The following is a 57,671-nucleotide window of genomic DNA, read 5'->3' as shown; positions in this document are numbered from 1 at the left end:
CATAACGGCCAGTAAAACAATAGCGAAATGCAAGGCAATGTCGACGATCAGAGCGTCGACGAACAGCTTGTCTTCACCAAACGAGAGCTGCCGCTCTACGGAAACCCCCGGTGCGTCAAACAAGTATGCAACCGGGAAACCGCCCTTCAATACGGGCTTGTAGCATGGGTCGAAAGCCCGTGGTCCACACAGGTTGCCGTACTGCGCCAGTTCGGGACCTGCGCGCTCAACGTGCGCCGACAGCAGTGCCAGCGCAATTGCCAAGATGAGGGCAAGGCCTGTCAGGCTTAGTTTGGCTGAGAGACGCATGCAATCCTCATTGGTTTCGCTCCATGTCGAATCATCCGTATTTTGGCCGGCACCAGCCGGTCCCTCACCGGCTGCTGCCGACCCAAAAGACGCTTAAGAAATTCTGTCCCGGGCAATCCTTTGACAGGTATATCGCGCTCAAAGTTGGCGGCAATGAGTATTGGTGCGGTAGGGTTATCGACAGCGCGCATACATCAGGGATGCTCGCGGCTCACGACCAAGGTTCGGCAGTACGATATGTCGTTCAAGCCGGCCTTCCATGGCGAACCCGCACTTTTGCAAAGTCCGTGCAGACGCATGATTTTCGGTGTCGCACGTAGCCTGTACCCGAAAGCATTCAGGGTAAGCCAACGCCGCATTGCTAAAGGCATCGACAGCCTCCGACATAAGACCATTCCCCCAGCATGACCTCTGCAGAACATAACCAATGTCGATCGTGTTCGAAAAGATGCGCGCATCTAACATGCCAATGGCAATACCGTCATTTTCGCTACGGGCCAATACATACGGCCGGCTCCGCCCGCTCGCCCATCCCTGCATGCAGTACGAAATAAAATCAGCTGTCTCGCCGACGACTTGGTGGGGACGCCAGACCATATATCGCGCGACCTCAGGGTCTTGAGTGTAGGCATCGAAGATGTGCACTGCATCGGCTTCACGCGGCTCTCGTAAAACCAATCTCGGTGTGCACAATCGTTCCGGGAGTGAAATTGCCATGAACAGGACCTTGGGTGTTTCTTGATTTATGACTAGCGATCTTAGCAACTGGCTAGATTCGGAAATCATCCAATGCTTTGCCGTTTGCCAGCTCTTTTGCAATCCATCTTGGTTGGCGTCCTCGACCTGTCCAGGTCTGCGAGCCGTCAGCCGGGTTTCGATACTTCGGCTTCACTTTCTGTCCACTACTGCTTTTCGCTTTTCGAGGAGCGCTATCGAGCAGGTCCGCTATCGAAATACCTGCTTCTTGTGCGATAGCGTGAATTTGTTCGCGCGCCTTTTTGACGTCCTGATGCCCGCGTGATTTGATCTCCTTTTCGATCTCGTGTTGGAGTCCTTTTAGTTCACCGAGGTTGTAGCCTGCCAGGTCAATCTGTGCCATGTCGAGTCCTTATTCAGCGTCAGCGTGAATTGCGTCCAGCGATTCTACTATGCGCCACTTGTATCCCGTTTTGTCAACTTGTTGTGGCATCCCGACGATCCCGAGATGCTATGGCGACGGTCGCCTCCGGCTGTGCGCGAGCACCGCGTCGACCATCGCATCGGGATTACTTATATCGTCCGCCATGACCAGGTCGGCCGTAAACAGCAGCGGCAAGCGCATTCCCGAAGGTCGATCAAGCACGAAACGGGGACTGCTGACTACCAGCCCGGTCCGTGGCAACACCAACCGCGATGTCCCGCCCGATTGGCGTGCACGCGCCGCACCGCTTGGCCCAGCCACGGTGCCAAAGCCGAAATCCTGTACGGTGTTGGCAAACAATATAGCCGACGAATAAGTGGCGTCGCCGGTCAGCACATACACGCGCCCCCCCGAAATGGAGCGGCTCGGCGAGGGCCGGTTCAATCCAGCCAGTGACTTCTCCGGCGACGCTGTCGCCCGTGCGCTGGCCCGGCTCTGCACGCCCTTCCAGCACGCGCTTGACATAGGTCGATGCCCACCGAAAACGCTTGGCTGCCACGTACCGAAGCACCCCGTCGATCCAGTAGTCGTCACTGCCCCCGCCGTTGAGCCGCACATCGATGATGAGAGTGTTGACGCGTTCATTCCTCATGCGGGCGAAAGCCTCGTGCGTGAACGCCATGAAGCGCTCTTTGTCAGGCCAGTCGAACGACCCGAGCACGAGAACAGCAGCATTGCGGGGTAGCAGGCGGAACTGGCGCTCGAAGCTGGCGTCTCCTTGCAGGACGACCGCTTCGTTGTGGGCCTGGGCCAGACGCATGCCAGGCATGGACTCGAGTTCTACCGTAAAGCTTGTCGGTGCACCGTACATTTTCCACAGAAAAACCAAAACCGTTGCCCCAGCAACCTCGCGCGAAATTGCGGCGTGTCGCCATGCATCCGTTCCGTCAGTTCGGCTACCACAGCTTTAGCATCGCGGCCATTGATGCGTTCAATGCGCGAGCCCGCGAGCAATGATCTCTGCCCGCCGAGCCAGGCGAGGATGCGCACTGTACCGTCGCCGTGAATCGCCACTTCGAACGGAAAGAAACCGCCGCCGGATCGCAGGTGTGCACGTGCTTCGCCACGCCAGTCCGCATAGCCGATCATCACATGGCCGTCGGCGAAAATCGGATTGAGGCGCGCCATGACCGACCACGCTTCGTCGCGCGTGAGATTGCTGGAAAGCGCGCTGGAAACCGACCCGAGTGCCGCATCCAGCTCAAGTTCGAGCGCGGGATGCGTACGTTCGATGAGACACAAGCATTGTGTTAAATATAATCATGGTTATTTCAACAAACTAATTGACAGGCACACTCTATGGACGCAAAAACGAAAGGCGAAATATCCGCGCCAGAGGACATCGCATTGCTTGCATCTGGCGTGCGGCAGGAGCTGGTCGACACCTTGGCCGCAATGGGCGGTGAGGCGAGCGTTAGCGAGCTGTCAAATGAATTGGGCCGTCCGATGGACGGGCCGTACTACCACCTTGATTTGCTCCGCAAAGGTGGGATGGTGCAGGAGAGGACGAGCCCGGACAGCGGGGAGCGACGCTTCAGGCTCGCCGGCGCTAAAGGGGACCCTTGCGCATGGTGTACAAGCCGAGCGTGCCGGGTGTGACTTTGGCACTGACCAAATTTTCCCAGCAATTGTTGCACATTGCGGCGCAGGATTTTGCAGCTGCCCTGGCGCTCCCGGACGTGCAACTGTCCGGACCCCGTCGCCAATTGTGGATTTCCCGCAATAAGGGTTGGGTGAGCAATACCGACCTCGAAGAAGTCAACGCGCTCCTTCTACGCCTGGGGCAGCTCACGAGCCAGTCGCGTGCCAATGACCGAGGGCAGCTGATCAGCCTGGCGTTTTGCCTGGCTCCGATACAGCCAAAGGCGAAGCGGCGTCAGGCTGACTAAATCGATCTTGTCTGAAATTGGCCAATGTCATGCTGTGTCAGTTGGCGCACGGAACATTTTCGTTTGTGGCCCTATGCTTGGGGTAACTGAACCATAGCGCATCTTCGGCAATGACCAGCATGGCTAAGCTGGCACCGAAGTAACCATCATCGAACCGATGAGTTCGAACCTTAGCCGATTAGCGCGATTCACCAACCATGAAACCAACTGATTGCGCTACCGCCGCCGCCACGGCTGACGAGGCGCCGGCTGCGCCCAAGAAACGACGACGCCGGCCCCCTCCTCTCTCGCTCGCTGCTTGGAAGCAGTTCGTCAAAGTGGCAAAACCATATTGGCTGGAGGAAGAAAAGAAGACGGCCTGGGGCTTGCTGATGCTCCTGGTCGTACTCATGTTGGTCGAGACCAAGTTCGCCGTCATGCTGAACAACCAGGCGGGAGAGATGACGTCTGCGCTGGCGGGCAAGGATGCCGACCGCTTCTGGAAGTCGGTACGCGCCTGCCTGTTCGTGCTCGCCTTCGCCGTGCCGATCTACGCGTTCTACTACTACATGCGCGACCTCTTTGCCAACAAATGGCGGCGCTGGCTCACTGGCCGCTTCCTCGACGGCTATCTGAAAGGGCGCAAATACTACGAGCTCGGAACCGAGGGCGAGATCGACAATCCCGACCAGCGCATCAGCGAGGACATCAACAGTTTCACCGGAAGGTCGATTCACTTCCTGCTCATTTTCCTCGGCTCGTTCATGCAGCTGGTCGCTTTCAGCGCCGTGCTGTGGTCGATCTCGCACTTGCTGGTGGGCGTGCTGGCCGTGTACGCGCTGATGGGCACCGTCGTCGCCCTTTGGGTGTTCGGCAATCCGCTGATCCACCTCAATTTCGCACAACTGCGGCGCGAGGCCGATTTCCGCTTCAGCCTGATGCGCTTGCGCGAAAATGCCGAATCGATCGCCTTTTACCGCGGTGAGAAACAGGAACGTGCGCACATCGACAGCAAGTTCAACAAGGTGATCGAAAATTTTGCCAGGCTGATCAAGAAGCAGCGGGCGCTGAACTTGTTCCAGCGCGCCTTCAGCCGGCTCGATTTGGTGCTGCCGAGCGTGATTCTGGCTGAAGCCGTATTGTCGGGCAGGTTGGAAGTGGGCCGGGCGATCGCGGCGGCGGGCGCCTTTACCGCCGTACTGTCCGCAGTGGGCGTCATTGTCGATAACTTCGAGAGCCTGAGCCGCTTCGTGGCCGGAATTGACCGCCTGCAGGCCTTGTCCAATCTGGTGCTGCCGAATATCGCAACCAAGCAGGTTGTCGATGACAAGCAAGCGCGCATCGAACGCCGTCCAGCGGAGCAACTGTCGCTAGAATCGCTCACGGTGTATCCGCCGCAGTCTGCGCGCGTGCTGATCAAGGAGCTGACGCTTGACTTGAAGCCTGGCGACGCGCTGCTCATTACCGGCGATAGCGGCTGCGGCAAAAGCTCGCTGTTGCGGGCAATTGCGGGCTTGTGGAACAACGGCAGCGGCGTGATTCACCATCCGCCGCTGACCGACCTGTTTTTTCTGCCGCAGCAGCCCTATCTGCAAGCGGGCACGCTGCGCAGCCAGCTCATCTACCCCAGCGCGCACTCAGACCTGAGCGACGAGCAACTGGCGGACATCCTCGAGACGGTGCATCTGCCGCAGCTGGCCGAGCGCGTGGGCGGCCTGGACGCCGTGCATGACTGGGAAAAGCTGTTGTCGGTCGGCGAGCAGCAGCGCCTGGCGTTCGGCCGCGTGCTGGTGCATGCGCCGAGCATCGTCATCCTGGACGAGGCGACAAGCGCGCTCGACAGTGGAAACGAAGCATCGCTGTACGCGCTGCTGCGCGAGCGCGGCACCACCCTCATCAGCATTGCCCACCGCGGCGCCGTGCTGCGTCACCACACCCATGTGCTGAGCCTGAAGGCCGAAGGGGGGTGGCAGGTCCACGACGCGGTCGGTTTTGAGTTCGAGGCGCCGGTTGTCAGCGCCGCCAAGATCGATGCTCGCTCGCCGCCGGCGCAGCAAGCGCGCCAGGTCGTGCCAGCAGGGTAACCGTAGTCGAGAAGGCGAACGTCCGCGCCGAGCCAAAGCGGACATCGGCTTTGCCGATCGCAGCTGACTCACATATGCTCAAGCATATAACTATTGATTCCCTTGCCGTTCAGCTCAGTTTTCATTTCGTACGTCATTCCCAGGCGCTCGGCAACACGCCGGGATGATTCTCCGACATGGTATTCCCGAAGCGTCAGCCGTTCTGTGTGAAGGTGCGGCACGGAAATCGTGAGGGCGTGATTCATGGGGCGGCATCCTTGAAGGTTAAATGGTGTTCACAGTCCGCTGTTGGCCGCCGATAGCGGACGGTCGGTACGACCCAGTGTACGAGTTCGTTGCTCGACGAGCAAGAAATGGGTCTTGTCAGGCGCACTAAGTGTGCGAGTACATTGCCCTCGCAGGGCAGCGATGTATTGTCGAGACGGACAACAAAAAGCCCGGATATCCGGGCTTTTTCTGTACTGCTGGCCACTCCCTGCACGTCAGGCGGTGCCGCCGACCGTCACGCCGTCGATGCGCAAGGTCGGCTGGCCGACGCCGACCGGCACGCTCTGGCCTTCCTTGCCGCACACGCCGACGCCGGAATCGAGGCGCATGTCGTTGCCGATCATCGACACGCGGTTCAGCACGTCAGGACCGTTGCCGATCAGGGTGGCGCCCTTGACCGGGTAGGTCACCTTGCCGTTTTCGATCATGTACGCTTCACTCGCGGAGAAGACGAACTTGCCGTTGGTGATGTCGACCTGGCCGCCGCCGAAATTGACCGCGTACAGGCCATTCTTGACCGACGCCAGGATTTCTTCCGGATCCTTGTCGCCGCCGAGCATGTAGGTGTTGGTCATGCGCGGCATCGGCAGGTGGGCGAACGATTCGCGCCGCGCGTTGCCGGTCACCGGCATCTTCATCAGGCGCGCATTCATTGTGTCCTGGATGTAGCCTTTCAGGATGCCATCCTCGATCAAGGTGGTGCACTGGGTCGGGTTGCCTTCGTCGTCGATGTTGAGCGAACCGCGGCGATTCTGCAAGGTGCCGTCGTCGACCACGGTGACGCCCTTGGCCGCCACCCGTTCGCCGATGCGGCCGGAAAACGCCGACGAGCCCTTGCGGTTGAAGTCGCCCTCGAGGCCGTGGCCGATCGCTTCGTGCAGCAAGATGCCTGGCCAGCCAGGTCCGAGCACGATCGTCATCGGTCCGGCCGGGGCCGGACGCGCGTGGAGGTTGACCACCGCGGCCTTGACCGCTTCGGTGGCGTATTGCTCGAGGATGGTGTCGTCGAAGTAGGCGTAGTTGTAGCGCCCGCCGCCGCCGGACGAGCCCATCTCGCGGCGCCCGTCCTGCTCGACGATAACGGTGACGGACACGCGCACCAGCGGGCGTATGTCGGCCGCCAGCACGCCGTCGCTGCGCACCACCAGCACCACGTCGTATTCACCGGCCAGGCCGGCCATTACCTGAACCACGCGCGGATCCTTGGCGCGCGCCATCTTTTCGACGCGTTCGAGCAGCTTGACCTTGGCGGTGGCGTCGAGCGACTCCAGCGGGTCGTTCGGCAAATACAGCGAGCGACCGCCGACCGGCTGGGTGGCCGTGGCAATCTTGATCTTGCCGCTGCCGACGCGCGCGATGGTGCGTGTGGCGGCGGCCGCTTCGAGCAGCGCTGCTTCGGAGATTTCGTCGGAGTACGAGAACGCCGTCTTGTCGCCGGAAATGGCGCGCACGCCGACGCCCTGGTCGATCGAAAAGCTGCCGGTCTTGACGATGCCTTCTTCCAGGCTCCAGCCTTCGCTCTTGGTAAATTGGAAATACAGGTCGGCGTAGTCGACCTTGTGCGTAAACATCGTCCCGAGCGCCTTCAGCAGCTTCGATTCGTCAAGGCCAAAGGGCGTCAGCAATACGTCGCGCGCCACCGCCAGGGTCGTCAGGTTCGGTTCAAATGGAGTCATTGTGCAGGTCCTTCAGTAGTGATGCAGGCATTGTGCCATAGTCAGCCTGTTCGCACCGTGTCACAGCCGGCGATGCTTGAGCGCAGGCAAGCTTTCGCGCACGCCGGCGAGGAAGTCGGCGTCCAGCTCGCCGCTAATGACGCCCTCGCCCTCGGCCAGGCAGGCCTTGACTTCGCCCCACGGGTCGATCAGCATGCTGTGCCCGTAAGTGCGGCGCCCGTTCTGGTGGCGCCCGCCTTGCGCCGCGGCCAGCACGTAGCACTGGTTTTCGATGGCGCGCGCGCGCAGCAACACGTCCCAGTGGGCCAGGCCGGTGGTGTGGGTGAAGGCGGCCGGCACGACGATCAGCGCGCATTCGCCCATCGCGCGGTACAGCTCGGGAAAGCGCAGGTCGTAGCATACCGACAAGCCGACGCGCCCGAACGGCGCCTCGAAGGTGCCGACCGCCGCGCCCGGCACGATGGTGCGCGACTCGTCGTACGATTCGTCGCCTTTGTCGAAGCCGAACAGGTGCATCTTGTCGTAGCGCGCCGCCGGCTGGCCGTCCGGCCCGTACACCAGCGTGGTGTTCATTACCTTGGCGGCGTCGTTCGAGACCAGCGGCAAGGTGCCGCCGATCAGCCAGATGCCGTGCTCACGCGCGGCGTCGGCCATGAACTGCTGGATCGGCCCGTCGCCGATCTGCTCGGCATGCGCCACCTTGTCGGTGTCGCTCATGCCCATGATGGGCCAGTACTCGGGCAGGCTGACCAGCGTGGCGCCGGCGGCGGCCGCCTCGCCCACCAGGCGCGTGGCGCTGGCAATGTTTTCCGCCACGTCGGGCGTCGAGACCATCTGGATGGCTGCCACTGTCGTCATGCGCTACTCCTGTTGTGTGCTTACTTGTTGGTGGCCGTCGCCGGCAGCGCGTTGCGGTCGAGCTTGGTAATGACCGGCGCCTTCCACGGCCCGATGATTTGCATGTGGTAGGTCAGCGCCTTCATCATCGGTGCGCGCAGGAACAGTTGCGCCAGGAAGCTGCCGATGCCGACCACCGGATTGACCGCCAGCGCATACACCAGCGGGCCGGTGCCGAGATTGAATTCGGGGATCACCACCACGTGCAGGTTGGTCGATTCGTTGGCGATGTCGGCAGTGCCGTCCATCAGCACGGTGGCGGCGACGCCATGCATTTTCAGGTTGTCGGTTTTGAGCACGCCGCGCGTGATGATGGCGTTGGCGCTGATGCCGTCGAACGCCAGGCCTTCCGAAAAGACGTCGTGGAAGTCGAGCTTGAGCAGGCGCGGCAGCGCCTGCAGGCTCAGCACGCCAAGCAGCTTGGCCGCGCCCGGGTCCTGCTTGAGGAACTGGCCCGCTTCGACGTTCATCTGGATCTGCCCGGACAGCGTCGGGATGTCGAGCGAATACGGCAGCCCCATCCAGGACAGGTCGCCCGACAGCTTGCCCTTGCCGCGCTTGAGCGTGTCGGGAAAGCCGAAGCGGTCCAGCAGGCGGCCGGCGTCGGCGATGTCGATGGTGAAATTGAGGTTGGTGTTGCTATTGCCATCCCTGGTCAGCCACTTGCCGGTGGCCTTCAGGTCGCCGTCCGGATTGGCCAGGCTGAGCCGGTTGATGCGCCACTCGCGCCCGGCCAGCGCTTTCTCGTTGCTGGCCTGCAAGTCGAGCCGGCCCAGCTGCTTGTTGAACAGCTCGAAGCGCTCGGCGACGATGTCGAGCGCGGGAATGCTTGCCGTCGCGCTCTTGTTCTCGAGCAGGTCCTTGACGTCGGCGGCGGCCGATTCGGGGATGATCAGGGACGACAGCCGCGCCGTCACCTTGCCCAGTCCCTGCCCGCTCGGCCCCTCGTTCCACGTCACGTAGCCGGACGCCTGGCGCGAATCGATGTTGGCCTGCCAGCTGCCCTTCTGGTGGGTGGCGCCGACCACGACGTTGTCGAGCTTGCGGTCGGCCACGATCAGTTCACCAGCGCGCGCGGCCATCACGTCGGGCACGACGTATTGGGCCAGGCCGGGCGCCGCCGGCACCGCCGCGCTGGCGTCGGCCGGCGCCGCGGCGGCGGCTGCAACGGCCGGGCCGGGACCGGCGATCGCGCTGCCAAGCGCGATCCACTGGTCGACGTTGAGCGCCTTGGTGTTGACGTTGACCGTCACGCCGCTGTCGGGCTCGGGGGCCGGCACATTGACGCCGATGCCGCCGCGCACCACGCTCCACGGTCCGCGGCCCTGGCGCTGGCGCTGGTAGCGCGCCGCGATGGCCGAGCCGAGCGAGACGCGGATGTCGTCGCGCCCGAGCCCGCTGTCGGTGACGGGACTGCCGGTCAGCACGAAGTGCAACGGCATCGCGTCCGACGCGGCCGGCTTGCTGGCCGGCGCCGGGAACGACAGGCCGAGCCCGGCCAGGGTGGAGTCGACCATCACCTGCAGCTGGCGGTCCTTGACCGCCACCGAGCCGGTGTAGCGGGCGCCGCCGCTGAAGTGGCTGCCGAAGCGCTGCATCGCCGGCGCCGGCCACGCCTTGCGCATGCCTTCGGCGGTCATCGCGCCGGCCAGCTTGATCAGGATGCCGCCGCCGGGCTGGGTGCCACCGGTCAGCGCCAGCGGCCCGCCCATGAAGCTGGCGCCGACGCCGTTCAGGCTGACGCCGCGCTCGGTAAAATCGATCTTTCCGATCGCCGCCTGCAGCGGCGGCAAGTCGTCGAACAGCACGACGTCGTTGTTGATCATCTGCAAGCTGCCCTGCACCTTGGTGTCGTGCAGGTGCGCCATCGGCATGCGCAGCTTGAGCGCCAGGCGGGCATTGGCCGACGCCCGGGTGTCTTCGGTGAAGCGGCCGATCCAGTCGAGCACCGGGCTGGCGGCGACGTAGCGCAGGAATTCCTGCATCGGTCCGGCGGCGTTGCCGTCGATCTCGAGCTGCATGTCGTGCGAGGCCAGGTCCGGCACCACCGCCTTGACGGCCGACAGCGCCACGCCGCCGGTGGTGGCGCTGTCGGCCTTGATTTCCATCCGCGTGCGGTCGAACAGGATACTGCCGTTGATCTTCTCGGCGAGCGGCCACAGCGGCGACTTGCCGTCCTTGGCCGGATGGCCGGGCGTGTAGTTCAGCTGGCCATTCTCGATGTGACCGGCGACGCGGAATTCGCCGCGCGCGCGCTCGCCGGCACTGTCGGCGCGAAACGGGAACTGCGCCAGCTCGCCGCGCAAGCGCACCGTGACGTCCTGCGCCACGCCGTCCTGCAGCGCGCCGGTCAGCCAGGCGCGCAGGGTTGGCTTGGTCTGCAGCGGCAAGTAGCGGTCGATGGTATTGATCTGGAACCCGGTCAGCGTGCCGTTCAGGTCGGCCGTGCCGAGTCCCTTGCCCGCCACTAGTGGCATCAGGTGGCTGCCGGCCAGGGTGCCTTTCAGCGCACCCTGCGAAAAACTCATCGAGTCCAGCTGCAGCGCCAACTGCTCGCCCTTCGGATACGACCAGCGCGCCTGCATCTTGAGCGCGTCGAACGGCATCGCCGGATCGGCGAACCAGGTCGGCAGCTGCAGCACCAGCTTTTCGGCGTCGATGGCGATGCTGCCGCCCTTGTCGCTGGCGTCGATGGTGCCGGTCAGGTTGTCGAAGCCGGGAATGGCCGGCATGGCCGCCACCGCCTCGGCTGTGGCGGTTTTGGCGCGGGCCGGATGGGCCGGCTGGGCCTTCAGGCCGAGCTTGTCGAGCTTGCCCTTGACGCGGTAGGTGGCGATGGCCGGGTAGCGGCCTTCCCATTCGGCGGAAAAATCGAGCAGCTTGCCGCGCGGGGCGAAGTCGTCGAGCATCGCGCGCCGGTTTGCGCTGATCGGCAGTTGCTCGGCCAGTTGGGCCAGCATCGCCAGGTCGAGCGCGCGGGCGCTGACGACAAATCTTTCCGGCCGCCCGCCGCGCGCCGGCGTAAACGACTCGGACATGGTGGTCGGCGGCAAGGTCAGGCCGTCCTCGGTCTGTACCGAAAAATTGTCCAGCGTGACGCTGTGGCCGTGGCTGCCGAAGGTCGGGGTGCCGTCTTCGACGCCGGCCGGGAACTCCTCGCGCGCCGACAGGCGCCCGCTGACGCGCGCCAGGTCGAGCGGCGGCAAGTCCTTGCCGAGCCGGGCCTTGACGCCGGCCAGCGCGACGTCGGCGGTAAAGCCGGCCAGCTTGGCATGGTCGAGCGACAGCCAGGCGCGCACCGATCCCTTGCCCTGGGTCAGTTCGAACGGGTAGTCGACGTACGCCTTCCAGCCGGCCAGGTCGGTCTCGCGCAAGTCGGCGTACAGCTCGCCTTTCCACAGCTTGACGTCGGCGCGGTTGGCGGCAAAGCGCGGATGGGTGAAGTCGGCGCGCAGGTCGAACGGCTGCGCCAGCGACGCCGGCGGCGTGGCGTGCAGCGCGATGCGGTGGCGATTCCAGGTGTTTTGCAGCAGCAGGCTGACGTTGGCCAGCGCCAGTTCTGGCGCCCCGCGCAGCTGGTCGGTCCAGCGCACCTGGCCTTCGCGGATGACGATCTGGCGCTGGCGCAGCGGCCAGTCGTTGGGGGCGCCGCCGCCGGCGCCGTCGAGCGACAGGCCGGCCACGGTCAGCTTGCCGCGCGCGTCGCGCCGCACGTCGAGGGTCGGACGGATGATGTCGAGCGTTTCGAAGCGCGCCTCGCCGGCCAGCAGGCTCCACCAGGCCAGCGTGGCCGACACGCTCGGCAACGTCAGCGCCGCGCGGCCCTGCGGGTCGCGCACGACGACGTCGCCGAGGAACAGGTTCGGCCGCAGCCCGTCCCAAGAGGCGTAGATGCGGGCGATCGACACCGGGTTGCCGAGCGCGCGGCCGGCCAGCCGCTCGATGTCGCCCTTGTAATAGTCGATATTTGGCAAGATGGCGTAGCGCACCATCAGGAACACGACCGCCAGCGTGAAGTAGAACAGCAGCGCCAGCTTGACGGTGAAGCCGAGAATGTGGTGCGAGGCCAGGTTGCAGATGCGATAAGCCGCACGGACCCGGCGCCAGCGCTCTGCCAGCGGCAGGTGTGGGGCGACGCCGGCGACTGCGGCCACGTCTGCGGTATCCGGGTTGTGCATCGTCAGACCAATATCTCGCTTGCGGTGAATTCAGCTGCGCGTGCACGCAGCGGCGCGTTGAACAAACGGGTAAAACCCTCATGAAGGACGACAGCGCTTGCGCCAACGTCGCCGCCCCTTTACCATCGTACCGACCGGGGAAGATCGGGCGGCCCAATTCTACCGCATAGCAGCTTTCCCGAACTCCACTTTTCACGCTGCCGGACCATTCCATGCCCCCAACTTCGCAGGCCCTGTCGTCGCGCTTCTATCAACGCTGGCTCGACGCCGATCCGGGCCGCGCGGCGCGGGTCGAGGAACTGTCCAGATTATCGCTCGACCGGCTCGATCTTGGCGCGGCGCTGGCGCATGAGGCGGCGGCCGGCGCGCTGCCGCTGCCGCGTGCGCTGCGGCGCCTGCGCAACCTGCTGGTGGCGGCGATCATCCGCCGCGACCTCGACGGCCAGGCCGACCTGGCCGAAATAGTGGCGGCGATGACGGCGCTGGCCGACTTCGCCATCCGCACCGCGCTGGCTGCCGCGATGGACGAGCTGGTGGCGCTGCACGGCATGCCGACGGGCGCCGAATCGGGCCTGCCGCAGCAGATGATGGTGTTGGCCATGGGCAAGCAAGGTGGCGGCGAACTGAACGTCTCGTCCGACATCGACCTGATCTTCGTCTACCCGGAGGACGGCGACACGCAAGCGCAGGCAGGCCAGCGCGCGCTGTCGAACCACGAGTTTTTCGCTCGCCTGGGCAAGAAACTGATCGCCGCGCTGTCGGAAGTGATCGAGGACGGCTTCGTGTTTCGGGTCGACATGGCGCTGCGGCCGAACGGCGCCTCCGGGCCGCTGGTGGCGAGCCTGAACATGGTGGAAAACTACCTGATCGTGCAGGGCCGCGAATGGGAACGCTACGCCTGGGTCAAGGCGCGCGCGGTGACGGGCGAAGCGGTCGACATCGCCGCGCTCGACGCCATCGTGCGCCCGTTCGTGTTTCGCCGCTACCTCGATTTTGGCGTCATCGACGCCATCCGCACCATGCACGGCCAGATCCGCGCCGAGGTCGACCGCCAGGAGCGGCTGCACCCGGACCGCAGCAACAACGTCAAGCTCGGGCGCGGCGGCATCAGGGAGATCGAATTTTTGGCCCAGGTGTTCCAGCTGATCCGCGGCGGGCGCGACGCCGCGCTGCGCGAACGCTCGACCCGCACCACCTTGCGCGTGCTGGCCGAAAAGGAACTGTTGCCGGCCGACACCACCTTGCAGTTGCTCGCCTCCTACACGTTCCTGCGCAACCTCGAGCACCGCCTGCAATACCTCGACGATGCCCAGACCCATACCTTGCCGGCCAGCGACGCTGACCGCGCGGTCATTGCGCGCATGATGAAGCTGCCGAGCGTGGACGCGCTGTTGGCCGAGCTGGCCGCGCACCGCGCCTTCGTCGCCGGCCAGTTCGACGCCATCTTCAGCGACAAGAGCGAATCGAGCGACGACAGCGTCAATCCGCACTCGAGCGACGCCAACGCCGACCTCGACAACCGCGCCTCGATCGAGGCGCGCTTGGCCAGCCTCGGTTTTGACGACGCCGCCGGCGCCGCCAAGCGCGTGATGGGCACCTGGCAGGCGCCGCGGCTGCAGGCGCTGCCCGAGGCGAGCCGCACGCGCCTGCTGGCGCTGCTCAATGCGGCGCTGCCGTTGATCGTTCGCGTCGTCACGGAGGCCGGCGTCGGCAGCCACAGCGCGACGCTGGGGCGCCTGCTCGACTTCTTCGAAGCCATTGCGCGCCGCTCGGCCTACCTGTCGCTGCTGACCGAATACCCGCACACGCTCGAGCGCGTGATCCGCATGATGAACGCCAGCGGCTGGGCGGCGACGTTCCTGGCGCAGCATCCGATCCTGCTCGACGAACTGCTCGACGACCACCAGCGCGACGCCACGCCGGACTACCAGGCGCTGGCGGCGCAGCTGCGCGAGCAGCTCGATGGCGCCGCTGGCGACACCGAGCGCCAGATGGACATCTTGCGCGAGACCCACCACGCGCAGCTGTTCGGCCTGCTGGCGCAGGACCTGGCCGGCGAACTGACGGTCGAGCGGCTGGCCGACTACCTGTCGGCGCTGGCCGATCTGATTGTCGACGCCACCATCCAGGCGGCGTGGGAGACGATCGCCGCGCGCCACCGGCCAGTGCCGCAGTTCGCGGTGATCGCCTACGGCAAACTGGGCGGCAAGGAACTGGGCTACATTTCCGACCTCGACGTCATCTTCCTGTTCGACGACGACGACCAGGAGGGGCCGGGCAACTACGCCAAGCTGGCGCAGCGCTTCATTACCTGGATGACGGCGCACACCTCGGCCGGCATCCTGTTCGACGTCGACACGGCGCTGCGTCCGGATGGCGCCTCGGGCATGCTGGTGTCGTCGGTGGCCGCGTTCGAGCGCTACCAGGACAGCTCGGCGTGGGTGTGGGAACACCAGGCGCTCACGCGCGCGCGCTTTTGCGCCGGCGACGCCGCCATCGGCGCGCGCTTCGCGGCGATCCGCGAGCAGGTGCTGCGCAAGGACCGCGACGCCCAGGCCGCTCAGCTGCGCGATGAAGTGCTGAAGATGCGCGCGCGCATGCACGAGGCATCGCGGAGCCGCGACGGCCTGTTCGACCTGAAGCAGGAGGCCGGCGGCATGATCGACATCGAATTCATGGTGCAGTACCTGGTGCTGCGCCATGCGCACCAGTATCCGCAGCTGACGGCCAACACCGGCAACATCGCGCTGCTCAAGCTGTGCGGCGAGCTGGGGCTGATCGATGCGGCGCTGGCGGCGGCGGTCGGCGACGCCTACCGGGCGATGCGCAAGCTGCAGCACCAGGTGCGCCTGCAGGGGCAGGACAATGCGCGGGTCGAGCCGGCGCTGGTGGCGAAACACGCGGCGCAGGTGGTGATGCTGTGGAAAGCGATGTTCGGGCAGTGAAGGCGAACCATTGTTAGTTCGTCGTTGCGGGGCAGGCGGCAAGTCGATTCGGCCAATGGCAAGAAACGACGGTCTGTGGACGACGTCGGCGAACGGCATCACGCACTCCCCAATTCACTGACCACCAGCTGGCGCTTGCCGTTCGGCGCCAGCGCAATGTCGTCGGCTTCCTCGATGGCGATGTCGAACCAGCCGCCCCAGCGGCGCAGCTGGGCGTCGAGCACAAAGCGTTTCTGCTGCTCCGACAGGCGCCGGTAGCGCGCCACGACGCACAGCGTGATCGCGCCGGCGACCCGCTGGCGCACCTGGTACAGCCGCACGAAGTCCCAGGTCGCTTCGTCGATGACGATCGACAGGCCGGGGATGCGGGTGCCGTCGCGCGCCACCAGGAACTGCTGGCGGCGCCCGTCGATCGAGACGCACACGCCGTCGGCGCCGATGGCGCCGAAGTCGTCGCTGCAATAGCGGATCAGCGGCATCAGGTCGTTCCACAGCGAGGTGCCGACGATTTCGCTGCGCTCGCCGGCGTCGCGGTTTTCATGCAGCGCGTACAGCGGCTCGAAGCGGTACGGGCCGGTAATGCCGTCGCGGTGGCCGGCAAACGCCAGGCTGGTGCGCTCGGCCAGGCCGTAGCAGACCGACACCGGGCAGGCGAAGCGCGCGCCGATGGTGGCGAGCTGCTGGCGCGTGGCCGGCTCGGACGCCAGCAGCACGGCGCGCACCTGTAGATCGAGCGCGGCCGGATCGATCATCTCGGCCAGCGCCGCCGCCGAACTCGGATAGGCGTGGATGTAGCGCGGCCGGAAGCGCGCGATGGCGGCGACGATGTCGCCGCGGTGGCGTGGCGTCAGGTGGTAAGGCGAGAGCATCAGGCGGTTGCCGACCACCCGCACCGGTCCCTGATGCGCGAGCCGGCGCGCGTCGGCGCCGATGCGCAAAATGCGCGCCTTGTCGGCGCTAAAACCGAACTGTCCCCATTCGTGGGCAAAAAAGGCTTTTTCGATGTCGGCCAGCCGCTTGCTGCGCCACAGGCCGATGCCCTGCCCCGACGAGCCGCCGCTGGTGGCGTAGTGGAGCCGGAGGGTGTCGGCGCGCTCGTCGAGGAAGTCGTGCTGGCACGCCATCACCTGCGCCTTTTCCAGGTAGGGAAAGCGCTGCAGCAGCTCGCACGGCGCCTCGTGCGCCAGCTCGGCGGCGCTAAGGCGCACGCTGCGGCGGTAGAACGGCACATGCACGGCCGCGCTGGCAAGCACGTGGCGCAGCCGGTGTTCGGCCGCGGCGCGGCGCCGCTGCGGATCGGCGGCCAGCAGCTTGCGCACGTGAAAGTAGTCCGGGTGGTACAGCCAGCGCGCCGGCACCCAAGCGCGACTGGCGTAGTAGCAACGCAGCAGGCGATCCTGGAAGCCCATGGCGTTCGCCCTTAACCGTTGATGGCGCGCCTGAACGCGTCGGCGCTGCCGGACAAGCCGAGCCTGGCAAGGGTGCGCGACTCGGCGCCGAAATCGCGTCCGAGCAGGCCGCCGGCGACGACGATCAGCGCTTCGGCCACCGGCGTGGCCACGCCCATCAAGCGGCCGATCGACGCCAGCAGCCCCAGCCCCATCGGCACGTCTTCGGTGATGAAGCGCGTTTGCATCGTCGAAGGCCCCTTCGGTCCGCCCTCGCGGGCGTAGCGGCGAAATACCTCCAGCGCCGGCACGGTCAGGTCAGGCTCGTTGCGGAAGCGGCATTCGTCGAAATACGGCGACGGCGTGCCACCAGTGGCGGCGATGACGGCGTTTTTTTCGGCGTCAAGCCGCGCCAGCAGCGCGAGCACCGACGGCGTGAACGCCTCGCGGTACATCCAGAACTCGCCCTTGGAAAACTCGATGCGGCTGGCCGACAGCAAGGTGCCCAGCGTGTGCACCACCAGGTTCGGATTGTGCATGGCCGATTCGACCAGATTGGTGCGCACCGCAACGTAAGTGGGGAAGAAACGCGCGGCCAACGCCAGGCCCTCGGCGCTGCGGGCGCGCGGCAGGAACGCCAGCGCGTTGCGGGTGTTGCGGTAGAGGATGTTGACGACGCCGGGCGCCAGCAGGCGGGCGTCGTAGGGAAGGCTCTCGCCTTCGGCGAGCAGGAACGGCACCCGCGCCTGGTACGGCAGGAAGTAGCAGGCGCCGAGGTAACCGGGCGCCAGCAGCACCAGCTGGTGCGGCTGCAGCCAGGGCCCGATCAGGCGCGCGACGTCGGCGTGGCAGCTGGTTTGGGTGGTGATCATCACCAGGTCGGGCGTGACGTCGAATGCGGCGGCGACGTCGCGCGTGGCCAGCGCCAGCGGCGCCGTGCTGCGCTCGCCGCCGTCGGGATTGCTGACGACCTCGATGCGGCCGCTGGCGGCGATGCGCTCGAAATGTTCGTCGTGCAGCGCATGCGACGTCTTGAGCAGCGCGACGCGGTGATCATCCTGCGCCAGCACGGCAGCCAATGCGCAGCCCGCGTTGCCAGCCCCTATCATCAGCACGTTCATCGCTCCTCCGCTCGCGTCATGGCCTCTAAACCAAGGTAGCAGGCGGGCGCGCGCGTTGTTTGCGCACACTCAGGGCGGCGACGGGAACAAAATGGGACGAAAAAAAACCGGCGCATGGCCGGTTTTTTTGCTCACGCCCCGGTGCAGCGGGCGGTAAGCGGGTTTTCAGAACGCGTATTCCGCGGCGAGCTTGATCGACCGTGGACGAATCGCATAACCACCACGCAGGTCAACCGGCGCCGATTCCACCCCGGCGTTGCGGATGTTCATCGACAGGCGGGTGTTCTTGAAACCGGTGTACGAGACGTTGATGTCGGCACGTACCGAAACGCCCATGTAGCATGGCAGATCGTCGGTCGGCTTGATGCGCGCCTTGCAGCCAGCCACGTTCCAGGTTGCCTGGTCGGTCTCGTCAAAGTTCAGCTCCGTACGCGACAAGCGGGTAAACCGCAGCGACGTCGCGAAATCGCCCTTCTTCCAGACCGTGCTAAATACCGACGTGTACTTCGGGTTGCCGCGCAGGCCGATCGTGTTCGGGCGATATTTATTTGCATCGATATCCCAGTTGCGATATGCCAGCGCGACGGTGGTCATCAGGCCCATATTCACGGTGCCATAGGCGCCGCTGAACCGGGTCGACAAGTCGATATCGACGCCGGTGGTCTCCGTCTTGCCGAAGTTCTCGTAATTGAGCAGCAGCGACTGGATATTGCCGACCGCAAAGGCCAGATTGGCGCCTGGCTGCAGTTGGTTGGCGCGGTCGGTCAGGCGACGGTCGGTATCGCTGACCGGGTTGCGCACCAACAGTTTGGCGTATTCCGGCTTGCTTTCGCGCTCCAGCACATAGGACACCGCGCGGTACGCGATCTCGTCGTTACGCTCGATGCGGAAGTAGTCGATGGCGAGATTGACGTTGCGGGCCGGCTCCATCACCATGCCAAGCGTCAGGCTCTTCGACGTTTCCGGCTTGAGCGATTTGCTCGACGAGATCATCGCCGGGATCGAGGTCAGGCAGCCCGAGTTGTAGGCAACGGTTGCGTCGCTCTTGTCGTTGGTGTTGCCGTTTTTCAGGATGTCGCGAATCGCGGTGGCGGTATCGCAACGACGCGGGTCCAGGGTGCTGTTGAAAAAGCCGGTCAGACCCACCTTGCCCAACGTTTCAGGGATGTTCGGCGCGCGGAAGCCGCCCGCCAAGGTGCCGCGGAGCAACAGTTTCGGCATGACGACATAACGCACGCCCAGCTTAGGAGACAGATGGGCGTCGAAGCCGTCAGCCTTGTCCATGCGCACTGCGCCGTTCACCTCGAGCTTTTTCGTCAGCGGCGCGTTCAATTCGAGGAACGCGGCCGACAGGTTGCGCTGGCCATCGATCCACAGCGAGCCACGACCGATGATCTGGGCGTTGACCACGTTGTCGGTCGACTTGACGTACATGCTTTCGCGACGCACTTCACCGCCGAGGGCGAACGACAGCGGGCCGCCCGGCAGCGCCATCAGTTCGCCGTTGATCTTGCCGTCGACCCAGTCCTGCGACAGCTTGGCGTCGGTGCCGATAACCGGGAACATGCGCGCCAGAAGTTCTGGGCTGTTCGGCCCGCCGATCTTGTATTCGCCGCTGGCGACCGCCGCCGGCATGGCGGTGCGCTCGGCGCCGTGGTCGCGCGATGTCGCATCGGCGCCAACGCGTCCACCGGCGACTTCCCACTCCCAGCCGCGGGCGAAGGTGCCGTTCAGGCCTGCCATCACGCGGTACTGGTTCGCTTCAGAAGGGCTGACCCACATGTCGAGATTATCCATGAAGCGATAATCGATGCCGACTGGGAACGGGAACGGGTTGGCAGGGTTGCCCACCGCCAGTTTCGGCTTGGCTGCCGACTGCGATGTCTTGGTATTGCCGTCGAACCAGTTGGTCGGCGAACCCGCGCTGGTTGCATACGGCAGTGAGCGGTAATCGGTACGAGTCTTCGAGTACGACACTTCGGCAAAACCGCGCACTTCGCTGCCGAGCTTGAAACGAGCCTGGCTAAAGAAATTGAGGCGCTCGGCGCCGTCGGAGGACTGGGTGATGCCGGTCAGGTCGCTGGTGCACAGGCCGCCAGCGTTGATGCGCTCGGCCGGGCAGGAAGCGACCGCCTTGCGCAGCGCCGTCGGGTTGGCGCCGCCCTTCGGCTCGTTCAGGTTGCCCGGGAACGAAAACACGCTCGGATCGCCGAATGCAGGATTGACGTACTTGCGGTGCCAAGGCGCGAACTCGCCGATGATTTCCGACTGCATGTAGCCCTTGCGCTGGTACGCTTCGAGGTTGGCGAAGACGTTGAAGCCGTCGCGCTCGAGGTTGCCCATGCCGCCGGCGATGCCGGCTGTCTGCTGGCCGCCGAACGAGACGCTCTGATTGCGCTCGATGCTGGCGCTAAGGCGCAGCCCTTCGTAGGTGTTGCGGGTGATGATGTTGATCACGCCCGACATCGCGTCGGAACCGTAGATCGCCGAGGCGCCATCCTTGAGCACTTCGACACGTTCGATGACGTCGGCCGGAATCGAGTCGACGTTGACGAACACTTCCTTGCCGCCGTCGGCGAAGGCGTAGTTGGAGACGCGACGGCCATTGACCAGCACCAGCGTCGCGCCCTTGCCCAGGCCGCGCATCGAAGCGCCCGAAGCGCCACGCGCAAAGCTGTTCGCGTTGCCGTCGTCGCGCAACGTGCCGGTGTCGAACGAGGTCAGTGTATCGAGCACCTGGCGCACGGTGTTGGCGCCGGTGGCCTTGATGTCTTCACGGCGCAGCACAGTCACCGGCGAGGCGGTTTCGCCTTCAATGCGTTTGATGTTGGAACCGGTGACGATGACTTTCTGGACGACAGGTTCGGCGGCGGCATTGGCGGTCTGCGCCATCACGAACTGCGACGAACCGAGTGCCAGCGCAACGGCAACGACACTCTGCTTGACTACGAGTTGCTTATTCAAAATTTCTCCCCTGGTTCTACGATGGTGTTGGACTAGGCCGGGCTTTATAGCCCGTTTCCATGAAGCGATAACATCTTGCACGAAGTTTTTCCGTTCGCACATATCGAACCTCATCTGCGGATGCAAGAATGTGCTGTTTGTTGTATTTGCGATACGCGGGCCGTACACGCTTGGCAATTAAGACGCCGATTCCACGTGAGCAGTTGAATTTCGATCGGCATAGGGTGGTCCGCCTTGGCGGCGTTCCTTCGGTCCGCGACTGCACCACCCCGCCATCCATGATGCCGCTGTTCAAATAAGCGCGCACCAGCCATCAACGGCCACGCGGTTGCCCGATGCCGCGAGGTCTGATCGATATCCAGTCCATCCACGCCAGCTGCTCCCTTGTTGGCACGCACACGCTTGAACGCCCGCAGCAGGTTCACTGTCGTCAGCGCCCCTTGCAGCAGCGCTGACCCTGTGCCGATGGGGTCGAGCCTTCCCGGCGCTACCACCAACTACTATGACCTCTGCTGAGACCGCGCTCCGATTTTTTTTCATTGTCGCCCTTTCAGGCGTAAGGCGGGGGCGTCGCCAGGAAGGGGACGGTTCTTGTACATCGGCTCGTGATTTATGCTCCACGCTTCCTTCCCACACTCGGTCACCCTCATGCAGTTGCGCTTCACTTCGCTCACTGTGGTCAGCTTGCGGCGGGTCTTTCGCCCGCAGGAGTGCGCCCATGCTGGGCGCACCGACAAAAAAACCGGCATACGCCGGTTTTTTTGCCTGCAGCCAGTACGGCCGCCAAAACGATCGATGCTTACTTGGCGTTCATCAGCGCCACGGTGGTGTCGAGCATGCGGTTCGAAAAGCCCCACTCATTGTCGTACCATGAAGACACTTTGACCAGGCGGCCCGATACCTTGGTCAGCGTCGAATCGAAATTCGACGACGCCGGATTGTGGTTGAAGTCGATCGACACGAGCGGCTCGGTCTGGTACGTCAGGATGCCTTGCAGCGGGCCCGACGCGGCGGCCTGTTCCATCAGCTGGTTGACTTCCTCGACGGTGGTGTCGCGCTTGGCGATGAAGGTCAGGTCGACCAGCGAGACGTTGATAATCGGCACGCGGATGGCGAAGCCGTCGAGTTTGCCGTTCAGTTCAGGCAGCACCAGCCCGACCGCGGCGGCAGCGCCGGTCTTGGTCGGGATCATGCTCATCGTCGCCGAGCGGGCGCGGCGCAGGTCTTCGTGCATCACGTCCGACAGCACCTGGTCGTTGGTGTAGGCGTGCACCGTCGTCATCAGGCCGGTTTCCAGGCCGATGGCGTCGTTGAGCGGCTTGACCAGCGGCGCCAGGCAGTTGGTGGTGCAGGACGCATTCGAGATCACCGTGTCGGAGCTTTTCAGCACGTCCTGGTTGACGCCGAACACGATGGTGGCGTCGACGTCCTTGCCGCCCGGCGCCGAAATGATGACCTTCTTGGCGCCGCCCTTCAGGTGGGCCGATGCTTTTTCCTTGGTGGTGAAAAAGCCGGTGCACTCGAGCACGACGTCCACGCCCAGCTCGCCCCACGGGATTTCGGCCGGGTTACGCTGGGCGAACACGCGGATCGAATCGCCGTTGACGATCATGTTGTCGCCCTCGACGGTCACGGTGCCGGGAAACTTGCCGTGCGCCGTATCGTAGCGGGTCAGGTGGGCGTTCGACTTGGCGTCGCCCAGGTCGTTGATGGCGACGATCTGGATGTCCTGCTTCTTGCCGCCTTCATAGAACGCGCGCAGCACATTGCGGCCGATGCGGCCATAACCGTTGATTGCAACTTTGATCGTCATTCTCTGCTCCTGATAAGTAAAAAACCTTGTTCATGCGGCGCCGGCGGGACCGCCGGCGCCGCTCCCTGTTTAACTAGGCTGCGGTCACCAGCTTGACCTTGGCCACGACGTTGTCGACGGTAAAGCCAAAATGCTTGAACAGCTCCGGCGCCGGCGCCGACTCGCCGAAGGTGTCGATGCCGACCACGGCGCCTTCGAGACCGACATATTTATACCAAAAATCGGTCACGCCAGCCTCAATAGCAACACGCGGCGTGCCGCGCGTCAAGACGCTGGCCTTGTAGGCCGAGTCCTGGCGGTCGAACACGTCGGTCGACGGCATCGACACCACGCGCGCCGCCACGCCCTGCTCCTTCAGTACCGCGGCGGCCTTGACGGCCAGCTCGACTTCGGAACCGGTGGCGATCAGGATCACCTTGGCGCCTGGCGCGTCCTGCAGCACGTAGCCGCCACGGGCGATGTCGGCGATCTGCTGCGCGTCGCGCTGCTGGTAAGGCAGGTTCTGGCGCGAGAAGATCAAGGTCGACGGGCCGTCGGCGCGGCGCACCGCGGCGCCCCAGGCGGCCATCGTCTCGACGGTGTCGCACGGACGCCAGTTGTCCAGGTTCGGGATCAGGCGCAGCGACGACACGTGCTCGACCGACTGGTGGGTCGGGCCGTCTTCGCCCAGGCCAATCGAATCGTGGGTGAAGACGAAGATCGAACGCAGCTTCATCAGCGCGGCCATGCGCAGCGCATTGCGGCTGTAGTCGGAGAACGTGAGGAAAGTCGCGCCGAACGGGATGAAGCCGCCGTGCAGGGCGATGCCGTTCATGATCGCGCTCATGCCGAACTCGCGCACGCCGTAGTTGATGTGGTTGCCCGGCTTGCCGGAGCGCAGCGCGACGCATTCTTTCCAGTTGGTCAGGTTCGAGCCGGTCAGGTCGGCCGAGCCGCCGAGGAACTCAGGCAGCACCGGCGCCAGCGCCTGGATCGCGTTCTGGCTGGCCTTGCGGGTGGCGATGGTTTCCTTCTTGTCGACGCAGGCGGCGATTGCCGCGGCCAGGGTCGCGTCGAAGTTGGCCGGCAGCTCGCCACTCATGCGGCGCTCGAGTTCGGCCGCTTCTTGCGGGAACGCGGCGCGGTAGGCGGCGAAGCTGGCATTCCACTGCGCCTCGAGGGCGGCGCCTTTTTCCTTGGCGTCCCAGGCGGTGTACACAGCGGCCGGGATGTCGAACGGCACAGCATCCCACAGCAGGTGCGTACGCGCCGCCGCCACTTCGGCGTCGCCCAGCGCGGCGCCGTGCACCTTGTCGCCGCCTTCCAGGTTCGGCGCGCCTTTGCCGATCACAGTCTTGCAGCAGATCAGGGTCGGCTTGTCGGACTTGCGCGCCTGCGCCAGCGCGGCGTCGACCGCCGCGACGCTGTGGCCGTCGACGTCCGGTATCACGTTCCAGCCATAGGCGGCGAAGCGCTGCGGCGTGTCGTCGGTAAACCAACCTTCGACCTTGCCGTCGATCGAGATGCCGTTGTCGTCGTACAGCGCGATCAGCTTGTTCAGGCCGAGGGTGCCGGCCAGCGAACACACTTCGTGCGAGATGCCTTCCATCAGGCAGCCGTCGCCAAGGAAGGCGTAGGTAAAGTGGTCGACGACTTCATGGCCGGGCTTGTTGAATTGGGCCGCCAGCAAGTACTCCGACAAGGCCATGCCGACCGCGTTGGCGAGGCCCTGGCCGAGCGGGCCGGTGGTCGTCTCGACGCCTGGCGTGATGTCGACTTCCGGGTGGCCCGGGGTCTTCGAATGGAGCTGGCGGAAACTCTTGATGTCGTCCATCGACACGGCGTAGCCGGTCAGGTGCAGCAGCGCATAGTGCAGCATCGATCCATGCCCGTTCGACAGCAGGAAGCGGTCGCGGTTGGCCCATTTCGGATTGGCCGGGTTGTGGCGGTAGTGACCGTCCCACAACGCCACCGCGATGTCGGCCATGCCCATCGGCATGCCGGGGTGACCGGAATTAGCTTTCTGGACTGCGTCCATTGCCAGCGCGCGAATCGCGTTGGCCATCAGGGTAGTGGTTTGCATAGGTTTCATCGATCGAATTGGTGAGGATGTAAGAGTGGGAAGCGAAGGCGGGGCAGCAATATCTTAGCCAACTATTTTACCAGACCAGCAGCTGCCCAATTAAAATGCGCGGTAATTACCGCTGACCGACTGGACCTTTCATGCCGCGTTTCTACTGCCCCCAGCCGCTCGCCGCCGGCGCCATCATCGCCCTGCCCGACGCGGTCGCCCACCACGCCTGGGTGGTACGCCTGCAGCCGGGCGCGACTCTGACGCTGTTTAACGGCGACGGCGGCGAATACCTGGCAGAGCTGGCCGACGTCGAGAAGAAGCGCGCCAGTGCGCGCATCCTGGCGCACGTGGCGCGCGAGTGCGAGCTGCCGTACGAAATTACACTGGCACAGGCGCTACCGGAAGCGGCCAAGATGGACTGGATCATCGAAAAGGCGGTCGAACTGGGCGTGGCGGCGATCCAGCCCCTGGCGGCCCAGCGCAGCGTGGTGCGGCTGTCGGCCGAACGTGCCGAAAAGCGTCTGGCCCACTGGCAAGGGGTGATCGTGGCAGCGTCCGAACAAAGCGGGCGCAACCGGCCGGCGCGGCTGCACGCGCTGGACAGCTTCGGCGCCTGGATCGTCCATCACGACCCGCACCAGCGTATCTTGCTGAGCCCGCGCGCGCGCGCGTCGCTGGCGCATTGGGCGCGCCAGCAGGCGCCGCAGGCGGTGACGCTGCTGGTCGGTCCGGAAGGCGGCTACACCGAACAGGAGGAGGACCTGGCCATCGCCCATGGTGCGCTGGCGCTGGCGGTCGGCCCGCGCATTTTGCGTACCGAAACGGCCGGCATGGCCGCTGTGGCCGCCCTCAACGCGCACTGGGGCGGCATGTGAGGCGGCGCCGGCAGCCCGCCGGCGCTTGCGAACCGATCAAAAAATGGGGAAGATGCGCACAGCGCGCATGCCGCCCGCCGCCTTTCAAGAGAATCCCGCCGATGAACAACCAGAACTATCTCGCCGACGTCAAGGCCCAGTACGAACACCTGCCCTATCCGCCGGTCGATCCGCAGGACGAGAAAAAGCGCCTGCAGCGCACCTGGCTGGAAGACTTGCCGATGATGAATCACTACTGCTTTCAAGGAAAGCAGAGCTTCCGACAGGGGTTCCGGGCGCTGGTGGCCGGCGGCGGCACCGGCGACGCGACCATTTTCCTGGCCGAACAGCTGCGCGCTACCGATGCCGAGATCGTCCACCTCGACCTCAGCGCGGCCAGCATTGCCATCGCGCGCGAACGGGCGGCTCTGCGCGGTCTGAACAATATCCGTTGGATCGAGGACTCGCTGCTCAACGCACCAGACCTCGGACTGGGAAAATTCGACTATATCAATTGCTGCGGCGTCCTGCACCACCTGGCCGACCCGGACGCCGGCTTGCGCGCACTGCAGGCGGTGCTGGCCGATGGCGGCGCGATGGGGGTAATGGTGTACGGCGCGATCGGTCGCTTCGGCATTTACCAAATGCAAGCGATGTTGCGCTTGGCAAATGCCGCCGACGCCAGCGCCGACGCTAAGATTGCCCAGGCGCGCGCCTTGCTCAGTGTATTGCCCGCATCGAACTGGTTCAAGCGCGGCGAAGACTTGTACGGCGACAGCCGCAAGGGCGACGCCGACCTGTACGACATGTTCCTGCATTCGCAGGACCGGGCCTACACGGTCGAGCAGCTCTACGCGTGGCTTGCCGATCAACACGGTTACCACATCACGTTGAGCGACATCCACCGCGGCCGCTTCCCCTATTTACCGGCCATGACGTTACGCCAGGACGCAACGTTGATGCGCGCGAGTCTGGCCGGCATGTCGGCGCGCGCGCAGCACGCCTTGTCTGAACTGATCTTGGGCGACTTGCTGCGGCACACTTTTTACCTGACCGGTTCGGTAGCGGCCACCGCCGCTTACGGCGACGCCCAGATGATTCCCTTTTTCTTTCACGAGCCGTTGACCGGGGCGGCACTGGCGCCAGTATTTACGTCGAGGGACGGCAAGCCGATCACGCTGCACCATCCGTTCCTCGGCTTGACGACGCAAATCGATGCCGGCACTTATTCGGCGACGATCTTACGCCACGTCGACGGCCGCCGGACTTTTCAGCAGGTGTTCGACCTGGTTCGCGCCGAGCCGGCCTGGCGCCATGATGCTCCCGATAATACCGCCCTGTTCGCCGATTTCCGTGCTTCGTATGACGCGCTCAACGCCATCGAACGGCTGCTATTGCGCCACGCGTCGTGCCCGGCGCTATAGCACGCCTGTCCAGGCGGCATATCGGGCATGTCAAACAAGGCGCAAGGCAGTCTTCACGGCATAAAAACAACACTGTCCCGGAAATTCGCCGACAAGGCAACCGTATCGATGTGGTGCGCCGACGGCGCAGCGGCCGCCCCATTCCGGTGCGCTGCCGTGCCTGCCTCAACGGAAAATGCTGCGTAGCACACACCGCTCGAATAGCGGGCAGTGGTCCAGCGTGCCCCGGCAACGCGCGCCGCAGCGGGGATCGGAAAGAATTTATTGTGCACTTGCAGCAAATACACTATCGGGACACCAGCGATCTCGGTTCGCCCAATTTTGGGTCGCTTGCCTTCAGCCTGCTTATGTTGGCCGGGAGATATTGATAGTTGACACTTGTAATATGCACATGGTCTGATACACAGCGCGGCCAGTCGGTAAGGCTGGCCGATCTGTTCGGAACCATCCCACGAGGCGAACCACACGGCGGGTGTGAAACTAGAGAACGACACACTTCGCTTAACGCGTACATTTACCCCGGCGAATCTACCCGAGACGCTTTACTAATTCTAGGAATGCACATGTTGAGAAAAACTGTATTAATCCGCGCCCTATCGCTCGCTTTCAGCGTCGCTGCCGTCGGCACGATCGCGTTGCCTGCAATGGCCCAGTCGAACGTTGTCGGCTCGATCTTCGGTACCGCCACACCAGGCGCGACCGTGGTGCTGAAGAACCTCGGCACCAACCAGACCCGCACGGTGACTGCAGACCCAGCCGGCAAGTTCAACGCCAGTGGCATGGCCATCGGTGCGTGGCAGGTCACGACCGGCGGCAAGACTGCGACGGTCGAGGTGATTGCAGGCCAGGGCGCCGAAGCAGTGCTCGACGTTCAAGCGGCGGTGCAGTCCGTGCAAATTTCCGGCCGCCGCAGCCGGATTGACGTCTCGAATGCCACCAACGGCGCGGTATTTACCGCCCGCGAACTGTCCAAGCTGCCGATCGCTCGCAACGTCGACGCGATCATCCAGCTGGCACCGAACACCACCAAAGGCGATCCGACGTACGCCGCTGGCGCGTCGTTCGCCGGCGGCGGCGTGTCGGAAAATGCCTATTACATCAACGGTTTCCCTGTCACCAACCCGCTTACCCAGCTCGGCGCGTCGGAACTGCCGTTCGGCGCGATCGCCCAAGCGAGCGTGCTGGTCGGCGGTTTCGGTCCTGAATTCGGCCGTTCCGTCGGCGGCGTGGTCAACATCGTCGGCAAGAGCGGCAGCAACACATGGGAAGCCGGCGGCATGGCGTCGATCAGCCCGAGCAGACTGCGTTCGACGTACAAGGACCGGTATTACAACAATACCGGCGTGAACCCGGCAACCGACGGCACCTTGCGCATCCGCCGCGAAGACAACGAACTGACCCAGGTCACCCGCGGCGCCTACGTCGGCGGTCCGATCATCCAGGACAAGCTGTTCATGTTCGCCGCGATCGAAGAAACCAAGTCCGATTTCGACCGTGTCTTCGGCTCGCGCACCAGCACCACGCTGGCCAAGGACGGCTATCTCAATGAAACCACCAAAATCGACCGTTACTATCTGAAGGTTGATGCCAACATCACCGACAACCACCGCCTCGAATTTACGGCGATCGGCGACACCCCGCGCGTGCAGAGCAATTACCGCAGCTACAACTACGCCACCCGCGCGATCGGCAACACGATCAATTCGTCGGTGTTCGAAAAAGGCAACACCGCTGGCAATCCGAACGGCGCCGAAGTACAGATCTTGCGCTACACCGGCAATCTGACCGACGACCTGACCGTGACGAGCCTGTACGGCAAGAGCCACGTCACCAAGATCTACGAACCGGGCGGATACAACCCGAACCAGTTCGCCGTCAGCGCCGCCCCGAACGATCGCGCCCCTGGCCTTAACTACAACAGCACCCAGACTTTCTCGGGATCGATTCCGCTGACCGGCGCCAAGGACGAGATCAAGTTCTTCCGTGCCGACCTGGAATACAAGCTCGGCAGCCACACCCTGCGTGCCGGCCTCGATGACATCAAGGTCAGTTCGCGCGACGCCGGTAGCGTCGACGCCGGCGGCGGCACCTGGATCTACGCGAAATCGCCGGCGCCGGACCAGACCGTCGACCTGCAGGGCATCTTGCTGCCACGCCTGACCCCGCTCGGCGGCCTGGCTGCGCAGGGCTACTACGTCAACCGCAACATCTTCTCAACCGCATCGAACTCGTTCTCGGCGCAAAATGCGTTCTACCTTGAAGACAAGTGGCAAGTGACCAAGAACCTGCTGGTGTCGTATGGCCTGCGTACCGAGTCGTTCTCGAACTCGAACTCGGCCGGCCAGAAGTTTGTCGAAATCAAGAACCAGATCACCCCGCGCATCAGCGCCGCGTGGGACGTGAATGGCGATTCGTCGCTGAAGGTATTCGGTAGCGCCGGTCGCTATGCGATCCAGATTCCAAACGTGGTGGCACTGCGCGCGGCAAACGGCTCGACCAATACGTCGCAGTATTTCGCCTATACCGGCACCGACGCGAACGGTCTCCCGACCGGCCTGACCCAGCTGACGGTGCCTTTCTCGACCAACAACGAGTACGGCCAGCCAAAGGACCCGAAAGTGGTGGCGTCGCAGTCGATCAAGCCTGCGTACCAGGATGAAGTATCGTTCGGCTTCGAACGCGCTTTCTCGCCAAACATGAATTTCGGCGCCAAGGTCACTCACCGCGCCCTGAAAACGACGCTTGACGATGTCTGCGACGAGCGTCCAGCAGAGCGCTATGCAGCGCGCAACAAGATCAATACGTCGAATTACCACGGTTTTGGTTGCGCCATTTTCAACACCGGCGAACCGGGTGACTTCTACATCGACTACGCGGGCAACGGCACTTACACGCTGGCGCACCTGACGGCGGCAGACCTGGGCTTCGCCAAGGCCGAGCGTACCTACACCGCGCTGGACCTGTTTGCCGAGCATCCGTTCCGTAACGGCTGGTACGGCAAGATCAACTACACGCTCGGTCGCAGCAAGGGCAACACCGAAGGACAGACCCGCTCGGACGGCAACTCGGGCCAGGCCGACGTCGCACAAACGGCAACGTCGGATTACCCAGAATACGATCTCGGCGCCAACGGTTACTTGCCGAACGACCGCCGTCACCAGATCAAGGCATTCGGCTTCTACGAACTGTCGGAGCAGTTCACCGTCGGCGCTAACCTGTTGATCGGTTCCGGCCGTCCAAAGGGTTGCACCGGCAAGAACCCGAAACCGAATCCTGGCAGCCCGAACTACTCGTCGGAGCGGTATTGCGGCGGTACCCCGAACTTCCTGACGAACGTGCTGACCCAGCGCGGTACGACCGGTCGTTTGCCGATCGAGAAAAACCTCGACCTGAACCTGGTGTATCGTCCGGCAGCACTGAAGGACCTCTCCCTGAAGATGGACGTGTTTAACGTGTTCAATACCCAGACCACGTTGCGCACCAACGAGCAACTCAATACCGGCGGCGGTGCGATCTCGTCGCTGTATGGTGCCGAAAGTGCGTCGTCGTCGCCACGCTCAGTCAAATTCACAGCGGAGTTCAACAAGAGGTTCTGATCGTAGACCGATGGCGCCGGCAGCCCAGGGCTGCCGGCGCCAAGGCTACCGCCCGCACCACGCAAGTGGTGCGGGTTTTTTTTGGCGATAGGAAAAGCACCGCGGCAATGCGTGAATCGGTGAATCGGCTTTGAACGCGTCGACGCTCTGACGCTCTGACGGTGCAGCGTGTCATAAAACAATAAAACACGCCGGCCCCGCTGGCGTAGCGGTCACACCGCTTCCTGCTTGCCCCCCTCCGCGGCCGGCAGCTCTCCCGCCGACTGTTCGCCTCGACCGCGCGTTGCGGGTAAAATGGCAACCGGTATCATGGCGCCCGCCAATATGATGGAATCCGGATATATGTTGCGCATCAATGAAATAAAACTCCCGCTCGACCACCCAGGCAGTGCGCTGCGCGACGCGCTGCTCGCCCGCCTCGGCATCGAGGACGCCGAACTTCTCGCGTTTTCGTTGTTCAAGCGCAGCTACGACGCACGCAAGAAAAGCGCCATCGTACTGATTTATTCGATCCATGCCGACGTTGCCGACGAGGCCGGCGTGCTGGCGCGCCTGAAACACGACATGCACGTGATGCCGGCGCCGGACACCGACTACCGTTTTGTGGCCGGCGGCGAGCAACTGCAGGGGCACGACCGCAACCTTCGCCCGGTGGTGGTCGGCACTGGCCCGTGCGGCCTGTTCGCCGCGCTGATCCTGGCGCAGATGGGGCTGCGCCCGATCATCCTCGAGCGCGGCAAGGTGGTGCGTGAACGCACCGTCGACACCTTCGGCTTCTGGCGCAAGCGCGAACTCAATCCGGAATCGAACGTGCAGTTCGGCGAAGGCGGCGCCGGCACCTTTTCGGACGGCAAGCTGTACAGCCAGATCAAGGACCCGAAACACTACGGGCGCAAGGTGCTGACCGAATTCGTCAAGGCCGGCGCACCGGACGAGATCATGTACGTCAGCAAGCCGCATATCGGCACCTTCCGGCTCGTCAAGATGGTCGAGCAGATGCGCGAGAACATCATCGCGCTCGGCGGCGAATACCGTTTCTCCAGCAAGGTCGTCGACGTCGACATCGAACGCGATGCCATCAGCGGCCAATTGCGCGGCGTCGTGCTTGAGGGCGGCGAGCGGATCGCCACGCGCCACCTGGTGCTGGCGATCGGCCACAGCGCGCGCGACACCTTCGAGATGCTCTACGAGCGCGGCGTCTACATCGAGGCCAAGCCGTTCTCGATCGGCTTTCGGGTCGAGCACCCGCAGTCGCTGATCGACAATGCCCGCTTCGGCCCGAACGCCGGCAACAAGATCCTCGGCGCGGCCGACTACAAGCTGGTGCACCACGCGTCGAACGGGCGCTCGGTGTACAGCTTTTGCATGTGCCCGGGCGGCACGGTGGTCGCCGCCGCGTCCGAGCCGGGCCGGGTGGTCACCAACGGCATGAGCCAGTATTCGCGCAACGAGCGCAACGCCAACAGCGCCATCGTGGTCGGCATCACGCCGGAGCTCGACTATCCGGGCCATCCGCTGGCCGGCATCGCCCTGCAGCGCCGCCTCGAGGAAGGCGCCTTCGCGCTGGGCGGCGGCAACTACGACGCGCCGGGCCAACTGATGGGCGACTTTGTCAACGGCCGCGCCTCCAGCGCGCTGGGCGCGGTGCAGCCGTCGTTTACGCCGGCGGTGCGCCTGACCGACCTGGCCGGCGCCCTGCCCGACTACGCCATCGTCGCCATGCGCGAGGCGTTCCCGGCGTTCGACAAGCAGATCCGCGGCTTCTACCGGGCCGACGCGCTGCTGACCGGGGTCGAGACGCGCACGTCGTCGCCGATCCGCATCAAGCGGCGTGACGACGACCTGCAAAGCCTGAACACGCGCGGCCTGTTCCCGGCCGGCGAAGGGGCCGGCTACGCCGGCGGCATCCTGTCGGCGGCGGTCGACGGCATCAAGGTGGCCGAAGCGGTGGCGCTGTCGATGGCGCAAGGCAGTGCGGCGTTGTAGGCAAGCCGGGCGCGCGGCGCGCGCCTAGCCGATTTCGCCGCGACGCGTGTTGTTTTCCAATTGTGTGACACAAAGTTTAAATTTGACATGCAGACACTCCAAATGCTTTCATCACGAACGCCGAACATTTCACACAAATGAAATATTCTGCGAGGATATCTTGATATTTCGCAATCTTGGAGAAATTTGAATGTTGAATGAAACTGTATTATCGCGGTCCATCCGCGTCATGTGCGCCAGCGGCGCCATCGTGGTCGGCCTGGGAATGTCCGGCGCCGTGATGGCCCAGCAGGCCGACGCGCCAATGCAGCGCGTCGAGATCACCGGTTCGGCCATCAAGCGCATCGACGCTGAAACCGCGGTGCCGATCACCGTGATCAAGATGGAAGACCTGAAAAAACAGGGCGTCACCACCATCGAACAGGTCATGAGCAACCTGACCGTGTCGCAATCGTCGCAAGGCACCAGCCAGGTCGTCGGCCTCGGTACCGGCGGCGCATCGTACGCCGACCTGCGCGGCATCGGCGCCAACAAGACGCTGGTGCTGCTGAACGGTCGCCGCCTGGCCAACAACGCATTCGACAGCTCGGCTCCCGACCTGAACATGATCCCGTTCGCCGCGCTCGAGCGCGTCGAAGTGCTGCGTGACGGCGCCTCGGCCCTGTATGGCAGCGACGCCGTCGGCGGCGTGATCAACTTCATCACCAAAAAAGACTTCCGTGGCGGCACCGCTTCGGTCGGCGTCGATTCGCCCCAGCATCCAGGCGGCAAATCGAAGAGCGCCAACGTCGGCTTCGGCTTCGGCGACCTCGACACCGACGGCTACAACGTCTTCGGCGTCATCGATCACCAGGAACAGCAAGCCATCACCGGCACCCAGCGCGACTTCAACCGTCGCTACCCGGGCGGCCTGTCGCCAACGACCAGCCCGGCGAACTACTTCCAGGACGACAAGAGCGGCAACCCGGCAGCACCTGGCTGCACCAGCGCGCCGAACCTGATCCCAAGCTCGGACCGCACCAGCTGCCAGATGACGACGTCGAGTTTTGTCGACTACGTCCCGCGCAGCCAGCGTGATTCGGCACTGGTCAAGGGCACGTTCAAGCTCAACGCCGATCACCAGCTGAGCGTCGAGGCACTGAAGACCCAGAGCACCGTGCGCAGCCAGATCGCCCCGGTACCATACGGCGGCCTGCGCCAGAACCGCACCCGCCTGGACGGTTCGCTGAACCCGTTCTACCCTGGCAACCCAGGCGCGATCACCCCGACCATCCCGCTGAGCCCGACCTTCACCGGCAACACCGGCACCTTGCCGGCCGGCGCCAAGCCAGGCTTCATCAACGTCAAGTGGCGCGACCTGCCAAACGGCCCGCGCGCCGACGAAAACATCAACGACCAGCAGCGCTTCGTCGCCTCGCTGTCCGGTGTGATCGCAGGCTGGGACTACGACGCCGCCCTGACCTACAATGAAAACAAGGTCAAGGAAAACCTGAAGGGTTACAGCGATGGCGGCCTGATCACCGCAGGCGTACTGAACGGCATCATCAACCCGTTCGGCGAGCAGAGCGCAGCCGGCACCGCGCTGATCAACAGCGCGGCACTGGACGGCACCGTGCGTACCGCCAAGGGCAAGACGACCGGCGCCGATGCACACGCCAGCCGTGAACTGGGCGACTGGATGGGCGCAGGCCGCAAGGCAGCGCTGGCAGTTGGCGCGCAGTACTCGAAAGAGCAGTTCCTCAGCGTCGCCGAAAAAGAGTACGCATCGAAGGTTGTCGCCAGTACCGGCATCGATCCCGATTCGCGCGACGCAGGTTCGCGCAAGGTCTACGCCGCGTATGCCGAGCTCAACGTACCACTGCTGAGCACGCTCGACATCACCGCCGCTGTCCGTTACGACAAGTACAGCGACTTCGGCAGCTCGACCAATCCGAAGTTCGGCTTCCGTTTCCAGCCGACCAAGACGGTGCTGCTGCGCGGTTCGTACTCGACCGGTTTCCGTGCGCCGTCACTGTACGAAATCAATGCAGCCCAGACGTACACCAATACGTCGCAGCGCAACGACCCGGTCAACTGCCCAGGCGGCAAAGCCATCCCAGGCAAGCCAACCGCGGCGAACTGCAACCAGCAGTTCCAGGCACTGTTCGGCGGCAACCAGAACCTCGATCCTGAAAAATCGAAGAACGCCACCATCGGCCTGATGATCGAGCCGGTCAAGGACCTGAACATCGGCATCGACCTGTGGGCGATCCAGCTCAAGCACGCTATTGGCAGCCTGAGCGAAGACGACGTGTTCGACAACCCAGGCCTGTACCCAAGCGTGTACCACCGCACCCCGGCCGGCAACCTGGCCACCGACGGTTCGCAGTGCCCGGATCCGACCACTTGCGGCTATGTTGACCTGCGCACCCAGAACCTGGGCGGCACCAACACCAACGGTATCGACCTGAGCCTGGCGTACAAGATGCGCGTCGGCAGCTACGGCAACTTTGCGCTGAACTCGACCAACACCTACGTGCACAAGTACGAGTACCAGAACTCCGAAGGCGGCGCCTGGAACCAGAACGTCGGTATCTTCTCCGGCGCCGGTCCAGTGTTCCGCTGGCAGAACACCACGTCGATCAACTGGTCGAAGGGTTCGCTTTCGGCAGGCCTGACCGGTCGCTACAAGACCGGTTACCTGGATCAGGACGAAGAGACCCGTGTCGCTTCGTACACCACGTTCGACGCGTTCGCTGCCTACGCCATGCCTAAAGGCTTCGGCATCACCGTCGGCGTGCGCAACCTGGCAGACCGCGCTCCACCGCTGTCGTACCAGACCAACACGTTCCAGGCTGGCTACGATCCGCGCTACACCGATCCAATCGGCCGTACCTACTACGTACGCGGCACTTACAACTTCTAAGTTGTAGTGACGTAAAAAAGCCCGGGAGATGGTTTCCCGGGCTTTTTTTCGTCCTGATTTTTTGTGTTTTCGGCGCCGGCTACAGCCAGCCCGATTTCCTGAACCGCCAGTACAGGTAGCCGGCCACGCTGAACATCGACGCCAGCGCCATCGGGTAGCCGTACTTCCACTCCAGCTCCGGCATGAACTTGAAGTTCATGCCCCACAGGCCGGCAAACGCGGTAAACACGGCGAAGATCGCCGCCCATGCCGCCAGCCGCTTGTTGACTTCACTCTCGTCGATCGCCACCATCGACAGGTTCACCTGGATCGCCGTGCTGATGGTGTCGCGGATGGTGTCGACCGTGCCGGCGATGCGGTACAGGTGGTCGTGGACGTCGCGGAAGTACTCCTGGGTGTCGAACGCCAGCGCCGGCACGCGCCCGCCGTACAGGCGGCCGACGCCCTCCATCAGCGGCATCACCGAATGGCGCAGCATCAGCACCTTGCTCTTGAGTTCATACAGGCGCTCGATGTTGGCGCGCTGCGAGCCGCGGATGAAGATGCGGTCCTCGATCTTTTCCAGCTCCGATTCGAGCAGGTCGACCACCGGGAAGTAGCGGTCGACCACGGCATCCATCAGCGCGTACAGCACGAACGCCGAGCCTTGCGCCAGCAGGTGCGGTTCGCGTTCGGCGCGCGCGCGCACGCCGAGAAAGCCCTCGGTTGCGTTGCGGCGCGACGACAGCACGTAGTTCGGCCCGACGAACACGTCGACTTCGCCGATCGTCATTTCGTCGCCCACCAGCTCGACCGTCTGCAGCACGGCGAACAGCGAGTCGCCGTATTCTTCGACCTTGGGACGCTGGTTGCCGCGCGTGGCGTCTTCGACTGCCAGCTCGTGCAGGCAGAATTCATCCTTCATCAGCGCCAGCTCGGCCGGATCGGGGTCGCGCAGCGAGACCCAGACGAAGTAGCCGGGCTTGGCCAGGTACTCGCTGATCTCTTCGACGGGAATGTCGGCCAGCTTTTTGCCTTCCTGGTAGGCGACGCAGTTAATCAACATGACGATCCAATATAGACGGGGCACATGCCGCCGAGGCAGAGCTTACTATATCGGCGCCTTGCGGGCGCGTGCGCGCGCTATTCGTCCTTGGCGCCGTCGATCCCGAGCTCGGCGATCTTGCGCGTGATCGTGTTGCGGCCGATCCCGAGGCGCACGGCGGCGTCGTTCTTGCGTCCGTGCGTGTGCTTGAGCGCCGTCTTGATCAGCGCCGACTCGAACTGCCGTCCCAGCACGTCCATCACGTCCGACTGGCCGGCGTTGAGCATGCCGGCCGCCTGCAGTTCGAGTAGTCCGATCCAGCTGTCGGCGGTGCCGGCGGCGACCGGCGCGCCGGCGCGCGGCCAGGTGTGCGGGTCGGCCGACACCGGCGACGGCGGCGCAGTGCCGGCCGCTTCGGCCACGCCGTCCTGGCTCTGGGTCAGCTCCAGCGGCAGGTCCTTGATGTCGACGGTCTGCCCGGGCGCCATCACGGTGATCCAGTTGCACAGGTTTTCGAGCTGGCGCACATTGCCCGGCAGGTCGAGCCCGGACAGGAAGTGCAGCGCGCCCTCGCTCATGCGCTTGGCCTCGACGCCGAGCTGGCGCGCGCTTTGCACCAGGAAGTGGCGCACCAAAAGCGGGATATCCTCGCGCCTCTCCCGCAAACTGGGCAGGCGCAGCCGGATCACGTTGAGGCGGTGGTACAGGTCTTCGCGAAACAGGCCGTCGCGCACCCGCTGTTCCAGGTTCTGGTGGGTGGCGGTGATGACGCGCACGTTCGCCTTGAGCGGCTGGTGGCCGCCGACGCGGTAGAAGTGGCCGTCCGACAGCACCCGCAGCAGGCGCGTTTGCAGGTCGAACGGCATGTCGCCGATCTCGTCGAGAAACAGCGTGCCGTTTTCGGCCTGCTCGAAGCGCCCGCGCCGGGTGGTCTGGGCGCCGGTAAAGGCGCCGCGTTCGTGGCCGAACAGTTCGGACTCGAGCAGGTCTTTCGGGATCGCCGCGGTGTTGAGCGCGATGAACGGCTGCTGCGCGCGCGGGCTGTGCTTGTGCAGCGCGCGGGCGACGAGTTCCTTGCCGGTGCCCGATTCGCCCGTGATGAGCACCGTCACGTTCGACTGCGACAAGCGCCCGATCGCGCGGAACACCTCCTGCATGGCCGGCGCCTGGCCGAGGATTTCGGGCGTCTCGGCCGGGCCCGACTCGACGCTCGTCTCGCGCAGGCTTTCTTCCAGCGCGCGGCGAATCAGTTCGACCGCCTTGTCGATGTCGAACGGCTTGGCCAGGTACTCGAAGGCGCCGCCCTGGAATGCGGCGACGGCCGAATCGAGGTCGGAAAAGGCGGTGATGATGATGACCGGCAGGCCGGGGTAGCGCTGCTTGACCGCCTGCAGCAGGTCGAGGCCCGATTCGCCCGGCATGCGGATGTCCGACACCAGCACTTGCGGCGTCTCGGTCTCGAGTGCGGCCATGGCGTCGCGTGCATTGGAAAAGCTGCGGGTGGCCAGGTTTTCGCGCGCCAGCGCCTTCTCCAGTACCCAGCGGATGGAGGCATCGTCGTCGACAATCCAGATTGGTTTCATGTATTCGCGTGTCCCGCACTATTGGTGTTCAATCGGTGGGATCCGCCCCCGCCCCGAGCACCCGCTTATGGCAGGGGCAGCAGGATGCGGAAGTCCGTCAATCCAGGCCGGCTCTCGCATTCGATCACGCCCAGGTGCTGCTGCACGAAGGTTTGCGCCAATGTCAGCCCCAGCCCGCTGCCGCCATCCCTGCCGGACACCAGCGGGTAGAAGATACGATCGCGGATCTGTGGCGAGATGCCCGGTCCATTGTCGATGATATGCAAGTCTAATGCCAGCCCGTAGCGAACCTTGGCCAGGGTGACCTGGCGCGCCACCCTGGTGCGAAAAACCAGCTCGGCGTCGCCGGCGGCGATGCGCTCGCGCAGCGCCTGGGCGGCGTTGCGGGCGATGTTGAGCACCGTCTGGATCAACTGCTCCTTGTCGCCCCTGAACTCGGGAATGGAGGCGTCGTAGTCGCGGCGGATCGACAGGCCCGTGGGGAATTCGGCCACCATCAGGCTGCGCACGCGCTCGCATACCTCGTGGATATTGACGTCGCCGACGATGTGCGGGCGCCGGTGCGGCGCCAGCAGGCGGTCGACCAGCGTTTGCAGCCGGTCCGCTTCCTTGATGATGACCTGGGTGTATTCGCGCAGCTGATTGAGGTGCTTGTCCGGCAGCTCCAGTTCGAGCAGCTGGGCGGCGCCGCGGATGCCGCCCAGCGGGTTCTTGATTTCGTGCGCCAGGTTGCGGATCAGTTCCTTGTTGACCTGGCTCTGGTCGAGCATGCGCTCTTCGCGGTCGAGCTTGAGCTGCTGGACGTTTTCGCGCAGCTCGACGATGACGCCGCCGTCGCCGGTGACGCTGACGATGCTGTGCACGTGCAGCGCGTCGCGCCCGCTGCGCTCGAGCGCCAGGTCCTGGCGCAGGTCGGCGTATTCATGCGCCAGCGCCTGCTCGCACAGCTTGGCCAGTTCGTCGCCGTTGACGAACAGCGCCGCGATCTGCATGCGCGCCAGCACGCGCGCGGAAATTTCGAGCAGGTGTTCGGCGGCGGCGTTGGCATAGCGGACCTGACCGTCGGCGCCGACCAGCAGCACGGCCGACGCCAGCAGGTCGAGCCCTGCCAGCGCCGCGTCGGCGGTCGCGCGGGTGGGCGGGCCGGCGGGCCGGTTCATCGGATGTTCGCGATCTCGCGCTTGAGGGCGTCGACGTTCTTTTCGGCGCGGCCGATACTGTCGCGCAGCTGCGCCACGCGGTCGAGGTACTTGGCGTAGTTCTTCTCGTTGCCCTGGCGTTCAGGCTCGCCGTTGTTGAATTCGCGCCGCAGTTCGGCCAGCTTCTTGTCTTCGCTGCGCAGTTCGTCGTTGAGAATCTCGCGGCGGTCGTCGTCGCGCGCCTTCTGCTGATACGTGCTCACGCGCGGAAACTCGGCCGGCGTGGCGGCCGGCGCCGCGGTGCTGCGCGCCGGCGCCGGTGTGGCCCCGCGCCGCGCGGGCGCGGCGATCGGGCCGGTGGCGCCGGTCGACGGCAGGTCGAGCGCCTTGCAGCCCGGCTTGAGGGTGTCGGTGTAGAGCACGCGGCCGGCTTCGTCGACGCACTTGTACATCACCTGGCCGTGCGCGATGCCGCTCGCCGCCAGCGCGGCGGCAGCGACGGCGCCGGCGCGGGCGGCTCTTCCGAAAGACCTCGTTATCATAAACATCAGCATTGGTGCGCGGCGGTGCGCGCGGTTATTGGGTTCAGCCCGAATATACAACATCCGAAAAAAAACGCGGTGAAAGCCGTGGCTTTCCCCGCGTTTTTTACACAGCATTTACACTTTCGATGTCGGCAAGATCACGCCTGCTGACATCCGCATAACGCTAGTGTCGTTGCGCTTACAGCGAGTAGTACATGTCGAATTCGACCGGGTGCGTGGTCATGCGCATGCGCTGCACGTCCTGCATCTTCAGTTCGATGTAGGCGTCGATCATGCTGTCGCTGAACACGCCGCCGCGGGTCAGGAACTCGCGGTCCTTGTCGAGGTTCTCGAGTGCTTCTTCGAGCGATGCGCACACCGTCGGGATCAGCGCGTCTTCTTCCGGCGGCAGGTGGTACAGGTCTTTCGATGCCGCTTCGCCCGGGTGGATCTTGTTGGCGATGCCGTCCAGGCCGGCCATCAGCAGCGCGGCGAAGCACAGGTAGACGTTCGCCAGCGGATCCGGGAAGCGCGTCTCGATACGGCGGCCCTTCGGGTTGGCCACGTGCGGGATGCGGATCGAGGCCGAGCGGTTGCGCGCCGAGTAGGCCAGCTTGACCGGCGCTTCGTAGCCAGGCACCAGGCGCTTGTACGAGTTGGTGCCCGGGTTGGTGATCGCGTTGAGCGCCTTGGCGTGCTTGATGATGCCGCCGATGTAGAACAGCGCGGTGTCCGACAGGCCGGCATAGCCGTCGCCGGCGAACAGGTTTTTGCCGTCCTTCCAGATCGACTGGTGCACGTGCATGCCCGAGCCGTTGTCGCCGACAATCGGCTTCGGCATGAAGGTGGCGGTCTTGCCGTAGCTGTGGGCGACGTTCCAGACGACGTACTTCAGGTTCTGGGTCCAGTCGGCGCGCTCGACCAGGGTCGAGAAGCGGGTGCCGATTTCGTTCTGGCCGGCGCCGGCCACTTCATGGTGGTGCACTTCGACCGGGATGCCCATCGCCTCGAGGATCAGGCACATCTCCGAGCGCATGTCCTGGAACGAGTCGACCGGCGGGACCGGGAAGTAGCCGCCCTTGACGGTCGGACGGTGGCCATGGTTGCCGCCTTCGGTCTTGGCGTCGGTGGCCCACGAGGACTCGTCCGAATCGATCTTGACGAAGCAGCCGGACATGTCGATTTTCCAGCGGACCGAATCGAAGATGAAGAATTCAGGCTCCGGGCCGAAGTAGGCGGTGTCGCCCTGGCCGGACGACTTCAGGTACGCTTCGGCGCGCTTGGCGATCGAACGCGGATCGCGGTCGTAGCCCTTGCCGTCGGATGGCTCGATGACGTCGCACTGCATGAACAGCGTGGTCTCTTCCATGAACGGGTCGATGTTGGCGGTCGACGGATCCGGCATCAGGATCATGTCGGACGCTTCGATGCCCTTCCAGCCGGCAATCGACGAACCGTCGAAGGCGTGACCCGACTCGAACTTGTCGAGATCGAAGTGGGAGATGGGTACGGTGACGTGCTGCTCCTTGCCACGGGTATCGGCAAAGCGGAAATCAACGAATTTGACTTCATTGTCTTTTGCCATCTTCAGCACTTCTGCGGCGGTCTTTGCCATTCAAAATCTCCTAGATAAAAAGGGGGGAGCGCGCGCTCATGGGCGTACGCAAACTCACAGGAATCATAGCAGAAACCATGCCAGCCATTAATTCCAACGCTAAAGTCCAGTTTAGTGCGGGAGGTGCCGGGGATGGTAGGAAAATCGACCGCAACATGCGGCATCGGCTCGTTGACGCACCGTCATGGCGCACCAATACGGTGCATTTCGCCAGGACTGCACCAAAGGGGCGCACTGCGCCCCAAAAGCGAGAGCCACTGCGCGCGCCCTTCAAGCGTGACGATGTGACCCTATAATGGACAATCTACCAACCCAAGGGAAACTGCCATGAGCGCTGCCGACCACATCCTTGCCACTGCCCGCCAGCGCGGCGCCGACCAACCGTATGCCGGCGCGGTGACGCCGCAGGAGGCGTTCGCGCTGCTGCAGTCCGACCCCAACGCCAAGCTGGTCGACGTGCGCACCAACGCCGAGCGTTACTGGGTCGGCCAGGTCGCCATCGCCCCGGGCCAGCACGCCGCCGTCGAATGGAGCAGCTGGCCGAGCGGCGTGGTCAACCCGCAGTTCGTCGAGCAGCTTGGCGAAGCGGCCGGCAAACACGACCTGCTGCTGTTCCTGTGCCGCTCCGGCGTGCGCTCGCGCCATGCGGCCAAGCTGGCCACCGACCACGGCTTTACCAACGCGTTCGACATCCTCGAAGGCTTCGAAGGGGGCAAGGACGGCGAAGGCCACCGCAAGCAGGTCGAAGGCTGGTGCAAGGTCGGCCTGCCGTGGATCGGCGGCTAGCGCGCCGCGGCCGCCGTTTTCAGGGTCAGCAGCACGCGCTGGCGCACGAAGTTGATGTGGCTGCGCAGGCCGTATAAATTATCGGCGAACGCCAGCGGAATCGACATGCGGTTGACGCGCGCCTCGATGTCGTCAAGGCGTTTCAGCAGCTCGTCGCAGACCTGCTCGCGGCCGTCGGCGGCGCCCTCTTCCAGCTCCTGTTCGATCGTGCGCAGCTGGCCGTACCAGCGGTAGATGCGCGACTTGATGCGCCATACGTACAGCGGCGGCACCACTTTCGAAAACGGGATGATCAGCGCGGCCAGCGCGACCACCACCACCCACAGCCGGTCGAACAGGTTGGCGACCCAGAACGGCATGTAGCGCTGCAGCAGCGGCGCTCCGTCCTTGTAGAACTTGGCCGCCTCGCGCGCGACCGGGATCTCGGTGTAGCGCGCCGACGGAAACTGGCCCTGCTGCTGGAACCAGCCGGCGCCGCCGTGGATCTCGGTGGCCGCCTGCACCAGCAATTCGATCAGCGCCGGGTGCAGGTTGGCGCGCGCCACCAGCGTGGCTGTGGGCGCGATCAAGTGGTAGTCCTGCGGCGGCAGGTCGCGCCCCAGGTCGACGATCCCGCGCGGCAGCACCACGTGCGACAGGAACGGCAGGCGCCGCGCGTAGGCTTCGGCCTGGTCGAAGTTGAACAGCCGGATGCCGGGCGTTTGCAGCAGCATCTGCACCAGCAGCGCGTCAGGCCCGGAAGAGAACACCAGCGCGTCGATGCGCCCTTCGAGCAGCTCCACGGTGGCCGGCGTGTTCTCCAGCGCGCCGATGGCCAGGTCGGCCGGCTCGACGCCATTTAACGCCAGCACCTGGCGAAACAGCTTGGGGATGCCGGTGCCTTCGGGACCGAGGTTGATGCGCAGGCCCTTGAGCTGGCCAAGCTGGGTGACGGCGACCGGTTCGCGCATGAACAGCCATACCGGTTCGGTGAACAGGCTGCCGAGCGACACCAGGCCCTTGCGCTGGGCGGCCGCTTCGTCGGTCGAGCCGCTCTGGACGAACGCGGCGTCGACCTTGCCCTCGTTGAGCTGCTGCAGGTTCTGCTGCGAGCCGAGCGAGGGCACCAGTTCGGCCCTGATGCCGTCCTTGGCCAGCGCCGCCGCGTACTTCTTGCCGAATTGTTCGTAGGCGCTGTTTTCCTGGCCGGTGGCCAGGCGCATGTGGCGCGGCGGGGCCGGGTCGACGATGACGTAGGCCAGCGCGCACAGGGCGCCGATCAGCACGATGGTGGGGCCAGCGGTGGCGACCAGGTCGCGAAACGAGAACTGGGAGAACTTGCGGATACGGGACATTACTTGGCGCATGGGTTTCATGGGAGGCTACGATGCCAACAATTGACCCAATATGCAAGCGCCGCGTCAGGGGTCTGACCCCGTTGGGTCAGACCCCTGTGCAGATGCAGGCTCTGATCGGTCAGAACAGCACTTGCGGACGGGGCGCTTCCTTCGGCTTCGCCGGCTTGGGCGGCTTCGCATCCGCGGCGGGCGCCTTGGCCGCCGCTTTCGGCTTGTCGGCAGCCGCATCCCCAGTCTTCGGCGCGACCGGCTTGGCGGCAGCCGCTTTCTCCGCCGCTGGCTTGGCGACGGCAGCCTTCTCCGCAGCAGGTTTGGCGACGACTGGCTTGTCGGCGGCCGGCTTGGCGATCACCGGCATCGCGGCGACTGGCTTCTCGGCCGCAGGCTTGACGACTGCCTGGTTCTCGCCTGCCGGCTTGGCGGCATCCGATTCGACCTTGGCGAGCTTCGCCGCTGCTGCGGCGGCGGCGGCTGCCGCGGCGGCAGCCTTCTGCTTGACCGCCGCTTCCGGATCGATCATCGGCATCAGGGTTGGCGCCAGCACCGTCAGCAGCTGCACCGGCAAGGCGCTGGTGAAGTCGTATTTTTCGGAGTCGGGACCGTGCACGTACGCCGTCATGCTGCCGAAGAAGCGTTCGCCGATATTGAAGACGAAGGTCGCCGAACGGTTGACGAAGCGCGATTCGATCAGGCGCCCGCCGCCGCCGTAGACGTCGAAGCGCTGGTCGCCGGTACCGGTCTTGCCGCCGACTGCGATGATGCTGCCGTCGGCGGCGACGAACGCCGCCTTGACGCGCTTGGCGGTGCCGTCCGATACCACGCCGCGGATCGCTTCCGACACCGCTTGCGCCACTTCCGGCGCGATCACCTGCTCGAACTTGTCGGCCTTGGCATGCTTGACCAGCGTCTCGTACGGCGTGCCCTTGGCAAAGTGCAGCGAGTCGATCCGCTGCACCGGCTTGCGCTGGCCGTTGTTGACGATGATACCCATCATCTCGGCCAGCGCGGCCGGCCGGTCGGCCGAGGCGCCCAGCGTGGTGGCGTACGACGGCACCAGCGAGTCGAACGGGTAGCCCATGCGCTTCCACTGCGCGTGGATCTTGAGGAAGGCTTCGACTTCGATCAGGCCGGCGATGCGCTTGTCCTGCGCATGCTTGCGGTGGGTGTTGAACAGCCACGAATACACGTCCTGGCGCTCCTTGACGCTGGCGTCGGCGACCTGCTTCCAGCCGGCGTCCTTGTTGTTGCGCAGGTAGCCCACCACCCACAGTTCGAGCGGATGGATCGACGAGACGTAGCCGCGATCGGACAGCGACATCGTCGCCGGCGCGTACGTTTCGTACATGCGGGCGATGCGGTCGGCCGGAACCTCGTTGGCCGACGGCAGGTTGTCGTTGATGAAGGCGCCGAATTCGGCCAGCGTGCCTTGCGGCCAGACCGTGCGGTGCACCGCGGCCAGGCGCGTTGGCGTCGGCCGGAAGCTTGCCAGCAGCGCTTTTTGCGCATCGGCCGGCGTCTTGCCCTTGTACTTGTTGTAGAACTTGCCAAGGAACTCGCGCCCCTCGCGGTCGGCGAAGCGGGCCAGATATTCGGCGCGGCGCGGATCGTCCGCGTCGGACAGCAGCGCCGCCGACGAACCTGGCAGCTGGAACATGTAGTAGCGCACCACGTCGCGCATCATGCGCACGAATACCAGGTTGGTCGACTGGCGCAGCGCCTGGCGCACGGTCAGGATGCGCGAGTCGTCGAGCTTGCTGAAGTTGCCGAAAGTGTGAAGGCCGCCGCCGGTGAAGAAGCTTTCGCCGGGATTGCCCGAATACTTGCGCTCAAGCGCCGCTTCCAGCATCGCCGCCAGGGTGCGGTCGCCGCCCGACTTGAGGCCCTGGAAGTATTCGATGCCCCACTGCGACATGCGGTCCTTCGGATCGACCACCACTTTTTTCAGCTCGGCCGGCGACATCGGCGAATAGCGCTTGTACAGCTGGTCGACGATGTCCATGTACGTCACCAGGGTGCGCAGCTTGGCCGTCGACCCGAGATCGAGCTTGGCGCCTTCGTTGATGTCGAGCGGCTGGTCGTAGTTGTCGGTCTGGACGCGCAGGTAGTTGGCGTCGGCGCCGCGCTCGATCAGCGTGAAGCTGTAGACGACGTTGGCCGGGTCGCCGTTGCCGAGCATGCCCTTGCCGGTCAGGCCGGCGGCGGTGGCCGATTCGACGTCGCGCAGGCCGCGCAGGCGCGCCGTGACGGCCGTCTGCGCTTCGGCGTTGAGGGTGCTGGCCACGGCCAGGTCGAGGCGGTCGACGTTGTACAGGCGCGAGTCGCCCAGCAGGCCGGCCAAGTGGGTGCGCACCGCGTTCGACGCCTTGCGGGTGGTGAATGAATTGGCCGCCGGCGGCGCGATGCCGGTGCCGGCGGCAGGATGGAGCTTCTGGCCGGTGGCCAGGTCGCGCAGTTTCGGCGTGATGATGCCGGCCTGGGCCAGCACGCGCAGGTGCACGTTGGTCAGTTCTTCGAGGTCGTCCGAGCCGGCGCCGAGGTAGTGGGCAGGACGGCGCTGGGCGATGAACAGGCTGAGCGCCTCCTTGTAGGCGAGCGCGGCGTCAGGGGTGTCGATGGTGCCGCGCAGCGCACGGTTGAAGTCGTTGAAACTGCGGCCGTACCAGACCCACATGCCGTCGCCGATGCCGTTTACTTCGCCGTAGCCAAGCTTGGCCGACAGCGGCACCGTGTTGATGTAGTCGACCACGATCTGGCGCCGCGCCGCGGTGGTGTCCTCGCCGTCCTGGTAGGCGCGCAGCGACGCCGACACCATCTGGCGCAGCTTGTCCGACAGCGAATTGGTGCGCCCGTCCGGCGAATGGCGGTACTTTTCGATCTGCGTGGCGAGCGTGCTGCCGCCGGCGGAGCGCTTGTCGGCGCCGGTCACCACGTGCAGCGACTTGTCGAAGACGGCCTTGCTGAAGCGGTCCCATTCGACCGCCGGATTGCGTTTCGGGTAGGTCGTGTCGAGCAGCTCACGGTTCTCGATGAACAGCAGGCTCTGGATCAGCGGCAGCGGCGTGGCGTCGAAGCCGCCGTACACGCGCTCGGGAAAGCGGGCGCTAAACAGCGGCTGCTGCTTGTAGTCGAAGATCTCGAGGCCGACGCGGGTCTTTTCGCGGTAGGTGGCGAACAGGCCCATGTCGGCCAGCTCGACCATTTTCGGCGACAGGCGCGCCTGGGCGGCGATGACGTAGTCGTGCGCCTTCAGCTTGGCCAGGTAGTCGGGCAGGTTGGCGTAGCCGAGCCGCTCGTCGTACGGGCTGTCGGACGGGAAGCGGATCGCGTCGCTCGGGCCAGGCTCGACCTTGTAGCTGATTTTCTTGGCCAGGCTGGTAAAGAACTGCGCCTGCATCGACGACGTCTGGCTTTCGCGCACCAGCCACCAGGCAAACAGCGACAGCAGCATCAGCATCAACAGCACCAGCGCCGGCTTGATGCGGCTGCGGCGCTTGGGCGGCTTGCCGTCGGGGGCGCCTTCGGCCGGCGGCTCCGGCGGCGCCTCGGTTACCAGCGACAGGTGCGTTTGCGCCGAGCGCTGTTCGGCCGCCTGCTGGTCCTGCGGGTCCTGCAGTTCGTGCTGCAGCTCCTGCTCGAGCACGGGCGCGGCGGCAGCAGCGGCGGCGCCGCGCGCGCGGCCCAGGTTGATCGATGCGGCGCGTGCACGCAGTGCGCGAACTGCACTGGCAACGCTGTAGTTCCGCCCTGCTTGGCTATTACTTTCCATGATGGCTCAACCGGTATGAATCAATCGTCAGCGCTCCGCGTCCCGACCATCGCCATCCATGCATGGGTCGTTTGCAACGGAGCGAGGCCGTTTCGTGTTTCGCGAATAACAACCAAAATCCCACTGCAGAACCTGGCCATCGCGTGCTTACCATTCCACCACACCAATGCCTCCGCGACGTAGCACTGATCGACAAATTGTCGCCCCGCCGATAGTTTTCGCAAAAAAACAACGGCTCAGTCCGCTAGTAAAAGCACTTCGACAACATCCGCAAATGCCGCCGTGCGTTTGCAATTTGCTATGGGTCAGTGTGCCACGAAATCGGCGGGAGGCTGGGCGCCCGCATCAAGCGCGCGCAGCTCGCGCAAGGCCTGCAGGCAGTAGTACTGGAACCACAGGCCGGTGAAGATGAAGATGAGCAGGTACAGCCAGATCGACAGCATCGCCAGCAACGGAAACAGCACCACCGAAATGAGCGCGCCGCCGATCCAGACGATGCCGGGCAAGGCGCCGAAGGCGCCCGAGACCATGCCGATCGCCAGCAGCGGCCAGCGGTGCTTGCCCATGATGGCACGGCGCTCGTCGGCACTGGCGTGGGCGGCCAGCGCGTCGTAGCTCATCACGCGCGCCGTCAGCCAGCCCCACAGCGCCACCTGCGCGGCCAGCGCCAGCGGCGCAAAAAAATACAGCGGCAACGTCATCAGCCACAGCGGCACGAACAGCAGCACCGAACCGAAGTTGATGGCCAGGCTGCCGAGCGTGCTGCCGCCCTGCTTCATCTCGAGGCCGGCAAACTGGCGCGCGCTGACGTGGCGCCCGATCGCCGGCATCGCCACGATGCCCATCACCAGCAGCGACGTCAAAATCATCAGCGGCAGCAGCAACAGCATCGCCACCAGCGGCACCACCACCGCCTTGAGCACGCCGAGGCCCATCGACGTCAGCCAACCGCCGCTGGCCTTGTAGGCGCCGTATTGTTCGAACAGCGCCTGCACGTAGTCGATCAGCGGCTGCATGCCGAAGTACAGCAGCGTGCCCCACAGCGCCACCGACAGCGCGAACGGCAGCGCCGACAGCAGCAGCATCTTACCGCTCAGCTGCGAGGACAGCGCGCGAGCGTAGGCGTTCAGCACGGCGCGCATCAGGCGCTGCCGCGGCGGCCGAATTCGACCATCCGCTTCAGGCCCAGCCACTGCTGCTGCCAGAAGCCGCGGCCGTAGTCGCGGCCGGGCACCAGGTTGCCGTCGGCATCCTTGCGCTCGAGCTGGTCGCGCACGCCGGTCTCGGCAAATTGCGGATCGAAGCGGGCGGTGCGAAACAGCACATCCCACACCGGCAGCAATACGGCGAAGTTGCAGCCGCGCGTCGGGCTGCGCACCGCTTCGTGGCCGACCCCGATCGCGTGGTGCAGGCGATGAAAGCGCGGCGACACCAGCAAGTGCTCGCCGAGCCGGCCGAAATGGATCCGCACATTGGCGTGCTGCAGGCTTTGCACCGCGCGCGACACCGCCACCAGCAGCACGTACTGGCCGGGCGCGACGCCAACCGCCAGCGCGATGACGGCCATGTAGATGTCGCGCAGCAGGTCGTCGAGCAGGTGGTTGCGGTTGTCGCTCCACAGGTTCATGTCGCGCTGACTGTGGTGCAGGCTGTGCAGGCCCCACCACCAGTCGACCTGGTGCTCGGCGCGGTGGTACCAGTAATCGAAGAAGTCGAGCACGACCAGGTACAGCAGGAAGCTGGCCAGCGGCGGCATCGCCGGCAGCAGCGATTCGAGGTTGAACGGATGCACGCCCTGCAGGCGCATCAGTCCGGAGACGTGGTCCATCAGCGGATCGAGCGTGAAGAAGATGGCGATCGAAAACAGGCCGAGGCGGTGGATCAGCGTGTAGACGAAGTCGTTCAGGCGCGCGCGCGGGTTGCCGAACTTGTGCACCGGCAACAGCGCTTCAAGCGGACGCAGGATCAGGTACAGCGCGGCCAGTTCGACCATGCCGACCAGGAACCACTCGGTGCCTTCGAATGCTTCTTCGGTAAATTCGCCAAAGCCGCTGAAAAACACGGCCGGCTCGACCAGGTGCTGGAACAGCCAGCCGTGCGCGCCGCTAAACAGGTCGACGAGAAACTCGATCATGGCTTCTTCATGCCGGGATGGTCGCGCAAGGTAGCGAAGCACATGCCTTTTTGGCGCAGGCCGGCAATCAGCGGCTCCAGGTTGGCCGGCGCCCACGGATCCTTGCGCGACCAGATGCCCAGGTGCGCCATGAAGATGTCGCCGTCCTTCAGGTTCGCCAGCGCGCGCTGCAGCAGCACGCTGTTGGGGAAGGCCGCGCTGGACGTTTCGTCGCCCGAAAAGCCGGCCGGCGCCCAGCCGAAGTGCGTGTAGCCGCAGGCCTTGCCGGCCGCCAGCGTGCGGTTTGATACCTTGCCGCCGGGCGCGCGCCAGATCGGGTCGAGCGCCTTGCCGGTCAACTGTTCGAAGCGCTGGCCGGCGCGTTTGATCTCGGCGCAGTATTCAGAGGGCGTCACCGACAGCATCTTGCCGGCGCTGGCGCCGAACTGCGGCTTGACGGCGATGGCGCCGCCCGCGTCGTCGTGCTTGAAGTAAACGTGGTCGAACGTGTGGCTGCCGAAAGCGTGGCCTTCGGCGACGCGCGCCTTCCAGTACGGCGCCCAAGACGGATCGAGCGACCAGTCGCCGCGCGTGGTTTTCTCATTGGCGACGAAGAACGTCGCCTTGACGTGGTGCTTGTTCAGCGTGGTGGCGATGTAGTCGGCCTGCGACTGGCTGCCAGTGTCGAACGTGAGGTAAATGGTGCCGCGGCAGGCGTCGGCGGCACCGGCCGGCATGGCGGCCGCCAGCAGCCAGGCGCAGGCGGTCAGCTGCTTGCAGCGCTTCATCACATGCGCGGCGCGGCGTCGGCAAAGAACACGCCGTGCGGCGAGCGGCCCACCGGGATCATCTTGATGACCTTGCGGCTGGCCACGTCGATGACGGCCACTTTTTTGATCCAGCGCAGCGTCACCCACAGCGTCTTGCCGTCCTTCGTCAGCTCCATGCAGTCAGGCCCGCCCGGCACGTTGATGGTGCCGACGTTTTCCAGCGTGACCTGGTCGATGATGTTGATCGTGTTCGACACCCGGTTCGACACGAACGTGTGGCGCTTGTCGCCCAGCGAACGGAAGTTGTGGGTGCCGTCGCCGGCCTTGATGCGCTTGACCGTCTTCTGCGTGCGCCAGTCGATCACTTCGACGTAATCGGCGCCCATGATGCCAACCAGCAGGTACTTGTCGTCCGGCGTCATGGCGATGCCGGCCGGCAGCTTGCCGACCGGGACCGTCCACTTGACGGCGCCGCTGGCCAGGTCCATCGCGCTGACCTGGTCGCTGCCCTGGCGCGTGATGAAGACGGTGTCGCTGGCCTTGTTGAAGGCCATGTGGCTCGGCAGCTTGCCGAGCGGGACGCGGCGCGTCAAGGTCATGCCGGCGGCGTCGTACTTGTAGATGTCGACGCGGTCGAGCCGCAGCGAGGCGCTGACGAACCATTTCTGGTCGGGCGAGAAGCCGATCTGGTACGGATCGAGCACGTCCTTGACGCGGCGCTGCACCTGGCCGCTGACCGGGTCGAGGAAGATCAGTTCGTTGCCGACCGAGCTGGCGACGATGACGGACTTGTTGTCCGGCGTCGACATCAGGTGGTGCGGCTCTTTGCCGACCGGGAAGGTCGACAGCTCGGCATAGGTCTGCGGGTTCAGCAGCTTGACGGTGGCATCGCGCGAATTGAGGACGACGACGACATTCGCGCTGGCGGCGCCGGCGATCGATGCGAGGCAAAGGACGGACAAGACGAGCCGGTGAACACTGCGCAGCATGGAAGTTTTCAGGTGAGGGAGAATATGGATATTCTACGTCGGAAACGCTGTGTCGGTAGGCCTTGCGCGTCAATTCTCCGCAGGCGCCGCAACACCGCTGACGCGGGCGCGAATAGCGCTTTGACACGTCATGGACTACAATCCTCCAACATTCCCTGATCAAGAAAGAAACATCATGCCTACAATTACAACCGATTCCGGACTGCAGTACGAAGACACCATCGTCGGCGACGGCGCCGAGGCGAAAGCCGGCCAGCACGTGACGGTGCACTACACCGGCTGGCTGCGCAACGACGACGGCACTGCCGGCGCCAAGTTCGATTCGAGCAAGGACCGCAACGACCCGTTCGAATTTTCACTCGGCGGCGGCCAGGTCATCAAGGGGTGGGACGAAGGCGTGCAGGGCATGAAGGTCGGCGGCGCGCGCCGCCTGACGATTCCGTCGAGCCTCGGTTATGGCCCGCGCGGCGCCGGCGGCGTCATTCCCGGCAATGCAACGCTGATTTTCGACGTCGAACTGCTGGCAGTTTAAGTTCCTTTTCAGCCCACAGGAGTTTTTCATATGAGCTTGCAAGAGCAGTTTGTCCAGGCACAGGCCGATTCGAAGAATCTGCCCGAGCGTCCCGACAACATGACGATGCTGAAGATCTACGCACTGTACAAGCAGGCCTCGAGCGGCGACGCCACCGGCGAGCGCCCTGGCTTTACCGACATGATCGGCCGCGCCAAGTTCGACGCCTGGGACGGCTTCAAGGGCACGTCGAAGGAAGACGCGATGCAGCAGTACATCGACCTGATCGAAGAGCTCCAGGACGAGTAAGGGGTCAGACCCGATTTTTCTCTCAGGGTCTGACCCCGGTTGAGTTGGCTGTCGCGCACCTCATGGGGTCAGACCGGAAACCCTACGCGAACACCTTGCGCATCTTGTCGGCGACCTTCGCCTCGATGGCCGCCGAAAACGCGCTCATCGGAAACCCCAGCGTGATCGCCATCTCGGCGCGCTGTCCCTGCAAGGTCAGCGCGCCCTCGACGCCGCTGCGCCCGAACCTCAGCACATCGCCATCCCACTTGCATGCCAACTGATAGTCGCTGGCCAGCTTGTCGGCCACCTGTTGCGCCGCCGCGCGCGCCTGTTCCTGGCTCAGGCTGTGCGCCTGAACGATGCTGATCTCCGCCATCCGATGCTTTCTGTCCGTTACTGAGTAGCGCGCATTTTATCGCACCGGCGGCGCTTATTGACGAGCATCAAACAGGACAGGCGCGCATGGCGCGACTATTTTCTTCGGCAAACACCATGCCTTTCGAAGGAGAACTGCAGATGAACCCACGCGACACCCTGGCCGACGACCCGCTGGCCGAGCGCCCCGGCGCGCCCGTGAGCTACGTCCCCACCCCCAGCGCCGCCTACCGCCAGCACCGCAAGGCGGCCCAGCTGCTCGACGAGCCTGGCCAGCCGCGCGGCGACGGCGAGCCGGCGCCGCCGGTGCCGCTGCCGTTCGCCTTCGGTGCGCGCGTGCTGATGTGGAAGCAGGATCCGTCGGTGAGCGAAATCGGCACCCGCAAGGCGTTCCTGCCCGGAATCGTGCTCGACGGCCCGCGCGACGCCCGCATCGTCTCGGGCGACCCCGGCATCGCGCCGGTCAGCCCGAACGCGTTCGGCGACTTCATCACCATGCCCGACACGCCGCAGTTCGACGCCGTCCACACCTTCGCCGTGGTGCGCCAGACGCTGACGATGTACCAGCGCGCGCTGTCGGCCGCCGGCGCCGACATGCCGCTGCCGTGGCAATGGAACAGCAGCGTCGACACCGCGCCGCTGCAGGTCTACCCGTACGGCCTGCCGAACGTGATGAACGCGTTCTACAGCCGCTCGCAATGCTGCCTGAAGTTCGGCGACTTCGTCCCCAGCGGCCAGGACGCGCGGGTATTTACCTGCCGCTCGTTCGACATCGTCTCGCACGAGACGGCGCACGCCGTGCTCGACGGCCTGAAGCCCGACTGGCTCGGCGCCGACAACCCGCCGCAGACGGGCGGCCTGCACGAGGCGTTCGGCGACCTGACGGCGATCTTCCTGGCGCTGTCGCAGCTCGACCAGTGCGAGGCGGTCATCGCCCAGACCAAGGCGCGGCTGCACGACAAGACCTTCCTGGCCGACATCGCCGAGCAGTTCGGCCTGGCGCTGGGCGGCTCCACCGGGCTGCGCAACGCCGACAACGACCTCACCCTGGCCGACGCCGGCACCGAAGTGCACGCGCTGTCGCAGGTGTTTACCGGCGCCATCTACGACATCCTGGCCGACCTGTTCGCGCTCGAACGCGACCCGGCGCTGCGCGACGACGCGCTGGTGTTGCACGAAGTGGGCTGCTACCTGCGCGCGCTGCTGCTGCGCGCGCTGGTGGCCGCGCCCGACGTCGCCGCCACCTATCCGGACGTGGTCAACCAGATGCTGCGCCTGACGGCCGAAGACGGCAAGCCGGTCGCCTACCGCGACAGCATCCGCCACCGCTTCACCTTGCGCCAGGTGCTCGAGGCGCTGGCGCCGCTGCCCGAGCACGAGCGCGATCCGCTCGAATGCCGGCCCGGCGTGCAGGACCCGCCCGGCGCGGTGCAGGACCGGCGCGCCTGCTGCGGCACGATGAACCTGGCCGAATACTACAACATCGAACATGTGCTCGAGGCCGAGTCGCAGGCGCTGGCGCGCTGGTGCGCCGAGCACGGCCGCAACGGCGCGCCCGCGCCTGCCGTCGTGCCGGACGACACGGCATCCGCGCTGCCCCTGTCGGCCAGGCTGCGTTAGTATCATGACCATGAAGATCACGGCAACGGGCGGCGGCGGTCTCAGCGGCCGCGCCGAACACTACGAGCTCGACACCGCCGCGCTCGAGCAGGGGGCGGCGCTCGAAGCGCTGCTGCACGACCTCGATTTCTTCGCGGCCGCGCCGCCGCAGCCGGTCGGCGCCGACATTGGCCGCTGGGCCATCACGGTCGCCGACGGCGCGCGCGAGCACACCGTCCGCTTCGCCGAGGACGGCAGCGCCGGCTCGGCGCCGTGGCAGTCGCTGCTGTCGCAATTGCGCACTCTGGCGTGACAGCCGGCAGCCACCGCCGGGGCTGACCCGATGGGCTCAGACGCCAGACCTGCCAGACCTTACATATGCTTATGCGGATTGTGTATGACTCGCATTTGTGGGAATAGGAGAATTGCCTTAAAATACAGTGCTTTGCCAAGGTTGGCGGACTCTCGCGCCACGCAGCAACACTTCATTGATAGGACTGTTATGACCCACGTTGTCACCGAATCATGCATCAGCTGTCGATACACCGATTGCGTCGATGTATGCCCGGTAGATTGTTTCCGGGAAGGCCACAATTTTCTGACGATCGATCCGGACGAGTGCATCGATTGCGCGGTCTGCGTGGCGGAGTGCCCGGTTAACGCGATCTTCGCGGAAGAAGACGTGCCGGCCGATCAGGTTCCTTTCATCAAGATTAACGTTGACCTGGCGCGCGCCTGGCCGTCGATCACCAAGACCAAGCCGGCCCTGCCGGACGCGGACAAGTGGAAAGACGTCAAGGACAAACTGGACCAGCTGATCCGCTAGCCTGCCCGGCCGCCACGCGGCGGTGTTTGATCCACAGTATCCCGCGCTGCCGGCCCGCACCGGCAACGTACCGGCCATCCCAGTCCCGGCGCCAGCACGGCTCGGCCCGGCTCCCCGCCACCCGATGTTGCACTGATCACGTTCGGTTTCCGTCGCGAAAAAACGCGCGCGGCCGGGCGTTTTTTGTCTATATGTTGGGCGCTTCACCGACGAGGCGTCGCCTGGCGTGATACAAAGCGTGCATGGGGAAAAACTACCGGACGTCTTCGATAAGCATTACGCAATTGCTAATTAGAACCGCAAATTGCAGTACGGTGACTGGTATAGCCTATAATTAATTCACGGACCGCCGCATTAGCGGCGGCCAAGTAGCTCACGAAGGAACTTTTATGCTCTACCAATTGCACGAGATGCAACGCTCGTTCCTGACCCCCATGATGCAATGGGCGGAAGCATCGTCGAAACTGTTTTCGAACCCGGTCTCGCCCTTCTCGCACACGCCGTTTTCCCAGCGCATCGCCGCGGGATACGAGCTGATGTACCGCCTCGGCAAGGATTACGAGAAGCCGGCTTTCGACATCGGCAGCACCCTTGTCGCCGGCGAAACGGTAGGCATCATGGAGCGCACCGTCATCGCGCGCCCGTTCTGCCGCCTGCTGCACTTCAAGAAAGATCTCAGCGACAAGCAAATCGCCAAGCTGGCTCAGCCGAAAGTGTTGTTGGTTGCGCCATTGTCCGGCCACCACTCGACCTTGCTGCGCGACACTGTGCGTGGCTTGCTGCCGGAGCATGACGTCTACATCACCGACTGGACCGATGCGCGCATGGTGCCGACGTCGGAAGGCCCGTTCCACCTCGACAACTACATTTACTACGTGCAGGACTTCTTCCGCATGCTGGCGCCGGATCTGCACGTCATTTCCGTGTGCCAGCCGACGGTGCCGGTGCTGGCCGCCATTTCGCTGATGGCCACGGCGAAGGATCCGCAGCTGCCGAAGACGATGACGATGATGGGCGGCCCGATCGACCCGAGCAAGTCGCCGACGGCGGTCAACGACCTGGCGGTCGAAAAACCGTTCTCGTGGTTTGAAAACACGGTCATCTATGCGGTGCCGGGCAACTACCCCGGTTTCGGCCGCCGGGTCTATCCGGGCTTTTTGCAACACGCCGGCTTCATCGCGATGAATCCTGGCCGCCACGCGCAGAGCCATCGCGAGTTCTACCAGCACCTGGTGCTGGGCGACGACGAGCCGGCCGAGAGCCACCGCCAGTTTTACAACGAGTACAACGCGGTGCTCGACATGCCGGCCGAGTACTACCTCGACACGATCAAGACCGTGTTCCAGGAACACCGCCTGCCGAAGGGCACGTGGGAAGTCGGCGGCCAGCTGGTGCGTCCGCAAGACATCACGACGGTGGCGCTGTTTACGGTAGAGGGCGAGCTCGACGACATCTCCGGCGCCGGCCAGACCCAGGCGGCGCACGAGCTGTGCAGCGGCATTCCGGCCAACATGCAGCAGGATTACGTCGCGCCTGGCGCCGGCCACTACGGCATTTTCTCGGGCCGCCGCTGGCGCGAGACGATCTGCCCGAAGATTGGCGAGTTCATCAAGAAGCACGGCTGATTCGTCAAGCCCTAAAAAAACGCCTCGCTGCTCATCCCAGCGAGGCGTTTTTCATCGGCGACTCTGCAATGGCGTCGCCGCGTGCCCGATCAGTCGCGGAACAGCACCTCCTCGCGGCTGAACCAGCGGCGGCAAAAGGCCAGCAAGATGCCCGCCAGCAGAGTGCTGGAAAACAGGATCATCAGGAACTTCGGATAATCCATCGTCCCCTTGACGATCTCCTTCATCGCCAGCGCGATGTTGGTCAGCGGGACCGCCGACCATAACCACGTCAGCTCCACACCAGGAATCATCGCCACCATCATCGGCATGATCGCGATGATCATCATCGGCTGCATCATGCCGGCTGCTTCCTTGTAGCTCTTGGCGTAAATCGACATCGACAACAGGATCGCGGCAAACATCGCCGCCGTCGGCACCAGCATCAGCGCGATCATGCCGAGGTCGCCGATACTGATCGCCGCCACCACCGCCGCCAGCGCCGGATCGAGCCGCCCCGGGTAAAAGCGCAGCAGCAATCCCAGGCTGCTCACCATCAGCAGCGACGCCGCCAGCGCCACCGTGAACAACACCAGGAACTTGCCCATCACCAGTTGCGAGCGCGACACCGGCGCCAGCAGCAGCGTCTCGAGCGTGCCGGCTTCCTTCTCGCCGGCGCCAATGTCGATCGCCGGGTACATCCCCGCCATCAGGCACACGAAGATCAACAGGTAAGGCAGCATGCCGCCCACCAGAGCGCCGATGCGCTCGCGCTGGTCGGCCGTCGAACGCACATCGATGGTGACAGGATTGAGCACGAAGGCGAGCTGCGGCGCCGTCAGCTTGAAGTGCGACAGCGCCTTGTCGCGCAAGGTCGCGTTGTATTGTTCGACCACCGCGGTGACGCGCTTGCGGGTGATTTCGCCGGCGTCGGCGCTGTTGAAGTGCAGCTCGATGGCCGCCTGCTGGCTGGCGCCGATGGCGCCGGCGAACTGCGCCGGCACGTTCAGCGCCAGCTTGATGCGGTCGTCGCCGATCGCGCCGCGGATGTCGCCGGCGCTGTCGAGCTTCACTTCGCGGTAGCCGGCATCCTTGGCGAACAGCTCGGCCAGCGCCGGTGCGTTCTGCGCACCGAAGATGGCGTACTTGATTTGCTCGGTGCGCGCCTTTTCGCTCAGCTTGCTCATCACCTGCGACATGCCAAAGCCGATCAGCGGCAACGCGACAATCGGAATCAGGATCGTGAAGATCAGCGTCTTGCGGTCGCGCAGCAGCGAGCGCAGTTCCTTCAGGTAGACGATCCACATCAGG

Annotated in this window: 44 protein-coding genes and 1 pseudogene (2 of these 45 cut by a window edge); 16 read left to right on the top strand and 29 right to left on the bottom strand. The window is 64.6% G+C overall.

From position 1 onward, the window contains the following. The 5 genes from ACP7DD_RS11660 to ACP7DD_RS11640 form a co-directional block, all read right to left on the bottom strand. A protein-coding gene (locus ACP7DD_RS11660) for a hypothetical protein (RefSeq protein ID WP_426174968.1) crosses the window boundary here: on the bottom strand, window positions 1–309 show its 5' portion. The gene continues 54 nt to the left of window position 1, outside the view; only the first 309 of its 363 coding nucleotides appear in the window; the start codon lies at window positions 307–309; its stop codon lies off the left edge, out of view. 174 nt (window positions 310–483) lie between these two features. After that, a complete protein-coding gene (locus ACP7DD_RS11655) occupies window positions 484–1,026 on the bottom strand; it encodes a GNAT family N-acetyltransferase (RefSeq protein WP_426174967.1) in 543 nt (180 codons plus the stop codon). A 52-nt stretch (window positions 1,027–1,078) separates the two neighbouring features. Continuing rightward, entirely contained in the window at window positions 1,079–1,408 is a 330-nt protein-coding gene (locus ACP7DD_RS11650) for an H-NS family nucleoid-associated regulatory protein (RefSeq protein ID WP_426174966.1), read from the bottom strand. 235 nt (window positions 1,409–1,643) lie between these two features. Continuing rightward, the gene (locus tag ACP7DD_RS11645) at window positions 1,644–2,249 is read right to left on the bottom strand and encodes a S41 family peptidase (RefSeq protein ID WP_426174965.1); all 606 of its coding nucleotides are present in this window, start codon (window positions 2,247–2,249) and stop codon (window positions 1,644–1,646) included. Window positions 2,250–2,269: 20 nt separating this feature from the next. After that, window positions 2,270–2,731: a hypothetical protein gene (locus ACP7DD_RS11640; RefSeq protein WP_426174964.1), complete on the bottom strand. Its 462-nt coding sequence runs from the start codon at window positions 2,729–2,731 to the stop codon at window positions 2,270–2,272. Window positions 2,732–2,788: 57 nt separating this feature from the next. On the opposite strand from ACP7DD_RS11640, the gene ACP7DD_RS11635 reads away from it, so the two are divergent. The 3 genes from ACP7DD_RS11635 to ACP7DD_RS11625 all read left to right on the top strand — a co-directional run bounded on the left by ACP7DD_RS11635 (window position 2,789) and on the right by ACP7DD_RS11625 (window position 5,441). Then, on the top strand, window positions 2,789–3,088 hold the full coding sequence (locus ACP7DD_RS11635; protein WP_426174963.1) for a helix-turn-helix domain-containing protein: 300 nt from the start codon (window positions 2,789–2,791) through the stop codon (window positions 3,086–3,088). Then, complete coding sequence (locus tag ACP7DD_RS11630; RefSeq protein ID WP_426174962.1) at window positions 3,052–3,378, top strand: hypothetical protein; 327 nt, start codon at window positions 3,052–3,054, stop codon at window positions 3,376–3,378. The genes ACP7DD_RS11635 and ACP7DD_RS11630 overlap by 37 nt, the downstream gene beginning before the upstream one ends. Before the next feature lie 317 nt (window positions 3,379–3,695). Then, window positions 3,696–5,441, top strand: coding sequence for an ABC transporter ATP-binding protein/permease (locus tag ACP7DD_RS11625; RefSeq protein WP_426174961.1), 1,746 nt, complete (start codon window positions 3,696–3,698; stop codon window positions 5,439–5,441). 68 nt (window positions 5,442–5,509) lie between these two features. Here the strand turns inward: ACP7DD_RS11625 and ACP7DD_RS11620 are convergent, their stop codons facing one another. The 4 genes from ACP7DD_RS11620 to ACP7DD_RS11605 all read right to left on the bottom strand — a co-directional run bounded on the left by ACP7DD_RS11620 (window position 5,510) and on the right by ACP7DD_RS11605 (window position 12,459). Beyond that, window positions 5,510–5,686, bottom strand: a complete 177-nt coding sequence (locus tag ACP7DD_RS11620; RefSeq protein WP_426174960.1) for a hypothetical protein — start codon at window positions 5,684–5,686, stop codon at window positions 5,510–5,512. Between the two features lie 237 nt (window positions 5,687–5,923). Then, window positions 5,924–7,384: a metalloprotease TldD gene (tldD, locus tag ACP7DD_RS11615; RefSeq protein WP_426174959.1), complete on the bottom strand. Its 1,461-nt coding sequence runs from the start codon at window positions 7,382–7,384 to the stop codon at window positions 5,924–5,926. A gap of 60 nt (window positions 7,385–7,444) precedes the next feature. Further along, a complete protein-coding gene (locus ACP7DD_RS11610) occupies window positions 7,445–8,242 on the bottom strand; it encodes a carbon-nitrogen hydrolase family protein (RefSeq protein ID WP_426174958.1) in 798 nt (265 codons plus the stop codon). Between the two features lie 20 nt (window positions 8,243–8,262). After that, the gene (locus ACP7DD_RS11605; RefSeq protein ID WP_426174957.1) at window positions 8,263–12,459 is read right to left on the bottom strand and encodes a YhdP family protein; all 4,197 of its coding nucleotides are present in this window, start codon (window positions 12,457–12,459) and stop codon (window positions 8,263–8,265) included. Window positions 12,460–12,671: 212 nt separating this feature from the next. On the opposite strand from ACP7DD_RS11605, the gene glnE reads away from it, so the two are divergent. Continuing rightward, a complete protein-coding gene (gene glnE / locus ACP7DD_RS11600) occupies window positions 12,672–15,404 on the top strand; it encodes a bifunctional [glutamate--ammonia ligase]-adenylyl-L-tyrosine phosphorylase/[glutamate--ammonia-ligase] adenylyltransferase (protein ID WP_426174956.1) in 2,733 nt (910 codons plus the stop codon). Between the two features lie 98 nt (window positions 15,405–15,502). Here glnE and ACP7DD_RS11595 read toward each other — a convergent pair whose 3' ends face one another. The 6 genes and pseudogenes from ACP7DD_RS11595 to tkt form a co-directional block, all read right to left on the bottom strand. Beyond that, window positions 15,503–16,813: a hypothetical protein gene (locus ACP7DD_RS11595; RefSeq protein WP_426174955.1), complete on the bottom strand. Its 1,311-nt coding sequence runs from the start codon at window positions 16,811–16,813 to the stop codon at window positions 15,503–15,505. 11 nt (window positions 16,814–16,824) lie between these two features. Then, window positions 16,825–17,913 carry an NAD/NADP octopine/nopaline dehydrogenase family protein gene (locus tag ACP7DD_RS11590; protein ID WP_426174954.1) on the bottom strand — a complete coding sequence of 363 codons (1,089 nt, stop codon included), beginning with the start codon at window positions 17,911–17,913 and terminating at the stop codon, window positions 16,825–16,827. A gap of 165 nt (window positions 17,914–18,078) precedes the next feature. Next, complete coding sequence (locus tag ACP7DD_RS11585) at window positions 18,079–20,877, bottom strand: TonB-dependent receptor plug domain-containing protein (RefSeq protein WP_426174953.1); 2,799 nt, start codon at window positions 20,875–20,877, stop codon at window positions 18,079–18,081. A gap of 317 nt (window positions 20,878–21,194) precedes the next feature. Beyond that, a pseudogene (locus ACP7DD_RS11580) lies at window positions 21,195–21,338 on the bottom strand (group II intron reverse transcriptase/maturase); the annotation flags it as partial. Between the two features lie 338 nt (window positions 21,339–21,676). Next, window positions 21,677–22,690 carry a type I glyceraldehyde-3-phosphate dehydrogenase gene (gene gap, locus ACP7DD_RS11575; protein WP_426174952.1) on the bottom strand — a complete coding sequence of 338 codons (1,014 nt, stop codon included), beginning with the start codon at window positions 22,688–22,690 and terminating at the stop codon, window positions 21,677–21,679. 73 nt (window positions 22,691–22,763) lie between these two features. Further along, window positions 22,764–24,761: a transketolase gene (tkt, locus tag ACP7DD_RS11570; protein ID WP_426174951.1), complete on the bottom strand. Its 1,998-nt coding sequence runs from the start codon at window positions 24,759–24,761 to the stop codon at window positions 22,764–22,766. 131 nt (window positions 24,762–24,892) lie between these two features. Between tkt and ACP7DD_RS11565 the strand changes: the two genes are divergently transcribed. The 5 genes from ACP7DD_RS11565 to ACP7DD_RS11545 all read left to right on the top strand — a co-directional run bounded on the left by ACP7DD_RS11565 (window position 24,893) and on the right by ACP7DD_RS11545 (window position 35,508). Beyond that, window positions 24,893–25,618, top strand: a complete 726-nt coding sequence (locus ACP7DD_RS11565) for a 16S rRNA (uracil(1498)-N(3))-methyltransferase (protein ID WP_426174950.1) — start codon at window positions 24,893–24,895, stop codon at window positions 25,616–25,618. Between the two features lie 101 nt (window positions 25,619–25,719). Further along, on the top strand, window positions 25,720–27,021 hold the full coding sequence (locus ACP7DD_RS11560) for a class I SAM-dependent methyltransferase (protein ID WP_426174949.1): 1,302 nt from the start codon (window positions 25,720–25,722) through the stop codon (window positions 27,019–27,021). Between the two features lie 563 nt (window positions 27,022–27,584). Next, complete coding sequence (locus ACP7DD_RS11555) at window positions 27,585–30,617, top strand: TonB-dependent receptor (RefSeq protein ID WP_426174948.1); 3,033 nt, start codon at window positions 27,585–27,587, stop codon at window positions 30,615–30,617. Window positions 30,618–30,959: 342 nt separating this feature from the next. Then, window positions 30,960–32,603 (top strand): NAD(P)/FAD-dependent oxidoreductase, encoded by a 1,644-nt coding sequence (locus tag ACP7DD_RS11550; RefSeq protein WP_426174947.1) that lies wholly within the window; start codon window positions 30,960–30,962, stop codon window positions 32,601–32,603. Window positions 32,604–32,793: 190 nt separating this feature from the next. Then, window positions 32,794–35,508, top strand: a complete 2,715-nt coding sequence (locus ACP7DD_RS11545) for a TonB-dependent receptor (RefSeq protein WP_426174946.1) — start codon at window positions 32,794–32,796, stop codon at window positions 35,506–35,508. A gap of 79 nt (window positions 35,509–35,587) precedes the next feature. On the opposite strand, the gene corA is transcribed toward ACP7DD_RS11545, so the two are convergent. From corA to glnA, 5 genes are all read right to left on the bottom strand, one after another. Continuing rightward, window positions 35,588–36,553 carry a magnesium/cobalt transporter CorA gene (gene corA / locus ACP7DD_RS11540; RefSeq protein ID WP_426174945.1) on the bottom strand — a complete coding sequence of 322 codons (966 nt, stop codon included), beginning with the start codon at window positions 36,551–36,553 and terminating at the stop codon, window positions 35,588–35,590. A 77-nt stretch (window positions 36,554–36,630) separates the two neighbouring features. Further along, window positions 36,631–38,115, bottom strand: a complete 1,485-nt coding sequence (gene ntrC / locus ACP7DD_RS11535; RefSeq protein WP_426174944.1) for a nitrogen regulation protein NR(I) — start codon at window positions 38,113–38,115, stop codon at window positions 36,631–36,633. Between the two features lie 65 nt (window positions 38,116–38,180). Continuing rightward, entirely contained in the window at window positions 38,181–39,275 is a 1,095-nt protein-coding gene (gene glnL / locus ACP7DD_RS11530) for a nitrogen regulation protein NR(II) (protein ID WP_426174943.1), read from the bottom strand. Continuing rightward, window positions 39,272–39,796 (bottom strand): DUF4124 domain-containing protein, encoded by a 525-nt coding sequence (locus ACP7DD_RS11525; RefSeq protein ID WP_426174942.1) that lies wholly within the window; start codon window positions 39,794–39,796, stop codon window positions 39,272–39,274. The genes glnL and ACP7DD_RS11525 overlap by 4 nt, the downstream gene beginning before the upstream one ends. A 181-nt stretch (window positions 39,797–39,977) precedes the next feature. Beyond that, window positions 39,978–41,393, bottom strand: a complete 1,416-nt coding sequence (gene glnA, locus ACP7DD_RS11520) for a type I glutamate--ammonia ligase (protein ID WP_099788005.1) — start codon at window positions 41,391–41,393, stop codon at window positions 39,978–39,980. Between the two features lie 327 nt (window positions 41,394–41,720). On the opposite strand from glnA, the gene ACP7DD_RS11515 reads away from it, so the two are divergent. Beyond that, on the top strand, window positions 41,721–42,179 hold the full coding sequence (locus ACP7DD_RS11515) for a rhodanese-like domain-containing protein (protein WP_426174941.1): 459 nt from the start codon (window positions 41,721–41,723) through the stop codon (window positions 42,177–42,179). Here the strand turns inward: ACP7DD_RS11515 and ACP7DD_RS11510 are convergent. The 6 genes from ACP7DD_RS11510 to ACP7DD_RS11485 form a co-directional block, all read right to left on the bottom strand. After that, the gene (locus ACP7DD_RS11510; RefSeq protein ID WP_426174940.1) at window positions 42,176–43,513 is read right to left on the bottom strand and encodes a TAXI family TRAP transporter solute-binding subunit; all 1,338 of its coding nucleotides are present in this window, start codon (window positions 43,511–43,513) and stop codon (window positions 42,176–42,178) included. The genes ACP7DD_RS11515 and ACP7DD_RS11510 overlap by 4 nt on opposite strands. Window positions 43,514–43,634: 121 nt before the next feature. Further along, window positions 43,635–47,282 (bottom strand): transglycosylase domain-containing protein, encoded by a 3,648-nt coding sequence (locus ACP7DD_RS11505; protein WP_426174939.1) that lies wholly within the window; start codon window positions 47,280–47,282, stop codon window positions 43,635–43,637. Between the two features lie 305 nt (window positions 47,283–47,587). Then, a complete protein-coding gene (locus ACP7DD_RS11500; RefSeq protein ID WP_426174938.1) occupies window positions 47,588–48,424 on the bottom strand; it encodes an EI24 domain-containing protein in 837 nt (278 codons plus the stop codon). Then, complete coding sequence (locus ACP7DD_RS11495) at window positions 48,424–49,416, bottom strand: sterol desaturase family protein (RefSeq protein WP_426174937.1); 993 nt, start codon at window positions 49,414–49,416, stop codon at window positions 48,424–48,426. The genes ACP7DD_RS11500 and ACP7DD_RS11495 overlap by 1 nt, the downstream gene beginning before the upstream one ends. After that, complete coding sequence (locus ACP7DD_RS11490) at window positions 49,413–50,183, bottom strand: polysaccharide deacetylase family protein (RefSeq protein ID WP_426174936.1); 771 nt, start codon at window positions 50,181–50,183, stop codon at window positions 49,413–49,415. The genes ACP7DD_RS11495 and ACP7DD_RS11490 overlap by 4 nt, the downstream gene beginning before the upstream one ends. Continuing rightward, window positions 50,183–51,154, bottom strand: coding sequence for a cytochrome D1 domain-containing protein (locus ACP7DD_RS11485; protein ID WP_426174935.1), 972 nt, complete (start codon window positions 51,152–51,154; stop codon window positions 50,183–50,185). Before ACP7DD_RS11485 ends, ACP7DD_RS11490 begins: the two co-directional genes overlap by 1 nt. 175 nt (window positions 51,155–51,329) lie before the next feature. On the opposite strand from ACP7DD_RS11485, the gene ACP7DD_RS11480 reads away from it, so the two are divergent. Then, window positions 51,330–51,686 carry an FKBP-type peptidyl-prolyl cis-trans isomerase gene (locus ACP7DD_RS11480; protein ID WP_426174934.1) on the top strand — a complete coding sequence of 119 codons (357 nt, stop codon included), beginning with the start codon at window positions 51,330–51,332 and terminating at the stop codon, window positions 51,684–51,686. A gap of 30 nt (window positions 51,687–51,716) precedes the next feature. After that, entirely contained in the window at window positions 51,717–51,974 is a 258-nt protein-coding gene (locus ACP7DD_RS11475; protein WP_426174933.1) for an acyl-CoA-binding protein, read from the top strand. Window positions 51,975–52,056: 82 nt separating this feature from the next. On the opposite strand, the gene ACP7DD_RS11470 is transcribed toward ACP7DD_RS11475, so the two are convergent. Then, window positions 52,057–52,332 carry a polyhydroxyalkanoic acid system family protein gene (locus tag ACP7DD_RS11470; RefSeq protein WP_426174932.1) on the bottom strand — a complete coding sequence of 92 codons (276 nt, stop codon included), beginning with the start codon at window positions 52,330–52,332 and terminating at the stop codon, window positions 52,057–52,059. Window positions 52,333–52,472: 140 nt separating this feature from the next. Here ACP7DD_RS11470 and ACP7DD_RS11465 point away from each other — a divergent pair, with 140 nt between their 5' ends. The 4 genes from ACP7DD_RS11465 to ACP7DD_RS11450 all read left to right on the top strand — a co-directional run bounded on the left by ACP7DD_RS11465 (window position 52,473) and on the right by ACP7DD_RS11450 (window position 56,381). After that, a complete protein-coding gene (locus ACP7DD_RS11465; RefSeq protein ID WP_426174931.1) occupies window positions 52,473–53,951 on the top strand; it encodes a hypothetical protein in 1,479 nt (492 codons plus the stop codon). 4 nt (window positions 53,952–53,955) lie between these two features. After that, the gene (locus tag ACP7DD_RS11460) at window positions 53,956–54,243 is read left to right on the top strand and encodes a protealysin inhibitor emfourin (protein WP_426174930.1); all 288 of its coding nucleotides are present in this window, start codon (window positions 53,956–53,958) and stop codon (window positions 54,241–54,243) included. Window positions 54,244–54,432: 189 nt separating this feature from the next. After that, complete coding sequence (gene fdxA / locus ACP7DD_RS11455; RefSeq protein WP_426174929.1) at window positions 54,433–54,756, top strand: ferredoxin FdxA; 324 nt, start codon at window positions 54,433–54,435, stop codon at window positions 54,754–54,756. 389 nt (window positions 54,757–55,145) lie between these two features. Beyond that, window positions 55,146–56,381 (top strand): polyhydroxyalkanoate depolymerase, encoded by a 1,236-nt coding sequence (locus ACP7DD_RS11450; RefSeq protein ID WP_426174928.1) that lies wholly within the window; start codon window positions 55,146–55,148, stop codon window positions 56,379–56,381. Window positions 56,382–56,470: 89 nt separating this feature from the next. On the opposite strand, the gene ACP7DD_RS11445 is transcribed toward ACP7DD_RS11450, so the two are convergent. Together ACP7DD_RS11445 and ACP7DD_RS11440 are read right to left on the bottom strand one after the other, a co-directional pair. Further along, complete coding sequence (locus tag ACP7DD_RS11445; protein WP_426174927.1) at window positions 56,471–57,667, bottom strand: ABC transporter permease; 1,197 nt, start codon at window positions 57,665–57,667, stop codon at window positions 56,471–56,473. Next, a protein-coding gene (locus ACP7DD_RS11440; protein WP_426174926.1) for an ABC transporter ATP-binding protein crosses the window boundary here: on the bottom strand, window positions 57,667–57,671 show its 3' end. It continues 775 nt past the right edge of the window; 5 of the gene's 780 nt are visible here — the last part of the coding sequence; its start codon lies off the right edge, out of view — the gene reads right to left on this strand; it ends in the stop codon at window positions 57,667–57,669. The genes ACP7DD_RS11445 and ACP7DD_RS11440 overlap by 1 nt, the downstream gene beginning before the upstream one ends.

The sequence above is a fragment of the Massilia sp. TWR1-2-2 genome (genome assembly GCF_049897565.1).
Taxonomy (GTDB): domain Bacteria; phylum Pseudomonadota; class Gammaproteobacteria; order Burkholderiales; family Burkholderiaceae_D; genus JAFCUW01.
The sequence above is the reverse complement of the archived record's forward strand: the minus strand, read 5'-3'. Positions and strand labels throughout refer to the sequence as shown.

Bases quoted from the DNA above. Each gene is read 5' to 3' on its own strand.
- ACP7DD_RS11655 (WP_426174967.1), bottom strand. From the start codon at position 1,026: ATGGCAATTTCACTCCCGGAACGATTGTGCACACCGAGATTGGTTTTA.
- ACP7DD_RS11650 (WP_426174966.1), bottom strand. From the start codon at position 1,408: ATGGCACAGATTGACCTGGCAGGCTACAACCTCGGTGAACTAAAAGGA.
- ACP7DD_RS11645 (WP_426174965.1), bottom strand. From the start codon at position 2,249: ATGCGTCTGGCCCAGGCCCACAACGAAGCGGTCGTCCTGCAAGGAGAC.
- ACP7DD_RS11635 (WP_426174963.1), top strand. From the start codon at position 2,789: ATGGACGCAAAAACGAAAGGCGAAATATCCGCGCCAGAGGACATCGCA.
- ACP7DD_RS11620 (WP_426174960.1), bottom strand. From the start codon at position 5,686: ATGAATCACGCCCTCACGATTTCCGTGCCGCACCTTCACACAGAACGG.
- tldD (WP_426174959.1), bottom strand. From the start codon at position 7,384: ATGACTCCATTTGAACCGAACCTGACGACCCTGGCGGTGGCGCGCGAC.
- ACP7DD_RS11610 (WP_426174958.1), bottom strand. From the start codon at position 8,242: ATGACGACAGTGGCAGCCATCCAGATGGTCTCGACGCCCGACGTGGCG.
- ACP7DD_RS11605 (WP_426174957.1), bottom strand. From the start codon at position 12,459: ATGCACAACCCGGATACCGCAGACGTGGCCGCAGTCGCCGGCGTCGCC.
- glnE (WP_426174956.1), top strand. From the start codon at position 12,672: ATGCCCCCAACTTCGCAGGCCCTGTCGTCGCGCTTCTATCAACGCTGG.
- ACP7DD_RS11595 (WP_426174955.1), bottom strand. From the start codon at position 16,813: ATGGGCTTCCAGGATCGCCTGCTGCGTTGCTACTACGCCAGTCGCGCT.
- ACP7DD_RS11590 (WP_426174954.1), bottom strand. From the start codon at position 17,913: ATGAACGTGCTGATGATAGGGGCTGGCAACGCGGGCTGCGCATTGGCT.
- gap (WP_426174952.1), bottom strand. From the start codon at position 22,690: ATGACGATCAAAGTTGCAATCAACGGTTATGGCCGCATCGGCCGCAAT.
- tkt (WP_426174951.1), bottom strand. From the start codon at position 24,761: ATGAAACCTATGCAAACCACTACCCTGATGGCCAACGCGATTCGCGCG.
- ACP7DD_RS11565 (WP_426174950.1), top strand. From the start codon at position 24,893: ATGCCGCGTTTCTACTGCCCCCAGCCGCTCGCCGCCGGCGCCATCATC.
- ACP7DD_RS11560 (WP_426174949.1), top strand. From the start codon at position 25,720: ATGAACAACCAGAACTATCTCGCCGACGTCAAGGCCCAGTACGAACAC.
- ACP7DD_RS11555 (WP_426174948.1), top strand. From the start codon at position 27,585: ATGTTGAGAAAAACTGTATTAATCCGCGCCCTATCGCTCGCTTTCAGC.
- ACP7DD_RS11550 (WP_426174947.1), top strand. From the start codon at position 30,960: ATGTTGCGCATCAATGAAATAAAACTCCCGCTCGACCACCCAGGCAGT.
- ACP7DD_RS11545 (WP_426174946.1), top strand. From the start codon at position 32,794: ATGTTGAATGAAACTGTATTATCGCGGTCCATCCGCGTCATGTGCGCC.
- corA (WP_426174945.1), bottom strand. From the start codon at position 36,553: ATGTTGATTAACTGCGTCGCCTACCAGGAAGGCAAAAAGCTGGCCGAC.
- ntrC (WP_426174944.1), bottom strand. From the start codon at position 38,115: ATGAAACCAATCTGGATTGTCGACGACGATGCCTCCATCCGCTGGGTA.
- glnL (WP_426174943.1), bottom strand. From the start codon at position 39,275: ATGAACCGGCCCGCCGGCCCGCCCACCCGCGCGACCGCCGACGCGGCG.
- ACP7DD_RS11525 (WP_426174942.1), bottom strand. From the start codon at position 39,796: ATGATAACGAGGTCTTTCGGAAGAGCCGCCCGCGCCGGCGCCGTCGCT.
- glnA (WP_099788005.1), bottom strand. From the start codon at position 41,393: ATGGCAAAGACCGCCGCAGAAGTGCTGAAGATGGCAAAAGACAATGAA.
- ACP7DD_RS11515 (WP_426174941.1), top strand. From the start codon at position 41,721: ATGAGCGCTGCCGACCACATCCTTGCCACTGCCCGCCAGCGCGGCGCC.
- ACP7DD_RS11510 (WP_426174940.1), bottom strand. From the start codon at position 43,513: ATGTCCCGTATCCGCAAGTTCTCCCAGTTCTCGTTTCGCGACCTGGTC.
- ACP7DD_RS11505 (WP_426174939.1), bottom strand. From the start codon at position 47,282: ATGGAAAGTAATAGCCAAGCAGGGCGGAACTACAGCGTTGCCAGTGCA.
- ACP7DD_RS11500 (WP_426174938.1), bottom strand. From the start codon at position 48,424: ATGCGCGCCGTGCTGAACGCCTACGCTCGCGCGCTGTCCTCGCAGCTG.
- ACP7DD_RS11495 (WP_426174937.1), bottom strand. From the start codon at position 49,416: ATGATCGAGTTTCTCGTCGACCTGTTTAGCGGCGCGCACGGCTGGCTG.
- ACP7DD_RS11490 (WP_426174936.1), bottom strand. From the start codon at position 50,183: ATGAAGCGCTGCAAGCAGCTGACCGCCTGCGCCTGGCTGCTGGCGGCC.
- ACP7DD_RS11485 (WP_426174935.1), bottom strand. From the start codon at position 51,154: ATGCTGCGCAGTGTTCACCGGCTCGTCTTGTCCGTCCTTTGCCTCGCA.
- ACP7DD_RS11480 (WP_426174934.1), top strand. From the start codon at position 51,330: ATGCCTACAATTACAACCGATTCCGGACTGCAGTACGAAGACACCATC.
- ACP7DD_RS11475 (WP_426174933.1), top strand. From the start codon at position 51,717: ATGAGCTTGCAAGAGCAGTTTGTCCAGGCACAGGCCGATTCGAAGAAT.
- ACP7DD_RS11470 (WP_426174932.1), bottom strand. From the start codon at position 52,332: ATGGCGGAGATCAGCATCGTTCAGGCGCACAGCCTGAGCCAGGAACAG.
- ACP7DD_RS11465 (WP_426174931.1), top strand. From the start codon at position 52,473: ATGAACCCACGCGACACCCTGGCCGACGACCCGCTGGCCGAGCGCCCC.
- ACP7DD_RS11460 (WP_426174930.1), top strand. From the start codon at position 53,956: ATGACCATGAAGATCACGGCAACGGGCGGCGGCGGTCTCAGCGGCCGC.
- fdxA (WP_426174929.1), top strand. From the start codon at position 54,433: ATGACCCACGTTGTCACCGAATCATGCATCAGCTGTCGATACACCGAT.
- ACP7DD_RS11450 (WP_426174928.1), top strand. From the start codon at position 55,146: ATGCTCTACCAATTGCACGAGATGCAACGCTCGTTCCTGACCCCCATG.
- ACP7DD_RS11445 (WP_426174927.1), bottom strand. From the start codon at position 57,667: ATGTGGATCGTCTACCTGAAGGAACTGCGCTCGCTGCTGCGCGACCGC.